This is a genomic window from Streptomyces asoensis (assembly GCF_016860545.1).
Lineage (GTDB): Bacteria > Actinomycetota > Actinomycetes > Streptomycetales > Streptomycetaceae > Streptomyces > Streptomyces asoensis.
Window position 1 is genome coordinate 1,890,755 of sequence record NZ_BNEB01000002.1, and the last position, 55,521, is coordinate 1,946,275.

Consider the following 55,521-nt stretch of genomic DNA (forward strand, 5'->3'; position numbering starts at 1 on the left):
GGCTGCGCACCGGCGACCCGATGGACGCACGCACCGACGTGGGCCCCATGATCAGCGAAGGGGCGGCGGCCGCCGCCGAGCACACGGTCGCGTCGGCGATCGAGCGGGGCGCACGGCTGCTGTGCGGGCACGAGCGGCAGGGCGGTCTGTACGCCCCCACCGTGCTGGAGGACGTGCCGGACACCTCGGACCTGTGGCGTGAGGAGGTGTTCGCGCCGGTCGTGGTGCTCCGGGCCGTGGACTCCTTCGAGGAGGCCGTGGAGCGGGCCAACGAGATCGACTTCAGCCTGCACGCGGGCGTCTTCACCGGCTCCCTGGAGAAGGCGATGGACGCGGCACGGCTGCTGGAGGCCGGCGGCGTCATGATCAACGACTCCTCCGACTACCGCTTCGACGCCATGCCCTTCGGCGGCTTCAAGTACGGCAGCATGGGCCGCGAAGGCGTGCGGTTCGCCTACGAGGAGATGACCCAGCCGAAGGTCGTCTGCCTCAACAGGGAGCCGGCGTGAGCGACTTCGAGGCCACGTCCGACGCCGGTCGTCCGGCGTCGGACGGCCCGCGGACCCGGGTGGAGTCCGACGCGCTGGGCGAGGTACGGGTGCCCGCGCAGGCGTACTGGGGCGCGCACACCGCACGCGCCCTGGACAACTTCCGCGTCAGCGGTGTCCCCGTCGGCGCCCACCCCCACCTCGTACGGGCCCTGGCCCGGGTCAAGCACGCCGCCGCCCTGGCCAACGGCGAGATCGGGGTCCTCGAACCGCACAAGGTGCGGGCGATCGCGGCGGCCTGCCGGGCCGTCGCGGAGGGCCGCCACCACGAACAGTTCTGCGTGGACGTCGTCCAGGGCGGTGCCGGCACGAGCACCAACATGAACGCCAACGAGGTGATCGCGAACCTCGCGCTGGAACATCTGGGCCACGCGCGCGGGAGCTACGAGCACCTGGATCCGCTCGACGACGTCAACCGCTGCCAGTCCACCAACGACACCTACCCCACGGCGCTGCGCATCGCCATCAGTACCGCACTGGGTGAACTGTGCGCCGAACTGACACTGCTGGCAGCCGAGTTCGCTGCCAAGGGCGCCGAATTCGCCACCGTGGTCAAGGTCGGCCGCACCCAGTTGCAGGACGCCGTGCCGATGACGCTGGGCCGCGAGTTCGGCGCGTTCGGCGTGACCCTCTCCGAGGACGTCGACAGGATCCGCGAGACGCTGCCGCTGCTGGCCGAGACCAACCTCGGCGCGACGGCCGTCGGCACCGGCATCGCCGCCGAACCGGGCTACGCCGCCGCGGCCGTACGCCACCTGCGGGCGCTGACCGCACTCGACATCACACCGGCCGCCGACCTGGTCGAGGCCACGTCGGACACCGGCGTGTTCCTCCTGGTGTCGGGGGTGCTGAAGCGGACGGCGGTCAAGCTGTCCAAGGTGTGCAGCGATCTGCGGCTGCTCGCCAGCGGGCCGAACGCGGGCCTCGCGGAGATCTCCCTGCCGGCGCGGCAGGCCGGTTCCTCGGTCATGCCGGGCAAGGTGAACCCGGTGATCCCCGAGATGGTCAACCAGATCGCGTTCGCGACCGTCGGCGCGGACGTCGCCGTCACCATGGCCGCCGACAACGGCCAGTTGCAGCTCAACGCGTTCGAACCGCTCATCGGACATCTGCTGCTCCAGCACATCGGCTGGCTGACGCACGGCTGTTCGGCACTGCGCACCCTGTGCGTGGCGGGCATCACCGCCGACCGTGGGCGACTCGCGCGCGGGGCTGCCGGCGCGGTCGGCGCGGTGACGGCGCTCGCCGCGCGCATCGGGCACGAGGCCGCGACGGAGGTCGCCCGGGACGCCTCGCGCACCGGCGCCGACGTCGTGGACGTCGTCGTACGGCGCGGGCTGCTGGACCGCGAGAGTGCGCTGCGCCTCATCGCCGCGGTCGGCTGACCACCCGGGACAGCGCCAGCGCCGTCACCGTGTCCCGTACACCGGGCATCTGGGCCATCTGCTCCCAGATGCCCTGTACGCGTTCCAGGGAGTCGGCCTCGACGCTGACCAGCAGGTCGAACTGACCGCTGAGGACGTCGCAGGAGACCACCTCGGGGATGCGCTTGAGCGCGGCCAGGACCTCGGCCCCGCGCATCCGGTCCTCCCGGTAGACCAGCACGTGCGCGGCCACCGTCTCGCGGTCCGGACCGCACGAAGGACGCACGATCGTGTAACCGCCGATGTGCCCCTGCCGCTCCAGCCGTTCGACGCGCTGGCGCACGGCGTTGCGTGACAGCCGCACGCGCTGGCCCAGTTCGGCGTGGGAGATCCTGGCGTTGCGGGTGAGTTCGGTGATGATCCGCTCGTCGATGGCGTCCATGGCCTGCGTGTCTCCTGACTGGCGAAGGCTCCGGTGGCCGGGGGGCCACCGGAGCCGCTGTGCGTTCACGACGTCGTCCGTCTCCGTGACGTCGATCGGTCGTACCGTGACGTCGTTCAGTTCTCGTGGTGCAGGGCGAAGACACGGGCGGGGAAGCCCGAACCGCCGAGCGGCTTGGCCCAGGTGGCGACGATCAGCGCTCCCGCCTCCGGTACGCGGTCGAGGTTGGCCATGAGCTCGATCTGCCAGCGGTCGCGCCGCAGGACGTAGTCCTCGAGGCCGAAGTCGCCCGCTGAGGTGGCCAGTCCGGGGTCGGTGTCGGTCTGCTCGTGCCCGATCGCCGTGACGCCCGCCTCCTCGAAGAGATGGCGCAGGACCTCCGCGGACCAGCCGGGGCAGTGGCTCACACCCGCCGCGTCCCGGTTCGCCATGGCGGCCGGGTCCGGCCAGCGCCGGCCCCAGCCGGTGCGCAGCGCGACGAACGCCCCTTCGGGGACGCGGCCGTGGCGGGACTCCCAGGCCGCGACGTCCGCCAGGGTCGGCACCGCGTCGGGGTCCGTGGCCACGCGCTCGGTGATGTCGAGGACGACGAGCGGCAGGATCATCTCGTCGACGGGTATCTCGTCCAGGGTCCGGCCGCCGGCCACGAAGTGGACCGGAGGGTCGACGTGGGTGCCCCACTGTCCGACGATCGTGTACAGGTGCACGTTGAAGCCGTCGCCGCGCGACATGTCGAACGGCATCTCGCGCTTCTCGTCGGGAAAGGCGGGGAAGTGCGGCTGACCGGGATGGAAGGCGTGCGTCAGGTCGGTGCGGACCGTCCCGGCGGTCAGTTCGCGGTGCAGGGCCCACAGCGGGGGCTCGGTGGTGGTCGCGGGTGCGGCCGTGCGGGCCGTGTCGGGTGTCATGCGTGTTCGTCCTTCATCTCGGCGCCGTTTCCGGCGTGGTCCAGCAGATCGATCCAGTCGACGAGTTCGGCGGGCCGGGCGACGGAGGCAACCGCGTGGGCCGACTCCGCGGGGCCGCCGTACCCCCACCGCACGTGGACGGCGGGGATCCCTTCGGCGGCCGCGCTCTCGACGTCGTACGCGCGGTCGCCGACCATGAGGGGCCGGCGGACGTCGGCGCCGCCCGACCGCAGACGGGCCAGGCACTCCCGGATCACCTCCCGCTTCGTCGTGCGGCCCGCCTCCTCGCGCACGCCGCACACGGTCGGCAGCCGGGAGCCGAGACCGAAGCGACGGACCATCAGCTCGGCCTGGTCCTGCACCTTCGAGGTCGCGACACCCATCGGCAGACCGCGTGCGGCCAGGGCGTCGAGCAGTTCGGGCACACCGTCGTACAGCGCGGCGGCCGTCGCGCCGTCACGGGCGTACGCGGCGCGGTAGACCGTGAGGGCGGCCCGGGCGGCGGCCTCGTCGAGTCCGGCCACGCGGCGGAAGGTGTCGTGCATCGGCGGGCCGACGAAGGAGCGCAGGGTGGCCGCGTCGGGGACCGCCGCCCCGACGGAACGCAGGGCCTCGGCGGCGCTGGCGGTCACGCCGGGAGCGGAGTCCACCAGGGTGCCGTCCAGGTCGAGCAGGACGCAGGTCGGCGCTCTCACGCGACCACCCCGGCGGTGCGGCGGCGGCCGTGCCGCAGCCAGTGGTACAGGTAGCAGCCTGCGACGAACGGGACGCCGAAGTACAGGGCCGTCGCCTGTGCCGGGTCGAGCGCGATACCGACGAGCGAGGCGAGGCACAGGACGAAGGCGAGCACTGGAACGACCGGGTACAAGGGAGTCCGGTAGGGGAGGGCGCCCGGGTCCCCGCCCGCACGGACGAAGGCCCGCCGGTGGAAGAACTGCGCGGCGGCGATGGACATCCAGACCCCGACCGCGGCGAATCCGGCGATCGACACCAGGACGAGGTAGACCGTCTCGGGCGCCGCGACGCTGCTCACCAGGGAGGCGAGTCCGCCGAGCATGCTCAGCGACAGGGCCGTCAGGGGGATGCCGCGGCGGCTGAGCCGGCGCAGCGCCTGCGGCGCCTGCTTCTCCTCGGCGAGCGAGAAGAGCATGCGGGCGCAGGAGTAGAGGCCGCTGTTGCCGGCCGACAGCAGCGCCGTGATGATCACGAAGTTCATGGCGTCGGCCGCGTAGGGGAAGCCGATGGAGGAGAAGACGGTGACGAACGGGCTCTCGTCCAGGCCCACCTGGTCGTAGGGGATGGTCGCGGCGATCACCGTGATCGCGCCGACGAAGAAGACCAGCAGGCGTACGACGGTGACGCGCAGCGCCTTGGGCACGGCCTCGGCGGGGTTCTCGGTCTCGCCCGCGGCGACGCCGATCAGCTCGGAGCCGGAGAAGGCGTAGAACGCGGCCAGCACGGTGACCAGGACGCCCGAGAAACCGTGGGGGAACAGGCCGTCGGAGGTGTGGAAGTTCTCCAGCAGCACGGGGTGGGAGCCACCCTCGGCGAGCGGGTGGAAACCGGCCAGCGCGGCGCCGCCGAACACGATGAGGGCGACCACGGCGATCACCTTGACCAGCGAGAACCAGTACTCGGTCTCACCGAACACGCGCGCCGAGAAGGCGTTCACCCCGAAGACGACGGCGGCGAAGACCACGCACCAGACCCAGACGCCGACGCCGGGGAACCAGCGCTGCATGAGCAGCCCGCACGCGGTGAACTCGGAACCGAGGGCGACGGCCCAGGTCAGCCAGTAGAGCCAGGCGGTGGCGAACCCGGTGGCCGGGCCGATGGACCGGCTCGCGTAGACGTGGAAGGCGCCCGAGACGGGATAGGCGACGGCGAGTTCACCGAGGCAGGCCATCACCAGCCAGACGACGAACGCGCCGACGACGTAGGCGAGGACGGCACCGAGCGGACCGGCCTGGGAGACCGTGAAGCCGGAACTGAGGAAGAGCCCGGAACCGATGACGCCACCCATGGCGATCATGACGAGGTGGCGGGAGCGCATGGTGCGGCGCAGGCCGTCGCCGGGCGGCCCGGGAACGGTGTCTGCGTCGGCCGGAGCGCTGTCCGGGACTGCTGAGACGGACATGGGGTCTCCTCTGCGGAGCTGAGCGGGGAGAGGGGGACGGGCGTGGGGGGTGATCGGCACGGCATGGCTGAGGGTGGGGCCACTTTCGAGGGGTGCCGGTGCGCGTCGGGGTGGTCGCGGACCGGGGGAGCGGGCGCCCGGTGCGGGCGACGGGCTCACGGGGGCGGGGCAGCGGGTCAGGCCCGGGAGACGAGGTCCAGCGGCGCGGAGAGTTCGATCACCGGGACCTCCCAGGGGTGGGCGTCGGCGAGGCGGTCGAGAAGCCGCGCGAGGGTGTCGTCGTCCGTGGCGGCGTCGACGTACGTGGTCACGGCGAGCGTGGCCGAGAGGAACCGTCCGCCGACCGAGCCGAGGGAGGGGCGGGCGCCGGGCCGGACGGAGAAACCCTCGGCGCCGAGGGAGACCTCGAAGACGTCTCCGTAGACGCCGAAGTCCCCGAGCTCGGGTGAGGTCTCCACGATGCGCAGGAGGGCGGCGAAGGACTCGTCGGCCCGCAGCGCGTCCAGGTCGCCCTTCGCGCAGGCGGTCAGGGTCGCGGTCGCGACCGGCCAGTACACCTTGATCGTCCGGACCGTGCGGCGCCGGACGGGTGCGGGGGCGCCCTCGCGGTCCTGTGCGGTCGGTTCCGGCGTGATCGTCGTCGTGGCCATGCGCGTCTCATTCCTTCGGCATCCGGCGGCGGGTGATGCAAGGATGCTAGGCGTGCATTAAATGCACGGCAAGATGCAGATGCTGCACACTTCGAGTGGCTGTCGAGGCGGCGGTACAGTTGCGCACCGGCAGTGACCAGGACGGCACCGCGGCGGACCGCGCCCCGGCACGGCGGAGGAACACGTGGACTCAAGCGTCACGAAGGGCCTCGACGCGCTGTCGGCGCTCGCTCGCGGTCCTGCCGGCGGCCGGCCGCCCGGCTCCGCCGCATCCGTCTCGGAACTGGCCCGCGGCCTGGGCCGCGACCGCAGCCAGGTCTCCCGGATGCTCACCGCCATGGCGGCGGAGGGGTTCGTCGGCCGCGACGAGGGCTCCGGCGGTTTCGCACCGCACTGGCGGCTCTACACCGCGGCCCGCGACCTCACGGCCCACCGGCTGCGCACCGACGGGCTCACCGCCCTGGAAGGCATGGCCGCCGAGACCGGCGAGAGCTGCTACCTGGGCGTCCTGGCCGGCGACGCCACGGTGACCATCGCCGAGCGGGTGCCCGCGGGCAGCCGGCAGCTCGGCTCGTGGATCGGCCGCCCCTACCCGGCGTACTGCAGCGACTGCGGCCAGGCCCTGCTGAGCGACGCCGACGACGACGAGGTGGCGGCGGTCTTCGCCCGGACGGAGTTCGTCCGCCACGGGCCCAACACCCCCACCGGCCCGGAGGACTTCCTGCGCCGCCTTGCGGGGACCCGTCGGCGCGGATACTCCATCGTCGACGAGGAGGCCGAGCCCGGCCTGTACTCCGTCGCCGTGCCGGTCCGCGACTTCACCGGCGAGGTCGTGGCCGCCGTCCAGGTCGTCGGCCCGCGACGGCGCCTGGAGCCGAGAACCCAGGAGTGCGCGGCGGCCGCCCTCCGCTGGGCCGGCCACCTGGAGACGTCCCTCCGCGGAACCACCTGACCGGCCGCACCCGGCCGTCCGGCTCGCGAGGGCGGGTCCGGATCGTCGGCCGGGCCGGTCGGTCAGGTCACGGCGGCCGAGGTCACGGCGGTGCTGCGCGCCCGCCCGGGAGGCCTTCCGGGCGCTGCACCCAGGGCGAGCGTCGAAGGCGTGGGCGGCGGCTGACGTGCCGTAGTACTCCTGGGCGGACGGGCTACACGGCCGTGCGGGCGAGCGGCGCGGAGATCGTCCATCCCTTGCAGGACGAGGAGTGGGGCGTGCGGCGGTTCTTCGTCCGCGACCCCGGCGGACGGGTCGTCAACGTGCTGGGCCACCGCTGACGGCCCTCCCGCGCCCCCGGCGACGCTGCGGCGCCCGCGTACCCGTCACGACGGCCGACCGGGAAGCAGTGCGAAAACCCCTTGCTCAATGGTCAAGAAACGTTGACCATTGCTCGCATGCCTACCGACGACCTCCCCGAGACGTTCCGCGTCACCACCGACGACCAGCTGCGCGCCGTTTCCAATCTCACGCGTCACCGGATCATGGCCGTGCTGCGCTTCGAGCCGGCGACCATCACGCAGATCGCCGAACGGGTGGGCCTCGCGAAGGGCAGTTCCAGCTACCACGTACGGCTGCTGGAGCGGGCCGGCCTGGTCAAGGTGGTGCGGACGCGGAAGGTGCGCGGTGTCACCGAGCGGTACTACGCGATGGCCGCGCGGGCGATCGAGCTCCCGGATCCGGGCGAGGGAGGGCCCGATGTGCTGATGCGGCATGCGGTGGCGGACCTGGAAGCTTCGCCGGTGGACGGCGAGCGGCACGTGAGGATGGCGCATCTGCGGCTCACCGAGGAGCAGTTCGCGCAGCTCGGGGCGCGGCTGGAGGCACTGGCGGACGAGTACCGGGAGCTGTCCGATCCGTCGCTGCCCGACGCGTCCCTCGTCTTCGCCCTGTTCCACCCGGCCCGGCGCGCACGGATCGAGGGAGACGCCAAGTGACGCAGACAGTAGGTAAGTTGCCGACCGGGTTCGGGCGCCTGTGGACCGCGCAGACGGTGTCCTCGCTCGGTGACGGGGTGTCACATGCCGCGCTGCCGCTGATCGCCTTGACCCTGACGCGGGACCCGATGGCACTCGCCGTCGTCACGGCCGCCGGGACGCTGCCGTGGCTCCTCTTCGGGGTGCTCGGCGGCGCGCTCGTGGACCGCTGGGACCGCCGGCACACGATGTGGATCGCGGACACGGCACGTGCGGTGCTGCTCGTGACACCCGCGGCGGCGGCCGCGCTCGACCTGCTGAGCATTCCACTGCTGGCGGCCGTCGCCTTCCTGCTCGGCCTCGGCGGACTCTTCTTCGACACCGCCGCCACGGCCTATCTGCCGGACCTGCTCGGCCGCGACCCCGAACTGCTGGAGCGCGCCAACTCCCGTCTGCGCGGTGCCCAGACCGCCATGTCCGGCTTCGCGGGACCGCCCGCGGGCAGTGCGCTGCTCGCGCTAGGACGGGCGGTCCCGCTGCTCACCGACGCGGTGTCGTTCCTGGTCTGCGCACTGCTCGTCCGTACGCTGCCCGCTCTGCCCAGGCCCGCGCCGAAGACCCGTGAGCCCCTGCTCCGGCAGGCGCGCGCCGGGGCCTCGTACGTCTTCCGGGACCGGGTGCTGCTCGGGCTGGCGCTCCGCCCGGCGGTGGGCAACGTCGCCTTCCTCGCCGTCGAGACGGTCCTCGCCCTCTTCGCGCACGAGCGCCTCGGCATCGACACCTACGGCTTCGGCCTGCTCCTCACGGCGGAGGCCACCGGCGGTCTGATCGGTGCGGGCATCGCCTCCTCCCTCGGCCGACGGCTCGGCACCGGCACCGCACTGACCTGCACGGCCGCCGTAGAGGGGCTTGCCGTCCTGGGCCTGGCCGCGGCCTCGAACCCGTACGTGGCGGGAGCCGCGCTCGCCGTCTGCGGAGCGGGCATGGGCGCCACCATGGTGCTCGGACCCTCGCTCCGGCAGGCGATCGTCCCGGCGCACCTCATGGGCCGGGTCGCCTCCACCTCCCGCATGCTCGCCATGTGCGCGGCCCCCGTGGGAGCCTTCCTGGGCGGCTGGCTGGCCGCTGCCCACGACATCCGCACCCCGCTCTTTGCCGCCGCGGGCCTCCTCCTGACGATGACGGCCGTCACGGCATCCATGACCGGCAACCGCAGGGTCGAGGCGGCGCTGCGAGCCGCAGCCCCGGCGGACGTCCGGGAGGCCGAGGAGAGCGCGGTCGGCGGGTCGACTCCCCTTCGGTGAAGCGCCACGGGCGCACTGTCGGTGTGCGGGGCACGGGTGTGTGCCGGGGGCCGGCCGCGTCGAGGGGACAAGCATGCCGCCGACGCCGGAACGGGGAGCATCCGCGTCGGGGCACGAGGAGGAACCCCGGCTGGACAGCCGCGAGGGCGCCGAGCCGGCGTCGGCGGTGTGCGCCTCGGTGTCCTGAGTCTTCAACGGCGCGCTGCCGTACTGCACTAGGGTGCTCGCTGCGTCGAGCCCAGGGGGAGATCATGACAACCGCAGACGACGTGCCGAAGCCGATCGGCACGCTGTTCCGGATCCCGGGATTCCGGCGGTACGTGTCGGCCGATCTGATCTCGGCGACCGGGTCCGCGATGGCCCCGCTCGCCCTGGCCTACGCCGTCATCGGGCAGGGGGGTGGCGCGGGCTCTCTCGGCGTGGTGCTGGCCACGAACACCGTGCCCACGATCGTCTTCCTGCTCGTGGGCGGCTTGTTCGCGGACCGGTTGTCCCGCAGCCGGCTCCTCTTCGTGGGCAACCTGCTGGCCGCCTGCGCCCAGGGTGCGCTGGCCGTCACCGTGGCCACCGGACATGCGACGACCGCGTCGATCGCGGCGTGCGGTTTCGTCTCGGGGACGGCGGCGTCGTTCATCGTGCCGGCCGCGCAGGGCGCCGTCGCACAGATCGTTCCCGAGGAGCACCTTCAGCAGGCCAACGCCTTGCTCAGGCTGCCGGGCAACGCGGTCAAGGTACTGGGCCCGGTGGTCGGCGGTGTCCTCGTCGCCGCGAGCGGCGCCGCCTGGGCGCTGGCCTGGGACGCCTGCACGTTCGCCGTCGCGGCCGTCCTGCTGCTCGGCCTGCGGCTGGACGCGCCACTCGTGACGAGCGAGGGCGTCCTGAGGGATCTGCGAGCGGGCTGGGCGGGCTTCTGGTCGCGTACCTGGCTGTGGACCTACACGGCAGCCGGCATGATCCTCGTCGCCGCGTGGCTCGCGGGTTTCCAGCTTCTCGGCCCGCTCGTGGCCGAGGAACAGTACGCCGGAGCCCGCGACTGGGGCCTGGTCCAGGCGGCCTTCACGGCCGGCCTGCTGGCGGGCACCGTCGTCTGTCTGCGGTGGAAGCCGTACCGGCTGCTCGCGGTCGCGGTGGTCGCGGCCGGTGCTCTCGCGCTCCCGTTGGCGGCCCTGGCCTGTGCGGTGCCGCTGGCCCTCGTCCTGGTGGCCGTCGTGCTCGCCGGGGTCGGGCTCGACATCGCGATCGTCGCCTGGACCACCGCGTTCCAGCGGCATGTGCCCCCGGCGGAACAGGGCCGCATGAGTGCCTTCAACGGCGTCGGGGAGCGCCTCGCCATCCCCGTCGGTTACCTCATCACCGCCCTCGCGGCGCACTCCTGGAGCACCCAGGCCGTGCTGCTGACCTGCGCGGGCATGATCGCCGCCGCGACGGTCCTGAACCTCTGCGTCCCGGACGTGTACCGGATCAACCGCCGGACCGACCGTCGGCCACCGGACGATCAGCCGTCGGCCGCACAGGGGCAGGGGCAAGGGCAGGGGCAGGGACGGCCAGGGCGACGGCGGGGGCGTGGCACGGTGGAGCAGACGTAGGCCCGACCGGTCACGACCCCCCCCCCATGGTGGTGCCGGACACCCCGCGCATAGGTCGCGAGGCGTAGGTCCCGGGCCTCAGGCGCGCTCGGAGCCCGCTGGCTAGGGTCGGTGTCCATGGACACCACGGGAATCGTTCGGCGCCCGACGGCGGAGCGCGTGCGCGACACCACGGAGCGGCTGGCCGCCGAGCGCGACGTGTGGGTGTCGACGGCCCACCCGGATCACGGGCCGCACCAGGTGCCGCTGTGGTTCCTGTGGGACGGCCGAGCGGTGTGGCTGTGCACCGGCGCCACCTCCGTGACCGTGCGGAACGTGCGCGCCGAGCCGCGTGTGCGCCTGGCGCTGCCGGACACCTTCGACGTGGTGCTCCTCCAGGGCGAGGCGGAATGCTCCACGGAGACGGAGGTCCCCGCACCGGCGGCGGAGGCGTTCGCCGCCAAGTTCGGTTGGGACCCGCGCGGTGAGGAGGGCTCCTTCGTGTACGTACGGGTCGTCCCCAGGACCGTGCGCGCCTGGCGCGGCGAGCCGGAGCTGCGCGGGAGGGCCGTGATGCGCGACGGCATGTGGCTGGAGCAGCCGCCCGTGCCCCGGCCCTGAACGGCCGTCATTCGACGCGGGCCCTGAACGACCGTCATTCAACCGGCGTGAGGGGACGGAGCGTCGAGGGGCCGGGTGCGCAGCACCTGGGCGAGGTGGCCGGGGCCCGACGCCGGGACGATCCGGGGCGCGGCGCGGTAGCGGAGCGTCTCGGTCTGCCAGGCGTGGTAACCGCTCATCCAGGCGGCCATGATCTCGACGTACGTGTCCACGGCGGCCCGTTCGTGCGGCCGCAGACCGAGCCGACCGCACAACGCCGTTACCCGGCCCGCCAGTTCCGCGAAGCGCCGGACGTTTCGGTTCACCCGGCGGACCGCGGCCGCGACCGCCTCGGCGCGGGTGAGGCGGCGGGTGTGTTCGAGGACGAGGACGAGGTTGTCGACGTCACCACGGGCCTCCTCCTTCTCCAGGGAGTACACGTCGTTGCACATCAGCGTGACGTCGATGGCAGTCCGCCGCATGATGCGCAGCTCGGGCGCGTGGAAGGCCGCCGCGGGGACGGTGATGCCGGCGGCCCGCTCGCCTAGGGAGAGCGGCAGGTCGGTGCCGGCGATGCTACGACGGACGAGGAGGTAGGTCTCCATGTCCGCGGGCGTGCCGCGCAGCCGGCCTATCGCTTCATGGGCGTGCGCGGCGAAGTAGTACTCCCACTCGTGCGCGGTGCGAGCCGTCCACGCCGGGTCGGCGCCCTGGATGCCACGGGCCCGGACGTCGGCGAAGGCCGCCGTGCACGCGTCTGCGTCGGCGGGCGGGGCGGCACCGTGCGCGATGTCGATCAACCGGCGACACACCTGGACGACCAGGGCGGGGTCCCTGCCGAGCGGGCCGTCGAACTGGTCGTCGAAGACGAAGAAGAAGCCCATCGCGTCCGCGCACAGGTCCAGGGCACGTCCCCGGGCGTGGGGAAAACCGAGGGCGGCCAGACGGGTCATGTCCCACGAGGCGTACCAGGCCGCGGAACGGTCGTCCGTGACCAGCCCCAGCCCGCGGACCCAGTTCAGATTGCGCCGACGGGTCTCGTCGAGCCCGGGCCCGGGCCTGGTCGCCGGGGGGAGATCGAAGTCGACGTCCTGCGGCACGAGGTCCTCCGGTCTATCCCTGTGTGTCGGGTTCTGCCCGGCCCGGGGCGGGGCTCGACAGGTCCAGCGCGAGCGGCTCCGCACCGCCCGCGCCGAGCTGTTCGAGGGAGAAGGCCATGGAAGCACTGAGGCTCGACGGAGTGCGGAACCCCTCGGTTTCGCGGACTTCGCAGAGCCGGTCCCTGATCGACTCGGGCGTGGGGTCCTCCTTCCAGAGCACTCCTTCGGTGGCGCCCAGGAAGATCCGGCCGACGCGTCGGCCGGCGGCGTGCAGCAGCTCCCCGGTGCACGGCACGGACTCATGGGCCAGCAGGGCCACCACGGACGCGACGAGCCGGGCCGGGAACAGGTCGGTGAGCAGGGCGGTCATCGGCTCGTCGTCCTGGAGCGCTTCGAGGGACATCCGGGTGGCGGCGATCGGTACGACCGCGTTGACCTTGATGCCGTGCGCGGCCCCTTCGGCGGCCAGTGACGTCGTCAGCCCCAGCACGCCTCCCTTGCCGGCGGCGTACACGCTGAGCCCGTTGTCCCCGAAGAGGGCGTCGGAGCACGTGTTGACGATCCTGCCGTAGCGGGACGCGAGCATGTGCGGCCAGACGGCCCGCGCCATGTTCAACGTCCCGCCCACATGGGTGTCGAGCACGCGCCGGCACTCGTCCTCGGAGAGCTCGGTGAGAGGGCGCAGGATCGAGATTCCGGCGTTGTTGACCAGCACGTCCAGCCGTCCCCAGCGCTCCACGGCGGCCCGCGTCAGGGCCCGGGCGCCGGGCGTGGTGGAGACGTCATGGACGTCGGCCACCGCAGTGCCGCCCAGCTGCCGGATCTCCTCGACCACCGCGTGCGCGGGCGACGGCGACTCTCCGCACCCGTCGATCCCCGTCCCCACGTCGTTGACGACCACCCGCGCGCCGCGCGCCGCGAGGAACAGGGCGTACTCCCGGCCCAGTCCACGGCCCGCGCCCGTCACCACGGCCACGCGATCCTCGAAACGCATCTCGTCCACTCCGCCACCGCCCTCCCGGAACGCCAGTGATCCCCCCACACCCTGCCCCGGCGGCGCCGCCGCGGGCAGGGAGCGCGCAAATCGCCCCGACGCATCCGCACACGCCACGAGTGCCTCCGACCGCTCCCACACGCGCCGTTGCGCCGAGCGCGTCCCGTCCGGACCGGCAGGCCCACCGGCCCGGCGCCCCCGCCCCCACCTGCGACCGGACTCCCGTCCGTCGGCACCGGGCCGTCATGAGTCGGGAGGACCGTGACATTCTGTGGTGGTGCTTCTCAGCGATCACGCGACCGGCGTCGAACTCCGCCTGGTGGGCTACCAGTTCCCGGAGACCCGGGGAGACGCGTACGACGACAACTGGCTGGTCGTCGCGGCGACGGTGACCACCCCCGAAGGCAGCTGGTCCTTCACCGATCCTTGCCTGCTGACCGACGAGGCGCGTGAGGTGTCCGTCTGGCTCCGCGCGGCGGCTTCGGGCGCGGTGGGCGTGACCGCGCCGGACCGGGACGGCCGGCTATGGCCGGACACCTGGTTCGTCGAACCGGTCCTGGGCTTCAGCCTCGCCGCACGAAGCGACGAAGCGGCGGTGATCCGCATCCACCTGTCGTCGGAGGCGATCCCGCCGTGGCGGCGCGACGACAGCGCGGACATCTACCAGTACGCCGTGGACGTCATGGTGGAGAAAGAGGCATTGCTGCACGCCGCAGACCACTGGGACCGAGCGCTGGCCTCCTTCCCGCCCCGCTGACCGAGCGACCTCCGTGCCGCCACCGGACCGACGTGCCCGGCGTGCTCGGACTCAACCCCGCCGCACCCGCGGCTGCCGGCGCTCGACGCGGTCGAGGTCGCCGGCGAGAAGGTCCTGGTGACTGATGGTGAAGTCGCCGTTGAGCAGCTTCTGTTCGTCGCCGTAGTAGTCGCCCATCACGGTGGCGGGAAGGAAGGCACGCAGGCTGTGCCGCATGGTTCCCGGGTGGTCGACGGGTTCGCCCCAGCCCTCAGGAGCCTGGTCGGTGGAGAACAGGACCCAGTGGTCCACGGACACGGCGGCGTCGAGGTCCGGAGCCGCTCCGGTGTGGCTGTCCAGAGCCGGCAGGGTCAACCGGTCCGGGTCCAGCGGCGGGTACCACAACAGCAAGGGCTTGGCGTCCTGCGCGTCGGCATTGTCGAAGCAGCACAGCGCGATGGTGTGATCGGGGAAGTGGTCGGCGTAGAAACGCAGGAGGTCCGGGTCGAGATCCGGCCGGCGATGCGGCGGTACCTGCCGCAGGGCGGCGGTGACAGCGGTGGGGTCGGCGGCGAGGAGCACCGTGTAGACGTCGTGGTCGAAGACCTGGACGCTCTGGGGTTCGGCGCTCATCCACGCGATGCCGTCGGTCGCGACGGCGACGGGTGCGACCGCATCGACCATGCGGCGCAGGACGTCGCCGGTGCGCCCCGCGGAGATGAAGTTCCCCGGGGTCAGCCGCTGCCGGGCGGGCAGGTGCAGCAGCATGGCGTTCGGTCCGTCCGCCAGATTGACGGCGGTGTTCTGATAACCGAGCACGTGGATCAGACCATGCACCGGGTGGTGCTGCCTCCCGCAGTACACGATCGTGCCGGAGAACGCGGCCTCACCCGTCGAAATGCACATGCCGGCAAGGTACCGCCCAGCCGCCCAGAGTTCCGTGCAGGTTCAGTCATCGGGGTGAGTCGTGTGGATCGTGAGTCCTGTGATGCGTCCTGACTGGATCACGGGACCGTGCTGCACTCCGCCCTCGATGCTGTTGTGCACGGTCGCGGGTTGTGCCGGCTCGTCGCGCAGGCGCTGCAACGACGTGACCAGTTCGCGCAGTTCGGCACAGGAAGCCGCGTGGACCTCCAGGAGTTGTCGGACGCGTGCTCCCCACTGCTCGACGGTGTCGTGAGCGTCGCAGGGGTGGCCGGCGGTCCGTGCGGCGAGGAGCCGGCCCCGCACGCCTTCGAGGTCGGTGATCGCTGAGGTGTCAGCGTCACCCCGTGAGAGGAACCGCCGAAGAAGCTCACGTGCGTGCGACCAGGAGTCGGTCACCAAGAGCGAGACCAGTGTGCTCGCTCCGGTCGCCGAGAGAGCGGCCAACTCGCTGTCCATGGTTCTCCTTCGGGGCAGAGCTCGGACGGAGGACGTACAACGGCGCGGGACGTACGACGAAGCGCGTCACGCCGGCTCCTCCGGTTCGTCTCGCCGGTCGTCGGCGGAGGTGGCGAAGTCCGCCGGTGGGTCGTATCGGCGCAGGAGCTCATCGGCCGTCTCGTGTTTGTCCTGCGTTCTGATGACGTCGGCGATCTGTTTGGTGAGCATCGCCCACTTGTCGTCACCGCGGGTGAGACCCATGCCGGTGAGGAACGCCTCGAAGTGGTCGGGAGCCGTCTGTTCCGGTCCGACGGGAGTGGAGGGCTCGTCGGACGCAGCGATGAGGCCGCGGAGCCGGTCGGGGATGTCCGTGTCGTTGGCCGCGGACGTGAGCTGCGCGAGGAGCCCGAGGTCGGCGACGGTCCTTTCGATGTGGTTGTCGTTCTTCGCCAGCCACCAGACCACTGCGCTGCCTGTGTCCTTGAGGACGTCGGCGCCCAGGTACTCGCGCATGCTCTGCTCGTATTTCCGCTGGTGTTCCCAGACCGCCTCGTCCTTGCGGACCTCGGCGAGCCTGTTCAGCCGCTCCTGGTCGGGCTCGTGCAGGGTGAGCGTGATGTTCTCCGCCATGACCCGGAGATGTCCGGCGCGGTCCGGGCGCATCCTGCCGAGCGCACCGCTCAACTCATGCTGCACGAAGGAAACCTGCCCGGGTTCGCGCTGTTCCGTGAGTGTGCGGGCGCGGTCCAGGATCGCTTCGACAGCGAGACCGGCCGGGTTGAGGACGGGGTCGTCTCCGTGAGTCTCCAAGGGATGCCAGCGCACGGTCGCGGAGAACAGGAATTCGTAGTCGTCCCAGTTGCTGGGCAGGGAGACCCGGCTCACTCGGTGTTCCCTGCGCTCGATCGGTGCGGCGGGGATGAAGTTCGTGAAGTCCGCGGGCAGAGCGCCGCGGCGGACTGCCGCGATCTTGAAGGCTGCGGCGGGGACACCCGCGACCGCGACAGCGAGCGCGGCCCAGGCCCACAGGGGCCACTCCTGTACGAGGCCGAGAATGGTCAGCAGCAGGGCGCACAGGACGGTCAGGAATACGGTCGTCGTCTTGCGGCCGGTCGTCATCGTGTGGTCCCCCTGGACGGTGGTGCGGCGGGCGGGTGCAGGCCCTGAGCCGTGGAGATCTTCTGGAGCAGAAGCCTGGTTGTCGCGGCACCGGAAGCCCGATCGCCGGGAGCCGCGGGCTCTACGGTTCGGGCTGCCGCGTACAGGGCCGCGAGGGTGCTGCCGTTCCGGCCGGCGGAATCGACCAGCAGGAAGAGCAGCCGGTCGCGATGGCTGTCCACGACACAGGCCGCGTGCAGCCATCGTTCGGCGTACGGTCGCCAGTGCGCCTGCGGGAGCCGGGTGAATGCTTCCGACCAGCCTGTCACCGTGCAGTCCTGGACGCCCTTCTCGTCGATGAGCGGATGCGCTGCGCCCGCCGGGTCCGTGAGCGCCATGGGGTCGCAGATCCGCAGAAAGAGGCGGGCGTCGATGGTGGGTGAGGCCGAGAGACGCGTGACGCGGTCGAGCAGGAGGCGGCGGAGCCGGGAACTGGTCGCCGAGAGGCGGCACAAGGCGTCCAGAGCGGGCGTCGCGCCGCGTTCCCGGCGTGCGAGGTGGTGCAGACGCGTCACCGCCTGGTCGGGGTGAGTCGGTGCGATCACGTCGGTGCAGGCCCGCAGAAGGACATGTGCGAGATTCCCGCTCAGTGGCTTGTCCTTGCACCAGGTGTAGACGAGCATCCGCAGACTCCGGCCATAGCGAGGGTCGCGGAGACCGCAGGCCAGTGCGTCCACCGCGGCCGCCAGTCGGACACGGCTCGCGGGTGCACTGCTCCACTTCTCCGCCAGAAGCGCCAGATCGAGTCCTCGACCGGTGCGCACGTACTGTTCGGCGAGCCGGCCGACCAGTCTCGTGCGCAGCTCCGCGCTGAGATGCGGATCGTCCAGCTCTGTGCTCTCGGCGGTCCAGATGCCGAACCGGTGCCGCAGATCGGGCATGTGGTCCCAGAAGTGGGCCCGGACCGCGACGTCATAGTCCAGTTTGCCGAAGCGCACATGGCCGTCCGGCCGGGCTGCCGCACCGATCTCCGTCAAGCGCTGGGCCAGGTCGGGGCCTTCGAGCGCAGGCATCTCGTCCTGAGGCGTGTCGTGGACGGTGAGCATGAGTGCGGCGCCCTGGTGGACGAGGTCGGCGTGCGCGCCGTGGAACATGGCGGTGGCGAACAGCAGCGCGCGCTGAGGTGCGGCGCACAGTGTGGCGACACAATCCGCGACCTCCTTGCGCCACGCGCTGTGTGCACGCGAGTTCTTGCACCAGGTGGCGAAGCCGTCTCGATCCGGAGCTGCCGCACGGGCTCGGCGGACGCGGTCGGCGAAGTGAGCGATCTCCTCCATCGGGGGCTGCTCTGCCAGGAACTCGTCCAGCGCGGGGGCGGGGAGCCGGAACTCCTCGTACGGTACGCGGTGGAGCCGTAGATGCCGCCGGAAGACTTCCATGGCAGGGGGACGGGCGATATCGGCCCGGTAGGGTTGCAGATGAGACTCCAGGCCGCCGTCGTGCGGCATGACGACCACGAGATGTGCCCCTTGTTCCAGTACGGCCTTGCGCAGTGCTGACAGGTCCCGGCGAGTCTGCGCCCATTGGGTGATGTCCGCCTCGGCAAGGTTCAGCAGCAGCCGGTCACCCGCGCCGACGAGACCGGGGCCGGTGAGGGCACCCTCCTCCTCACCGGGCAGAAGCTCGCGGAAGATACCCGCGGTTCGCTGAACCTCGTACAGCAGGACGCGCGCAGCCGCGGTCCTGCCGCTGCCCGGAGCGCCGCTCAGGATCACGGTGCTGCTGCCATGGAGTACCCGGCGTGCCGTGCTCATTCCTGTGGGGTCGACGAACTGCTGCCGCAGGAGCCGCAGCTGGTCATCGGCGATCCGGCGCGGACTTCGGGTGGTGGCCTCCTGTTCGGCAAGGCCCACATTGACGGTGTAGCTGTAGAAGTCGCCGGAACCGGAGTGGACTTGACCGCCGGGCTGCTCGATGTGCGTGGTGAAGGTCTCGCTCACCGTTCGTCGTCCCCGGAGCTGCCCGTGTCACCGAAGCGATGCCGGATGTCGCCGCGGTGATCGCCCTCGATGTTGGTCATGCCGTCGCCCGAGTAGTGCCGGCCACCGGAGACATGGTGCGAGTTCTGATAGATGTTCCCGCGGCCCGAATGAACGGGACCGGCCGACCCGTTGATCACTGTGCTGTTCAGGTCTCCGGCGAAGTCCCGGCTCTGTACGGCCGTTCCGGAGACGGTGCCGGTCGAGTTGGACACGGAACCGGGATCGGGTGGCGCTGCCTCGGCGTGCTCGAGGTCGTACAGCTCGGGGACCATCTCGGCCACCAGGTCGCCCAGGCGCTTGAGGTCGGCTTCAGCGTTCTGCGTGTCCAGCCGTACGGACTGCAGTTCGGCCAGCCTGGCCAGTTCGTCCGGCAGCCGTTCCTTGCTGAGGCGTTCCGTCCGCCTGCCGGCGAGGACGGGCACGACGGGAACCCCGCAGTCGAACGCCTCCATGATCTCCTTGCGGACCCAGTCTTCCGCATCATGCAGCCGGGACTGGAAGTTGAGCCAGTCGGGCCCGATCACCACCAGAACCAGCGCGCTACGACGCACGCCCATGAGAAGGGCGTCGGGGTATGCGGACCCCGGCGGGATCGAGTGCGAAGCGCGGAACGCCCGGTCCTTGCCGAATCGGTTGGCGAGCTCGTTGTCGATGAGGGCGGCGATGTCATTGCCGTCCCCCGTGCGGTAGTTGATGAACACGTCGGGCATGTGAGAGTCCTTTCAGGAAAAAGGAAGTCGGGACAGCACCGCCAGACGGGGCCCCAGCCGTCGCACCGCGGTGTGGGTGGAGTGGCGGGCCAGGACACGGGAGAGGCGACGCAGGTCGATCGTCACGGTGGCGGACCGTACGGCCGTGACCCCGTCGAGCAGTGGCGCCACCAGGTCGCAGGCATGGTCGATCTCGCCGTGCGACGCGTATGCCAGGGCCCGCCGTACGCCATAACGCACCTGCGTGCGTACGGCGTCAGGTGAGACCAGAGCGAGTTGCCGGTCCAGCTCTTCGGCAGCCCGGCCCGCCTCACCGAGGTCGAACAGGCACCATCCCGTGACCATGCCGACCGAATCGGGCAGGTGCATGCTGCCGATCACCGGAGTGTCATGGTCGATCTCCTGACGGGCCAGCAGGGTTCGGGCACGGTCCAGAGCACGCATGCAAGCGTCGCTGTCGCCGGCAAGAGCGTGTCCTTGTGCTTCGCGCTGCGCCGCCAGCCCGCGGATCCGCGTGGGAAGCGTGTCGCTCTGTGCCCGGCGTGCGAGCGAGACGGTCTGCTCGGCGTCGTCCTGGTAGAGCGTGACCAGGGCTCGCCGGACCAGAGCGTATCCGGCCAGTGCCCGGTCGCCGCCGGCCGCGGCCAGGTCCACCGCACGCTGCGTCCACCACAGCGCTGCCTGCTCGTTGCCCGTCTCCTGGACGAGCCAGCCCACGTACTCGGCATACCGGGAACCCAGCGCCAGCAATTCCCGTCGGGTGCGCGCATCCACGTGTGCGGACAACTCCCGCAGCGTGTGGGTCTGCGCTATCAGGCCAGGCAGCAAGATCCCGGGCTCAGCGCTCTGGCCGAGCCGCCGGTAGTGAGTGAACAGGGAACGCGACGCGTCCAGCATCCCCGCCCCCACGCCGCCGGTCGGTGACACGGGGATTTGGCCACCTGTGCGCCAGGTCATCAAGGAAGCCGCCCCGGCACCCACGACCTGCCGTCGCCCCACGGGCTGGAACCCGCCCGAGCCGTCCGGTGAAAGCTGCATCACCCACTCCTCCTCGTCGACCCCGTGCGGAGCCGGTTCCTTCGGGACGTCGCCGACGGTCAAGGCGACCAAAGAGATCAGTGCTCCGCCGGCGTGGAGGGCCGCGTCGCACAGCCGAGCCAGATCACGGCTGGGTGCTTTGATGCCTCGCTCGACCTTGCTCAGCTGCGCTTTGCTGTAGTGCACGGCGGAAGCCAATGCGGTGAGACTCAATCCGGCGTCCAGACGCCGCTTCCTCAGCTCTTCACCGAACTCGCTGGATGGCTGTGGCACGGAAACCTCCAGGACCGTCCGTCCAGGTGCAGAGGCCCGTCGCACGAAAGAGTGCGGCACCCCAGGCTGGCCGGACAAGGCGGATGGCACTGTTTCCCGTTTCCTCTCCCCTGACGGGAGGCGGTACGCACAGCGGGAGGGACCGGCCGGACCACGTCACTGTTCGGCCCCTCGAAGTCGTGTCCGACCGCGTTCCGGGCCGTTCCGGGCAGCCGTTCGCGCTACGCCCGCAAATGGCCTCGTACCCTTCGGGCAACCGGAAACCTGGAGGGCCCGACAACAAGTTGGAAAGGAGGAACCCGGGCAAGGTCTGCAAGGGCAGGCCGGACGCTGATCCTCCCCGAATCCCGAACCGTGTCCCGGTGTTCGCCGCCGTCGGTCACAGGGCGGTGGCGGCGCGGACCAGGCCTGCTACTGCCGTCGAGCGGCTGTGCGGTGGCCAGGCGATGACCGTGGTGACGTGGGCGGCGTCGAGGACCGGTACGGCGGTGAGGTCCTCGCGCAGGCCGGTGCGGCCCGACTCCGGCACGACCGCGCAGGCGCGGCCGAGGGCGATGAGCTGGGTGAGTTGCGTGTGGTCGCGCACCTGCGGTCCGGGGCCGTCCGGGAAGGTGCCGTCAGGGCCGGGCCAGCGGGGCAGGGGGAGGTCGGGAAGGCCGGTGACCTCGGCGAGCCGCACCTGGGGGCGGGCGCCGAGCGGGTGGCCCGCCGGGAGGATCACGACCTGACCCTCGGAGTGCAGTTCCTCGGTGTCGAAGCCGGCCGTGTCGTCGAACGGCCGGTGCAGCAGGGCCACGTCGGCCCGGCCGTCGTGCAGCAACCGTGTCTGCTCGCCCGGCCCGCACAGCGCCACGTCCACGGTGACGGCGCCGGGCTCGGCGGCGTAGGCGTCGAGGAGTTTCGCGAGCAGTTCGCCGGAGGCGCCCGCCTTCGCGGCCAGGACCACGGCGGGGCGGCCGGTCGCCGCGAGAGCGGCCCGTCGCGTGCGCCGTTCGGCGGCCTCCACGGCGTCCAGCGCCGCCCGGGCCTCCCGCAGCAGGACCGCCCCCGCGTCGGTCAGGCTGACACCCCTGCTGCCGCGTTCCAGCAGGAGCGTGCCCAGGCGCCGTTCGAGCCCGCCGATCGCCCGCGACAGCGGGGGCTGGGCGATCCCGAGCCGCCGCGCGGCCCGGCCGAAGTGCAACTCTTCGGCTACCGCGACGAAGTACCGCAGCTCACGTGTCTCCACCCCGCCAGCCTAACCGGGACGACCAGGAGCGATACCCGGGCGGTATCGCCGTCCACCCAGTCGGTCTTGGACGCCCTGCCCGACGGGGGAGAAGTATCGAGGTCATGAGTGAGACGAACACCGTGAACAACAAGGTCGCGCTGGTGACCGGGGCCAACAAGGGCATCGGCTACGAGATCGCCGCCGGGCTCGGCGCCCTCGGCTGGTCCGTCGGAGTCGGCGCGCGCGACGAGGAGCGGCGCGAGGCCGCCGTGGACAAGCTGCGCGCGGCCGGAGCCGACGCGTTCGGCGTGCCGCTGGACGTGACCGACGACGCCAGTGTGACAGCGGCGGCCCGGCTGCTGGAGGAGCGGGCCGGGCGGCTCGACGCGCTCGTCAACAACGCGGGGATCACCGGCGGCGGACCGCAGGAGCCCACCACGGTCGACGTGGACCGGGTACGGGCGGCGGTGGAGACCAACGTGATCGGCGTCATCCGCGTCACCAACGCCCTGCTCCCTCTGCTGCGCCGCTCGCGGTCGCCGCGGATCGTGAACGTCTCCAGCAGCGTCGGCTCCCTCACGCTCCAGACCACGCCCGGCGTCGACGTGGGCCCCATCGCCGTCGCCTACGCACCGTCGAAGACGTTCCTCAACGCCGTCACCGTGCAGTACGCCAAGGAACTGGCCGGCACCGACATCCTGATCAACGCCGTCTGCCCCGGTTATACGGCGACGGACCTCAACGGCTTCCGCGGAGTGCGCACCCCCCAACAGGGCGCGGTCGCCGCGATCCGACTGGCCACCATCGCGGACGACGGCCCGACGGGCCACTTCTTCGACGACGAGGGGGAGGTCCCCTGGTAACACCCCTCCGGCGCGCGCCGCCTCGGTGGGACGGCGTACACGCGCCTTGATGGCTGGTGGCGTGACGAGGTGCCGGGGCGGCCCTTCCACCGGCCCTCTTGCCGCCCGCCGGTCCCCCTCGGGGTCAGCTTGCTGCCTTTTTGAGGAGGGTGGTGATCTGGTCTTCGAGGGCCGGGGTCAGTTCCGTCAGGGCGTAGGCGATCGGCCACATGGTGCCGTCGTCCAGGGCGGCCTGGTCGCTGAAGCCGAGCGTGGCGTAGCGGGACTTGAACTTCTGCGCGCTCTGGAAGTGGCAGACGACCTTGCCGTCCCTGGCGTACGCGGGCATCCCGTACCAGAGCTTGGGTGCGAGGTGCGGTGCGGTCGCCTTCACGAGGGCGTGGATCCGCTCGGCGAGGACCCGGTCGGCCTCCGGCATCTCGGCGATCTTGGCCAGCACGTCCTGCTCGGCCGCGGCCTCCTTCTCCTCCCGGGACGAACCCCGTCGCGCCGCCGCCTTCCGCTGTTCCAGCGCGTGCTCCTTCATCGCCGCCCTCTCGTCGGCGCTGAACGCGGTGTTTGCGGAGTTGTCGGCGGACGACTGCGTGGACTGCATGGCAGGTTTCCTCTCGTACAGGGATACGGCTCGTACAGGGATACGGCGGGATGGCGCAGGACAGGGGTGGGGCGTGACGATGGTCGCCGGGGCGTGCCGGAGGCGCGGGCTACTCCCAGGTGAAACCGTCCGGGTCGGTGAAGGGGGCGCCGGCGCCGGCGAGGACGACGCGGTGCGAGCCGTCGCCGTCGGCGGGGACGCCGAGGTCCTTGGCGAGGCCGCTGCGCTTGTACAGGGCCAGCTTCAGGGCGCCGGACCCGTCGGAGGCGAACTCGGCGTACTTGCCGCCGAAGCTCTTGGCCACGGTGAGACCCTGGCCGACGTAGAAACGCTTGGTCGCCTTGACGTCCTCGACACCGAGCAGGAGGACCATCTCGTCGATCCGGCGGGTGGCCGGGCCGGTGTCCTTCTTGGCCGACGTCGCGATCTTCCAGATCGTCCCGTCGGGGGCCTGGACGACGCCGCCGTAGCCCCACAGCGACTTCGCCGCGGGCTTGAGCACGGTCGCGCCGGCGTCCACGGCCGCTCGGAGGAAGCCGTCGACCGTGGCGGGCCCGGACACCGTCAGCGCCAGGGTGAAGCCCCGGAAGCCGGTCGCGGTCGCCGCGGAGGCCTTCAGCCGCAGGTGGTCGGCCACCCCGAAGGCGGTGTAGAAGCGCTGGGCGGCCTCGAGGTCGGCCACTTCGAGGGTGACGGACGCGAGGAACGTGTGGGACGCGGTGGAAGCGGTGGTTGCCATGTCCTTCACGCTAGGGGGTGCCGGGTGGCCGGCGCTTCTCGAATCCTGACCGGTGTCGGGCGTTCGCCGTCCACCCCTGCCGGCCCCGGTCACAGGCCGCCCGTGTTGAGCAGCCGGTTGGGGGTGTCGGAGCGGACCCCGCGCAGGACGCCACGGGTGGCCGTGTGATCGAGCCAGACGTGGACCTCGCGGGCCGTGGCACGGGGATGGGCGGACAGGTACAGGGCGATCACGCCGGTCGCGTGAGGTGCGGCCCAGGACGTGGCGCCGCCCTCCTCGGTGACCGTGCCGCCACCGGCCAGCGCGGCGGTGACCTTCTGACCGGGGGCGTACAGGTCGACGCATCGCCCGTAGCCCGACCCGTAGGAGCCGCTGTCGCTCCACGCCCGGTCGTTCGACGTCGAGGCCGCCACCACGATCGTGCCGGGGACGCCGGCGGGGGAGTGCTTGCAGGCGTCGTCATGGAAGTTGCCGGCCGACACCACCGTCGGGATCCCGGCGGCGACCATGGCCTTCACGGCGGACTCCAGGGCCGGCGACCGGTGGTCGAGGTTGAGCGACATGTTCACCACGGCGGGCTTCTGGGCGTGCGCCGTGACCCACTTGACCGACTTCACCAGGGCCGCTTCGGCCGCCGCCGGGGACCCGCCGCCCTCGCTCTCGCACAGCACGCCCTGGACCCGCACGAGTTCCGCCTTCGGCGCCACCCCGTACTTCGCTCCGCCGATGACGCCCGCGACGAACGTGCCGTGACCGAGCCCGTCCTCGCCGAAGCAGTCGCCGGAGTCCTTCGGGCCCAGGAAGTCGGCGCCGAGCTTGGCGCGTCCGCCGAACTCCTTGTGCCCGATGTCCATCCCGGTGTCGATCACATAGACGTGGACGCCCTTGCCCGTGGCCCTGGTGGTGAGCTTCCCGTTCAGTGGCCGCGAACGCTGGTCGAGGATGTCGAGATTCCAGGGGACGTGCCGGGTGAGGGGCGGCGTCGCGTTCGCCGACAGCGCCCCCACGTCGTCGGACGACGAGCCGTGCTCGGACGACGCCCCCGACTGCCCTTCGGCCGAGCCGGTGGAACCGGTCAAGCCGGTGGTGTCGGTCGAGCTGGTCGACCCGGTCGACTTGCTCGACCCCGTTGGCGCCCCGCCGCTCTCGGACGTCGTGTCGCCCTTTCCCCCGCAGCCCGCCACCCCGAGCACCGTCGTCATGGCCACCACGATGAGACCGGCCTTCGTCATGTTCCGCGCCACCACGTCCCCCATTCCCCTGCCGCGTACACAGTCGGCGCACAAGACGGCCACGGAAGCCGAACGGTTCCCGTGGACGCCCGCGCCCGAGGGCGGGGAGTCAGACTCTCCAGGAGCGCAGGACGTCCGCGACGGCGTAGATCGTCAGCCGGCTCTCGCCGATCTTTCTGACCAGGTCCGAGAAGCCGCCGTACGGGGGATCGACGCCCTCTCCCGACTGATCCATGTACTGGCCCGCGACGAACGCGGCGAACAGGCTGTTGCGGTGCGGCAGCGGCTCGAGCCGCACGATCGTGTGCAGCAGAGCGGCCGCCCGCCACGCGACGTCGGGGTCGGACGCGGCGAGGGTCGGCATGCGGGTCCGGTGCCGTGCGACGGCCGCCACCAGCGCCGAGTAGTCGGTGACCGACACGTCGTCGCTGCCCAGGGCGGCCTCCTGGACGTCCAGGAGCCAGGGGACGTCGATGTAGAGGATCTCGCTCATCAGGCGGCCGTGGCTCCCTGCCCGCGCTGCGACGGGGGAACCTCGTCGGGGAACGCCTCGTCGAACTCGGCGCGGAGCCTCTCCGCCCAGGAGGAGGCGCCCGCGACGAACCGCTTGCGGTGCATCTCGCGGACACCGAGGTCGTGCATGTACTGCTTCAGGCTCTTTCCCTCGGCCGCGGCAGCCGTGCGCACGCCTTCCATTTCTTCTTCGGTGAAGGTCACATTCAGAGACGGCATACCATGATGGTACCGATCAGGTACCTGACGTTGCCACCCCGGTGGGCAGGCGGGCGGGCGGGCAGGTCAGGGGCCGGTCGCGTTGCCGAGGGCGCGGCGGTACGCGTGCTCGTCGTCGTCCTCGAACACGGTGAAGACGACGCGGTCGAATCGCCCGGGGTGCGCGGCGATCCACTCCGCGACGGTGTGCAGGGCCACCGGTGCGGCCTCCTCCTTGGGATAGCCGAAGACGCCGGTGCTCACGGCGCAGAAGGCGAGGGTGCGAACGGAGTCCACCTCTGCGGCCAGGTCCAGGCAGGCACGGTAGGAGGAGGCGAGCGCATGGGCGTCGTACGTCTGAGGACGGCCCTGGACGACCGGCCCGACCGTGTGCAGGACGTACCGGGCCGGCAGGTGGTAGCCGCGGGTGATCTTGGCGGTGCCGGTGGGTTCTGGTGCTCCCTGCGCCGTGACGACCGTACGGCAGTCGTCGCGCAGACGAGGTCCGGCGGCGTTGTGGAGAGCGTTGTCGATGCAGGCGTGCCGCGGGCGGAAGCAGCCGAGCAGTCGGCTGTTGGCGGCGTTGACCACGGCGTCGGCGGCCAACGTGGTGATGTCTCCCCGCCACAGGACGGTACCGGCGGCGGCGGGGAAGCCGGCTCCGGGGAACTCCTCGGCAACTGTCGGGAGTTCGAGCGCCGAGACCGCGGGTCGCAGGTGCCGCTCCGCGCCGAGGAGAGCGTCCAGCTCCTGCTCCGTGCCCTCCGGCAGCGGACCAGGGGTTCGGACGGTCAGCAGAGCGCGCAACAGCCGTCGTCGCATTGTCGCGTCCGCACCGGCGCCCGGGTCCTCGGTGTCGGCGAGGCTTCGCACCTCGTCGGCGTGCAGCCCGAGCAGGGACACGGCCGGATCGGTGCTGAGCAGACGCAAGGCCGTCCGCACGTGGGCGTCCAGCCGGGCGGGCTCGGCCGGGGGCGCGGTCGGACGGAAGGGTTCGTCCAGGGCGACGGCCGACCGGTAGGCGGCGAGCGGCAGCGCAGAGAACGGTTCCCCCGTCTCGTCGGAGGTGTTGTAGGCGTCGGAATCGGCGCGGATCGGAATCATCGGGGGCTCCGGGCTGGAAGGCGTGCGGTGAGCGCGGTGTGACGATGTCCGGCGCTCGCACGGGAGGATGTGCGGGCGCCGGACATCGGCGGTCGGGCCAGGTCCCGGGGACGCCGGTGGTGGACCGTGGCGCGGCTACCGCTGGTCAGAACAGGCCGTTGCCGTGCGGCAGTTCGGCCGGGACGGGTGCGATGACGTCCCAGTGCTCGACGATCCTGCCGTCGGCCACGCGGAACAGGTCGTAGTAGGCGACCGGCACACCGAACTCGCCCTCGGACTGCGTCAGGACGAACTCGCCCTCGGCGATGACCTGGTGGACCTTCTTGTAGACCAGGTTCCTGCCCTGCTCGGCCCACTTGGCCGCGGCCGCGCCGAAGCCGTCGAGACCGTCGGCGGCGTCGGTGTTGTGCTGATGGTAGGTCTCGGTGGAGATGTAGTCGGTGAGCACCGAGTAGTCGGCGCCGACGAGGACCTTCTCGGCGAACTCGGCCACCAGCGCACGGTTGGCGTCGGTCTTGCCGGTCTCGCTGACCGCGGCGGGGCCGTCGGTCTGGGAGCGGCCGGACACGGTGTTCTCGACCAGCGGGGTGAGGGCGTCCCAGTGCTCGGCCAGCTTGCCGTCGGCGTCGATCCGGAAGATGTCGAAACCGACCAGCGGGTCCGGGCCGAAGCCGTGGTAGATGCCGTGCAGGGCGACCAGGTCACCGTCCGCGATGACGCGGGCGCCCTCGTAGCGGAAGTCGGCACCCAGGCTCGCGACGAGCCCGCGCAGTGCCTCGGGCCCGTCGGCGGCGAGCGCACTGTGCTGGCGGTAGTTCGCGGCCACCCAGCGGTCCACCGCGGACGGGTCCTTGTCGCCGAACAGCTCGGCCGCGGCCTGGAGGACGATGTTCTTCGCGTTGCTCATGGCTCTCTTCCTTGTTCGTGGGCCCGCGCCTGATGGCGGGCGGGAGGCCGGATGGCCTTGTGTTCAAACTAGGTCGACGACTCACGGCTCACCCGTATGAACGTTGACTGATTCTGTTCAAAAAGCGACACGCCTCGATCCGGTGTCGCTGGATCGCGGGCGGAGACGCGTGCTCGGCCCCGCCCGCCGCCCGCCGGGGCAGCCCTCGTGGCGGTGACGCGGGCGGTGTGCGGTAGGGCCGCAGGGTCAGAGGCCGAGTTCGCCCAGAGCCGCCTCCGCGCCGAGCGGGACGGACAGGGCTCGTGTGCCGAGGTCCGCGGGGACGTCCGCGTGGTCGGGATTGATCCGCACCAGCCTGGCCCCGGGCGTCCGGCGGACCACGTCCTCCATGGGTCGCCGGATCACCCCGGGGGTGTTGAAACCGGCGCCGATCTCCACCACGAGCAACGAGCCGGCCGTGGACGCGTCGTCGAGCCAGTGCCGCAACCGCCGCCCCGCCGGCAGGTAGGCGTCGTCGACGAACTCCGGTCCCACCCGGATGTTGGGAAAGGCCTCGCCGCCGCAGCGAGGGCAGCGGGGCAGGGCCCGGGGATCGTTCACCCGGCCCGTGTCGCGGTCGTACGCGGCGAGGACCGTGTCGAGGAACGGTCGGCTGGACCAGGTGTCCCGTGTGCAGGGAACCGTGCACTGCAAGCGGCCGTAGTCGCCCTGCGGGGTGAAGACCCGGTCCGCCTCGAAGCCGTTGCGGGCGAACAGGGCGTCGACGTTGGACGTCATCACCTGGTGGTCACGTCCGCCGACGAGTTCCCTCAGCCTGCGGTAGAGGGGATTGGGCTCGGTGCCGTAGCGGATGTCGTCGATGTGGACGGCCCAGTAGCCCCACATCATGTCCTTCGGCAGGGGTGCGCCGAGCAGGTAGCGCGAACGCAGGCCGAGACGGTGCAGCGCGGGCAGCAGTTCCCTGAAGCGTTCGGCGTCCCCGTAGTCGTAGCCCGCGGCCGCGCTCAGGCCCGCGCCGGCGCCGATCAGTACCCGGTCCGCCCCGTCGAGCCAGGAGCGGAGGGTGTCGCGGACCGGCGCGGTCGCCATGGCCGGGACCCCGCGAGCCACCGGCGGAACCGCCGGGTTCGCCGGGCCCGGCGCAGGGCCTGCACCGGCCCCCGCAGGAGCCGGGGGCGCGGCGGAGGTATCGGTCGCGGGTGGCGGTCCGGTGGGGCGGTTCACGGTGTTCACGGCGCACGGGTCCTTTCCTGTTTCCGCCAACGGGACGTTCCGTTCTTGTGGCGGTGACGCCAACGTAGGAGCGTGGCAGCAAGAGAGCCGGATAGACTTCCGACTGATGATGGCCAAAAAGCGACATGTCTCCGCGCGCGAGATCCCGGAGGTCCCGTTCGCCGCACCGGCGGGCACACCCACCGGGGTCGAGGTCATGCCGCTGACGGAACTCCGGCGGCGCGTGCCCGAGCACATCCTCGCGCGGCCTCAGCGTCCCGACTTCCATCACCTGCTCACCCTCACCGAGGGCGACCTGCGCCATGGCGTCGACTTCGACGACTACGCCCTGCGGCCGGGCTCGTGGCTGTGGGTGCGCCCCGGGCAGGTACAGCAGTGGGGGGACGTCGCCGAAGCCGAGGGCACGCTGATCCTCTTCCGGCAGGACGCGCTGGACCCGGCCACGGCGACGGCCGCCCGTGTCGACGACCCGTATGCGCCGGTCCTCACCACGCCCGTCGCCGCCGACGCCGAGGCGGTGGCCCTGGCGGCGGAGCACCTGAGCCGAGAGTTCCAGGCGCTCGGCCACCTTCCTCTGGAGGTCCACACGGCGGCCCTGCGCCACCTCCTCGCCGTGCTCCTGCTGAGGCTGGCCCACCTCACCGTCCCGGTCGGCGGAGCCGCGGCGGAAGCGGACGAGACGTATCTGCGGCTCCGTGACGCGGTCGAACGTCACTTCACCGGCACCCGGCGGGTGGAGGACTACGCCCGCATGCTCGGCTATTCGGGCCGTACCCTCGCGCGGGCGACCCTGGCCAACGCCGGGCTCAGCGCGAAGGAGTTCATCGACCGGCGGGTCGTCCTGGAGGCGAAGCGGCTGCTGGCGCACGGCGACGAGACCGCGGCACAGATCTCGGACCACCTCGGCTTCGTCACGCCTTCCCAGTTCAGCAAGTACTTCGCCCAGCGCACGGGCCGATCGCCGATCGACTTCCGCAAGGAGACCAGGGGACGCGCGACGAGCGGCCCGCCCTCCGGCCGTCCGGGCCAAGCCCCGTTCGACGCAGCGCTGCGACGGACTGCCGAAACTAGGCGCTAATCTCTCTACTCGCCGACGGTCCCGTAGGGCGGATGCCTCGTCGCAATGAAGGAGCGAGTGGTATGGAAATCGTGTCGTCGCGAAAGATCACCACGTTCTTGATGTTCGAGGGAAACGCCGAGGACGCGATGACCTTCTACATCTCCCTCTTCGACGATGCCGAGGTCGTCGGCCTCACCCGCTACGGCGCCGACGGTCCCGGAAAGGAAGGGACTGTGCAGCACGCGACCTTTTCGCTGGCGGGTCAGGAATTCATGTGCATCGACAGCCCGGTGCAGCACGAATTCACGTTCACTCCCGCGGTCTCGCTCTTCGTGCAGTGCGAGGACGAAGCCGAACTGGACCGGCTCTACGCGGCCCTCTCCGAGCAGGGCACGACCCTCATGCCGTTGGGCGACTACGGCTTCAGCGCCAAGTTCGGCTGGGTGAACGACCGGTTCGGCGTCTCCTGGCAGCTGAACCTGCCCGCGTGAGGGCGCGTGCGAGCCCGCGGGTCGTCCCGGCCGCCGGCGTGCCGCGGTGCACGCCGGGGACCGTTCCGCGCACAGTGGACTCAGCAGTGGGTTCAACGGCCGTCGCGCAGCAGCGCGCAGACGAAGTTCTCCTCGATGACGCGCAGTCGCTCGAGACGCGCGGGATCCGTGGTCCTGTTGATCTGGCTCGTGACCGAGAAGGTCAGTGAGCGCCGCCCGTCGGGAGTGGCGGCCACCAGCTGCGTGTAGCCCGGGAAGTTGCCGGTGTGGCCCAGCACGACACCGCACCGCGTCGTATAACGGAAGATGCCCAGCCCCACGGCGTTGCGTCCCGGACCGGCGGGCTCGGACGCCCCCGCGATCCACTGGCGCTGCTCCCGCAGCAGACCCTTGTCGTAGAGCGCCCCCGAGGCGTAGCCGCGGATGAACCGGGTCATGTCGGCCGGCGTGGAGATGATGCCCCCGGAGGCCCACGCGCCGGAGGCGCTGACCAGCTCGCTGACGTCGAGCGGCGCGGCCGGGTCACTGACGTCGTACCCGTGCAGGTAGGGCTCGGGGATGCGGTAGCCCTGCGGGAGGCTGGTGTCGCGCAGCTCCAGCGGCCGGTACACCAGACGCCGCAGGAGCTGCTCGTACGGTGTGCCGGTGACCGCCTCGGCCATCAGGGCGACGGCGATGTTGTCGGAGTTGGAGTACGCGTACCGGCTGCCCGGGGGAAACAGCAGGGGTTCGTCGGCGACGTAGTCGAGCAGGCGGCGGGAGTCGAACTGGTGGCGCGGGTCGGCCGAGACCACCGCGACGAACCCGGGGGCCTGCGAGTAGTCCGGCAGTCCGCTGGTGTGGTTCAGCAGCTGCCGCAGCGTCACCTTGCCCCAGGCGGCCGGGAGTTGCGGAAGCCGCTTGCGCAGGGTGTCGTCCAGGTCCAGTGCGCCGCGGTCGACGAGGTACAGCGCCACCGCCCCGCTGAAGGCCTTGGCCGTGCTCGCGATCCGCATGTGGTCCTGCGCGCGCGGCGGGCGGCCGGTCGTCAGGTCGGCGACACCGGCCCGCAGCACCCGGGTCCGCTTGCCGTCGCGCAGCAGGGCGATGATCGCGGGCGGACCGCCCGGCTCGCTGACGAACCGGTCGATCTGGCTCTGGAGCGTACGGTCGTCCACGGGCCCGGCACCGGCACGGGCTCCGGATCCGGCTGCGGTGCCGGTGGCGGCGGGGACCAGGACCGCCACGGAGGCGGCCGCGACGACGAACACGGATCCGAGACGTCGTCGCGGAACGGCCCGGAAGGGCCGGGTGGGGCGCAGAGGCATCGAGGCTCCTCGAAGTGGGCGACGGCAGTGCGGATCAAGCCTCACCGGACCCGGGTACCGGCGCCGCATCCTGTTGCTGCAAACAGCCCAGTCGGCCGGCGACGCGTCGCTCGCCTCCGCCCCGCCGCTCACGGGTCCGGTCCCTGCACCTCACCCCGCGCCGTCCCCCGACGGCGCCCGGTGCCCGGGGCCTGCGGTGCGGTTGCTACCTCGAGCCGTCGACGAGCCCCGGCTGCGGGAGGGGGCAGGTGAGGGGAAGGACGCGTTCGGTCAGCCGGCCGGTGAGGCGGCCGTCGGTGACGGCGGGTCCCTCGACCCAGTCCGCAGCCGTCAACTGGTCCACCAGGCAACGTAGTTCGACCAGGTCGACTGCGCAGGTGACGGCGAGGCGGTCCAGGTCGATGCCGTCGCCGCCGGTTCCCAGGCGTCCGTCTGCGGTGCACCGGGTGGCCAGAGTGAGGGCGAGGAACCGCGTGCCGGGAGCGGCTCCGGCCTTGCGGAGCTTCTTGTCCGAGACGACGCGCTGTGCCCAGCCGCTGAGCTTGGGGCGCACCTTCTTCCCGAACGCGAACGGCGCGGGAGCGTCCGTGCGCGGTGTGAGGGAAGGGACCGTGAGGGAGACGGGGTTCTCGGGCCGGGAGGCGAGCAGTTCGGCGGGTGTGCCGGGGATGTGCAGCCAGCCGCAGTCGGTCAGCCGCGCGATCAGGTCCTCGGGCTCGCTCAGACCCATCCCGGTGAGATCCTGGCCGACGAGGTGACCCGTGCCGGAATGCGCGGTGCGCAGGGTCAGCATCGTCACCAGCAGCCGCACCTGAGGGCCCGGCAGCGGGGCGGTGGCGACGACGTGGGCCAGCACGGACCGCGCGTGATCCCACTGGGCGGCGCCGGTCAGCAGGCGCGCCACGGGCGGACGGTCGCCCGCCGCGGACAGTCCGGTGCGGTGCTCGTGCTGGGCGCGGGCGGCGTCGGCGGCCTGCTCGGCTCGCCGCGCGTCCAGCCTCAGCCGGCGGTCGCCGCAGGCCTCGGCCCAGGCCGCGAAGGCGTGCGCCTTGCGGGTGTGAAGGTCCGCCAGGAGCGCGAGATCGGGCTGGTCACGCCGCTGGTAGGCGCGGAAGAGGTCGCCGAGTGCGACGAGTTCGTCCCGCAGTTCGACGGGCCTCAGATCGTCCGGGACGACGCGTTGGGCGATCGTCGCCGGTCGTGGGCGATGCCGCGTGGGAGTGGGGCGCGCAGGAGGAACCTGCGCGCCGGACTGGGCCGAACGGTCGGAGAACCGCGGTGTTCCCGCGCCCGGGCCCCCGCCGGGACGGCCGTCCGCACCGGCGCCCGCGCCTGCACCCGTGGCCGCGTTCGCGGTCGTGAGCGGCGGACCGCCGGCGTCCGGCGGCCCCGATGCCGGAGCGGCGGCGGTCGTCCGCGCCCCGGGGATGGCGGCCGCGCACCGCGAGCAGCATTCGAGGGCCCGCCACCAGCGTCCGGCACGATCGGCGATCACGGTCAGGACGACCGGACCGCCGCATCGCCACGGCTCGGTACGCGCGGAGCGGTCGGTGTCGGGGACATGGGCGTGACAACCGTCCGCCCGGCACGCGCACTGTGCTGTGGGCCTGGGGGAGACCGCGGCGCGCAGGTGAGCCTTCAGGTGGGCGACGGCGGCTCGACGGCCGTCGGCCGCGGACGGCAGACGCAGGTCGGCGCACGCGGGGCGGCTGCACGACACGCGCACCTCCGCACTGCCCCGTCCCGCGGCATCCAGACGCACCGTCCACCGGCGCCCCGGCACCCGCTCGTTCAGCTCGCTGACCGACGCCTGCGTCATCGCCCTCTTCCTCCCGCGTGGTGACTTTGACGGCTGCTCCGCTGTCTAACGTCCGAACCGATGCCCGGTCGCGGGCTCCGGTCAGGGAAAACCGCGGGCGCGGGCGCCGCCCGGCAGGAGACCGAGGGGCGGGTACGTCCGACGACCGCGGGGCGGCCGACAGGCCTTCAGGTCGCCCGGACCGCGGGCGCTCGTTTCGGCACGCCGGTGTCCCGGCGGTAGTGCCTGCGATACCCGGAGTCGGGCAGCACAGGGGTTGGTGACGCACACCGTGCGGACGCGAATCTGAAGCCATGACCCGACGTACAGCAATGATCGTTCCTTCGGTCCTCCTCTCCCTCGGCGCGGTGGCGGTCGCCCCTCCGGCCGTCGGGGCCTCCGCGCACGCGTCACCCCGCGCGATGTCGCTGTCGGCGCCGATGCCGACACCGGTATTGCGGGCATCGGCTGCTTCCGGGGGGCACGTCGAAAGCGTGGTCGCCGCTGTCGAGCACAGCGCCCACCCGCTGAAGAGCACCGAGCCGCAGGGCGGTCTGAGGGACCTGGACGCCCTGGGCCGCATGGTCGCGGACGCCGACGTCGTGGGTCTGGGCGAGGCCACGCACGGGTCCCGGGACTTCTTCCGGATGAAGCACCGGGTCTTCCGCTACCTGGTCGAGAAGAAGGGCTTCCGGTCCTTCTCCCTGGAACTGCCCTGGAGCAGCGGTGTGCGGATCGACGACTACGTACTGCACGGCAAGGGAGACCTGAAGGACATCGCGCGCGAGGAGTTCCAGGGTGCCTACCGGATCTGGAACAACCAGGACTACATCGACCTGATCGAGTGGATGCGCGCCTACGACGCCCGGCACCCGCACGACCCGGTGCGGTTCCTGGGCGACGACATGGGCTACGCCGGACCGGAGCTCTACCAGCGCGTGAGCGGCTATGTGGCCGACAGCCTGCCCAGCCTGTCGGAACGTGTGGCCGAGCTCTACCGCGGCCTGCCGCCGACCACCGACGCCGGCACCTACTACACGGAGTACCTCCAGCTGCCGCTGACCGAGCGCGAGGAGAGGGCGGCACGGACGCGCGAGGTGTACGAGCTCCTGCGGAAGCAGCGCCCGCGGACCGCCGCGGACCGGCGGAAGCACCTGTGGGCGGTGCAGCACGCCAGGGCCATCCACCAGATGGCCGAGGGATTCTCCTTCGACATCACCGACGACGCCCAGGTCGCGGCGATGATGAAGTACCGGGACCGGACGATGGCCGAGAACGTGGCCTGGTGGCACCGGTACTCGGGCGACCGCATCCTGCTGTCGGCGCACAACACCCACGTGTCGTACGACTCGTTCGACGTGCGCTACCCCAAGACGCAGGGCGCCTTCCTGCGGGACACGCTCGGCAAGGACTATGTCAGCATCGGCTTCAGCTTCTACAAGGGTGCCTTCAAGGCCTTCGGGACCGACGACGACGTGATACGCACCTACCGTGTGGACGCCGCGAAGCCGGGCTCCAACGAAGAAGTCCTGGACAGGGCACGCCAGGACGACTACATCCTCGACCTGCGCACCGCCCCGGCCGCCGCGCGCACATGGCTCGCCACGTCGCGTGCCACCTGGAACATCGGCGCCGGCTGGCCCGATCCGACGGAGTACCGGACCGCCCTCGGCAAGGCGCACGACATCCTCATCCACCTGCACGACGTCGAGGCCACCACGTACCTGGGCAACTCCTGAGGCACCGACCCGACACGCCTGGAGGAACCCGGAGGAAACCTCATCCGTGGCCGGTGTCCGCGCGGAATGGAGGGTGACCATGTGTTCCGGAACGAGGAGGCCGCCGTGCCGTCACACCAGACAGCTCCCGGGGAATCCGTGTGGGACTACCCGCGTCCGCCCGCCCTGCGCCGCGACACCCGACGCGTCGTCGTCGAGTGCGGCGGCGAGATCGTCGCCGACACCACCGGCGCCCTGAAGATCCTCGAGACCAGCCACCCGCCCGTGTTCTACGTGCCACCGGCCGACGTCCGGGGAGACCTCCTGCGTCCCAGCGCGCACCACACCTGGTGCGAGTGGAAGGGGGGCGCCGACTACTGGGACGTCGTGGTGGGATCCGACGTCCGCCCCCTGGCCGCCTGGAGCTACCCCGACCCCCGGCCGCCCTACGAGGAACTGGTCGGCCACTTCGCCTTCTACGCCTCCCGGGTCGACCGCTGCGCCGTCGGCGACACCATCGTGCAGCCGCAGGAGGGCGACTTCTACGGCGGCTGGATCACTCCCGAGATCCGGGGGCCGTTCAAGGGCGGCGCGCACACCAGGGGCTGGTGAGGTCACAGCAGCGTCCGCCGGTGCGTCAGCCGCACCGGCGGACCGTCGTAGCTGTGGACCGGCGGACCGGCGGACCGGCGGACCGGGGCCGCGCCCGGGGTGGGCGCGGCCGGATCGCTGGCGGGAGGGGTGCCCTACAGGGTGACCATCCGCACCAGGAAGAACGCCGCGAAGAGCAGGCAGCCGATCGCGATGAGGGCGACCCAGATACGCGGGTGTTCCCAGATGCCGCCGTCGGGTCGTTCCTGGTGGGCTTCGGCGGTCGATCCCTCGGCGGCGGGCGTCTCGCCGGGTGGGCGCAGCGGCTCGCTCATGGTCACACCCCGTGGACGAGAGGGGCGGGGGAGTCGTCGGCGAGGGCGGCCGCGGGACGCTCGTAGTTCGCCAGGGCGAGCCCCAGGGCGAAGAAGGTGGGGGCCCATTCACCGACGAAGATGCCCCAGCGGTCGGCGCGCTCCAGGCTCTCGTTGCGGCTGGAGGCCAGCCATGAGGCGAGGGACAGGCCGATGGAGGCCGTGGCCGCCAGGTACGCGTGCTCGCTCTTGACGCCGGCCTCGTGCAGTGTCTTGACGATCATGAATGCTCCTCGGGCGGGGACACGGGTCCGCATCTCGCGACGGACGCGAAAAGCGTCATATCGGGATGCAGTGTGACAAATGGTTCCGCTCGAGGAGGGTGCTCGGATGCGTTCGGACGCCGTCGCTTGCCGTCGCTCCCCCATGTGGGCGCGCGGGGCCGGCGGGACGCGGGCCGCTGCGGTGACGTCACCGTACGGCCGATCCGGCGAATCCGGCCGCGGTGCATCCGCTCGGGGGCCGGGGTGCGAAGTGGTCATCGCAGGGGACAAGGGCTCTCGTTCCGGACCCCCGAGCCGGAACGAGAGCCTGTCCCCGCGGTGTGGCCCGCCTTCGTCAGGCGGCGGGGCTGCCCGCCGTCCACTCGCTCCACGACATGTTCCAGTCGCTGAGGCCGTTGCCCGGGGCCAGCCGGGTCTTGTCCACGGAGTTCTTGACGATCACGACGTCGCCGATCATGGAGTGATCGAAGAACCACGCGGCGGGCTGACTGCCGTCGCCGCCGTTCCTGACGTCCTTCAGGCCCACGCAGCCGTGGCTGGTGTTGACCTTGCCGAAGACCGAGTCGGCGCCCCAGTAGTTGCCGTGGATGAACGTGCCCGAGTCGGTCAGGCGCATGGCGTGCGGTACGGCCTTGATGTCGTACGAGGGCTTGCCGTCCTTCTCCGTGAGGCCGACGCTCGCGCCGTTCATGTGGACGTGCCGGAACTTCTCGGAGACCACCATCTGGCCGTTGTACGTCGGGTGCTCGTCGCTCCCCGACGAGATCGGGATGGTCCTGATCGTCCTGCCGTCCCGGGTGACGGTCATCTGCTTCGTCTTCGCGTCCACCGTGCTGATCTGGCTCCGGCCGACCGTGAACGTGACCGTCTTCTGGACGCCGTCGCGGGTGAGCGTGACGGTGACGGTGGAACCGGCCTGCCAGTAGTGCTCGGGACGGAAGTCCAGGCGGTGGTCGCCGAACCAGTGGCCCACGACCTGCTGACCGCTGCTGGAGCTGACCTGGATCTCCGACTCCACCGCGGCCTTGTCGTCGACGGCCGCGCCGAACTCGACCGACACCGGCATGCCGACGCCGACCGTCGAGCCGTTCTCGGGGGAGACGTGTCCGATGAAGTCGTTCGACGGGGACACCGTGGTGATCGTGGCGTTGCCGGTGGCGGAGCGGCCCTCGGCGTCCTGGGCCTCCGCGGTGATCTGGTACTTGGTGGCCCGCTTCAGGGTGCCGTCCGGCTTCCAGGAGGTGCCGTCCGCCGACAGGGTGCCCGGGAGCTCGGCTCCGGTCGCGACGGCGGTCATGGTCACCTTGGTGAGCTTGCCGTCGCTGACGGTCACACCCACCGGGCTGTCCACGGGTATGCCGTGGGAGCCCTGTCCCGGCGTGATCACGATGCGGGCGTCGGAGGCCTTCTGGGCGCCCGTGCCCGTGCCTGTGCTCGCGTCCGTGTTCGAGCCCGTCGCCCGCGACTGTGAGGTCGGCCTGCCGCCGCCGTCGTTGCCGCCGGTGGCGGCGGTACTCGTGCCGGCGAGGGCCGTGACCGCGAGTACGCCCCCGAGTACTCCGGCCGTGGCCACCAGCCCGGTGCGTCGTCCGTTGGGCGTGTTCAAGCTCTTCTCCCTGTACCTGGTCAGTGCATTCCTGTGCCGCTCGCGTAAGGAGCGCAACTGTCTCTAAACCCACTTATAGACACGTCTGTGACCCGAAAGGGATGTTTTGTGAGGGAAGCCACGCACGTCGGGAGGCCGCCCGGGGCCGAAACGGACGCCGGGCCCGGCCCCCGGCGGCCTCCCACGCCCGGCGTACGGTTCCCCGCAGCAAGGGCTCCGCGCAGCCCTCTCGCGCGGCCTGCGGCGTCCGTCAGCGTCTCGGACCTGCCACGGCGTAGGCCGCCGTGCCGGTGACCGCGAGGACGACGGCCGTCCACGTGCTCGCCGCCGTACCGGGCGGTGTCAGCATCCATCCGGCCACCCGCATCGGCGTACTCGCCGGGGGAGGGGCGAAGAACGCGAGCGAGAGCGAGGCGAACGGCAACGACCAGGCGTACCGGCCGCCCCAGAGCGCCGCGCCCAGAGCCGCCAGCCCCGTCAGTCCCGCGCTGTCCCGGACCACGAACGCCGTGGTGGCCAAGGGCGCGCCCATCGTCTGCACGGCCAGCATCACCGAGCCGACGACCGTCGCGCCGAGCAGCACGTGGGCCGCCCTGCGGGGCATCCAGCGGATCGCGGCCGTGCGGTCCAGCGCGAGGTCCTGCCCGCCGAGGCCGATCGAGGCAGCCATCACCCCCGTGGCGAGGACGAGCACGGGCTGCCGCGGATCACCGGACCCGGTGCCGTCGTCCCGGGCGAGCGACCACACCGCCAGGGTGCCGATCAGTACGGCGGCGAGGGACGCAGGCACCTGACGCGAGCGGGCGTACAGCGTCAGCCATCTCACCGGGCCGTACCGCCCTTCAGGGCGTCGAACGCGTCACCCTCGCAGGTCAGCGCGGCGGTACGCATCGCGTCGATCCGCTCGAGCTGTGCGGCCCGCGGGAGCGCCTCCAGTTCCCGCCACACCGGGCGGGTCGCGGCCTCGACCTCGCGGCGCAGAGTCTGCGACAGCGTGCCGGGAAGCGGCTGGAGGTCCCCGAGGACCCAGCCCACCGCGACCGTCCGGGCGTAGTCGTCGTTGCCGAAGCCGGACCAGCCGACCGGGGTGCACCCCGGCACCAAGGCCACGCCTATGAGGGCCCGGGTGAGTTCCTGGCCTCGCGCCGTGGCGACGACGTCGTCGTCGAAGTCGAACAGGACGGTCTGCCGGGACCAGCGCGGGGTGGAGCCTTCGGGCAGCACGGCGCTGTTCTCGCGGACCGACACCGGCGCCCGGCTGCCGAGGGCGGTGCGCAGCCGGCGCAGCGCCTCCTCGCCGGGACCTGCGAGGCCGGCGAGACGCCCCTGCTGCGACCTCGTCACGCACACCGGGCCGTCGCACACGGGTTCGGCGGCGGCCCGGTCCACGACGTAGATCCGGTGCGCGTCGGAGGGCAGGACCAGCAGGGCCAGCGCCGCGCCCGCCAGCGCGGGCGCCAGGGCGGCCAGCCGGGTCCGCCAGGTCGTCGCGACCAGCAGCGCGAAGCCGGTCGCGGCGAGGGCCAGCAGCCAGATCGTCTGCCCGAGGTGCACCGAGGCCGGGAGCGTGAGGAGCTGATCGCGCACCTCCTGCACCGCCGGCGACAGCAGGGAGACGTGATTCGGCTCCGTACTGGTGACACCCATCGCCGTGGTCGTCTCGTCGCGGCCCAGCGACGTCTGCATCAGGGCCGTGAACACGAAGGCGGCCATGGTCACCGCGGGCGGGGTGAGCACGGACGGCAGGGCCCTCCCGGCGCCCATGCCCAGCAGCGCCCCCACGGCGAGGGAGAACGCCCCCACCAGCGAGATCGGCAGCCAGCGCGGATGCGTGTACTCGGTGTGGGCGAGCACCTGCACCGCGCCCACGAGGACGAGGACCAGGAAGGCGGAGGCCGTGGTGACCGCGGTCGTGCCCGCCAGCGCGGCCGCCCGGTGGCGGGCAGGACGTGGCGTGCTCGTCAGCAGCTCGGGCATCTTCGAACGGTGGTCACGCAGACCCTGGAGCGCCCCGAGACCCACGACGAGCGGCCAAAGGTAGAACAGCAGGGAGCGGGTCCACAGGGCCATGGTCGTCCACTGGGCCGTCCAGGCCGTCGTGCCCGTCCCCCACGAGCCGGGGAGCAGGAACAGGAACGCCAGCGCGGTCGTGAGGACCAGTGCGCCGCTCCAGGGGGCGACGGAGCGCTTCAGCTCCGTACGCAGGATCGCGCCGTTCACCACGTTCCCCCTGCCCGGTCGGGTCCGGCCAGCAGCGCGGAGTAGCCGCGCTCCAGCGGACTGTCGCCCATGTGCTCGGGGCCGCCCATCGAGGCGAGCTCGTCCGGCGGGCCCTGGAAGACCAGGCGGCCCTCGGCGAGGACCGCCACATCGGTGCAGGCGGCGGCGACGTCCTCCACCAGATGGGTCGAGACGACCACGCAGGTGTCCGCGCCCAGCTCCTGGAGCAGCTCGCGGAAGCGCAGCCGCTGGGCCGGGTCCAGGCCCACCGTCGGCTCGTCCAGCAACAGGATCGTCGGGTCGTTGACGATCGCCTGGGCGATACCGACCCGGCGCACCATGCCACCCGACAAGGCCTTCATCTTCTCGTCGGCGCGGTCCGCGAGGCCCACCCGTTCCACGGCGCGCTGCACCGCGCCGGCGATCTCCGGCTTCGGCACCTCCTTGAGCCACGCCATGTACTCGACGAACTCGCGCACGGTGAACCGCTTGTAGTAGCCGAACTCCTGCGGCAGGTAACCGATCCGGCGGCGCGTCGCACGCTGCTCGCCCATGCCGCCCGCCTGCACGCCGAGCAGTTCGAGGGTGCCCCCGGTGGGGCGCAGCACGGTGGCGAGCGTGCGGATCAGGGTGGTCTTGCCGGCCCCGTTGGGGCCGAGCAGGCCGTGCACGCCGGTGCCCAGTGACAGGTCGAGCCCGTCGACGGCCATCCGTTTCCTGCCGACCCTCACCTTCAGTGCGCTCGCCCGGATCTCCCAGGCGTAGGCCGTGGGTGCGATCTCGGCCGCGATCGACGCGGACCTCATGCGGTGTTCCTCTCCGGTTGTCATCGATGCGCTCCCGGCGCGGAGTACGCGTCCCTGCGGGCGATCACGACCGCGACGCCGAGTGCGAGAAGCAGCGCCCACGCGGGCAGGCCGTCCGTCTCCAGGGCGGCTGCCGTGCGCCGGGCGGCCAGGGTCGGCGCCATGATCACGGCGGCCCATACGGCGGTCAGCGCCACGGCGGCCCGGGTCACCCCGACGGCGCCGCCGAGTGCCAGCGTCGCCGCGGTGAAGGCCAGGCAGGGCAGCAGCCACTGGGCCACCATCACTCCCGTCACCCACCCGGCCGCCAGCAGCGCGGGGACGACCACGGCGAGCACGGACACGGTGCGCCGCAGCACCAGGGACAGTCCGGCCCTGGGAGCCGAGGCCGTGAGCTCGTACGCGGGATCCAGACCGCGCGACCAGGAGGCCGCGACGCCGAGCACCGGCAGGACCGGCGCGCACAGCAGCACCAGCGACACCTCGCCGAAGCCGCCGCCGAACCGGTCGAACAGTAGGGCCAGCAGGCTCACGCCGACGGCCATGGCCAGCCACGGCACCATGGCCGGCGTCGCCCACCGCGACCACCGTGCCGTCCAGCGACGGCCGTGCGGCCTCGCGGTGGTGACGGTCAGGTGCGGCTCGAGACCGGACCACACGGTCTCGACCAGCGACGCCACGGCGGGCACCTCGGCCCCGACGGCGTGCGACAGCCTGTCACGGCAGGGTCGGCACCCTTCGAGATGGGCCTCCACGGCCCACACCTCGTCGGCGCTGAGCTCCGTGCCGCCGCGCGCGTACCCGTCGACGATCCGCTGCGACGCGTGTTCCACACTCATGTCAGCGCCCTCCGCATGGCGATACGGGCCCGGCGGGCACGGGTCTTGACCGTGCCCTCGGGCAGTCCGAGCAGAACCGCGGTCTCCCGGACGGACATCCCGTCCAGGACCAGCGCCTGAAGTACCTGTCTCAGCTCGGGGGCGAGACACCGCAGCGCGTCCCCGACCTCGCCGCCGACGTCCGAGGCGAGCGCCTCCTCGTCGGCGGCGGGCGCCGCGCCGGGCACGGCGGCGGCCGGCGGCGGTTGCGCGTGATGGGCCCTGCGCCGGAACGCGTCGACGAGACGGCGCGCGGCGATCGTCCACAGCCAGCCGGTGGCCGAGCCGCCGACCGCGGTCCCGGCGAAGGCGCCGGCGGCGCGCCACACCGCCAGGTACGTCTCCTGCATGACCTCGGCGACGATCTGCTCGTCCCCGCACCGGCGGCGCAGCCGCACCGCCAGCCACGGCGACGTGCGCCGGTACAGCTCCTCGAACGCGGCACGGTCGCCCCTGGCCACCATCCGGACGAGACCTTCCTCGTCCAGCTCGTGGCGTGCCTTCCTGACTGATCTCACACCGACTAGACGCCGAGACCGGCCCGCAGGTTTTCCCTGTGAAGTGATCCACGCCACACCGCGAGAGGGGTAGAAAGAGGATCAGCAGATTCCGACAGCGCCGGTGACCCCTGTCATCGGGCCGGACCACGTGGCGGACGTATGAGACAGGGAGCCATGGCGATGGCGCCCGGGCGACGTCCCGTTGACGCCGGTCGCCTACGTCGGGGGCGGGTGGTCGGCGTTTGCGTCAGTGCAGGGTCTGGGTCAGTTCGCTTCTGGTCGAGGTGTGGACGACATGGCCGTAGGCTCCGTTGACGATCGGCATGTAGGGCGGGACATGGCCGCACTCGACGTCGGCGATGATCGGCACGTCGAGACAGCCGAGGGCGTCGAGGACCGCCTCGTGCTGGCTGAGGGTGCGGTTGCCGGGTGCGTTGGTCCGGCCCACGAGGACCGCGTTCGCCCGGTCGAAGAAGCCGGCGAGCCTCATGCCGTGCAGGTTCCGGCAGATGGTGAACGCGTCGTCGCCGCTCGCCTCCACATACACGAGGAGCCCGTCGGGTGACTCGGCGCGCGCGAAGGCCGATCCGTCGAGGTAAGTCGTCCCCGCGAGATTGCACAGGGTTTCGATGCAGCCGCCGATCAGTCGCCCCTCGGCCTCCACGTCACCGCCACCGTCGAGCCTGGTCCACGTGCCCGGGGAGTCGAGCGTGTACTCGCGTATCTCGGGGTGGGCGACGAAGTCGTCGAAGCCGGTGGTCCGGTGGCGGCCGGGCGGTGTCTGGGTGAACCGGTGCCCCGGGGGTGCTGTCACGATGTCGAGCCACGATCGCAGCCCTTCGGGCACGCGGTAGGGCGTGTCCATGAGGTTGTTGCCGTGGACGGTGGCCGTGCCGGTGAGCAGGGTCAGCGGCGTGATCAGGGTCGACATGTCGGAGAAGCCGACGAGCCAGGTGGGTTCCGCGTCCCGCAGCCGATCGAAGTCGAGCAGCGGCAGCAGGTCGATCGCGGTCTCCCCGCCCCACGGTGGCACGACGGCCTTGACGGTGGGGTCGGTCAGCATCGACATCAGTTCGCCGGCGCGTTCGGTCGCCGAAGCGCTGACGTGCCCGGAGCCGTCCATGCAGCGGCCGACGACGACCTCGTACCCGCGGTCCTGAATGTCACGGACCGCCACATGGAGGCGCTCACGCATCTCCTTCGCGACCCCGCTCGACGGAGAGGTGACACCGACACGGTCGCCGGGGCGCAGGGGGGACGGGTAACGAATGGTCATGCGTCCGACTTTGACACGGCGCCGTCCCGGGAGGACACCGATTTCCCTGCCCTCCCGACGGTCCCGACGCCGGGTCACCTGGTTCCGGCAGGCACCTGGTCAGTCGCCGATGCGCAGCAGCAGTTTGCCTGTCGAAGTGCGGCTGCCCATCAGGTGGTGGGCGGCCGCGGCCTCCGTCAGGGGGAACTCCGCGGTGACCGGAAGCCGCACGGTGCCGTCGGCGACGGTGCGGAAGGAACGCTCGGCGAGCGCCCGCAGGGCCTCGGGCGCCGTCCCGGCGAGGGCCAGGACGGAGAAGCCCGCGACGGAACGGCCCTGCGGGTAGAGCTCGGGCTGCCCGACCTGCCACGGCGCCTGCCCGCTCGCGTTGCCGAAGGAGACCAGGCGGCCGAAGACGGCCAGCGTGTCGAGGCCGAGGCGGAGGGTGTCGCCGCCGACCGGGTCGAGGACCAGGTCGACGCCCCGGCCGTCGGTGGCACGGCGGACGTCCTCCGCGAAGGTGCCGGTGGTGAACACCTCGTCGTAGCCGTGCTCCAGGGCGTGGCGGGCCTTGGCCGTGGAGGAGACCACGCCGTAGACCGCGCCGGCCCCCGCCGCCCTGGCCAGCTGCCCGGCCACCGTGCCGATGCCTCCCGCGGCGCCGTGCACCAGCACGCTCTCCCCGGCGCGCAGCCTGCCCACCTCGTGCAGGAGGGCGTGCGCGGTCGGCACCACGGTGGGGAGGGTGGCCGCGGTCCGCAGGTCAAGGCCCTGGGGGAGGGGGAAGACGGTGGCGGCCTGTGCGGCGACGACCTCCGCGTAGGCGCCGCTGTCGACGAGCGCGGCGACCTCCTGCCCCGGACGCAGCCCCGTGACGCCGGGGCCGACGGCCCGGATCCGTCCGGAGACCTCGAGGCCGGGGCGGAAGGGCAGCGACTGCACGCGGTACCCCTCGGCGCGGGCCTTGAGGTCGGCGAAGTTCACGCCCGCGTACGCCGCGTCGATGGTCACCTGGCCAGGCCCCGGCTCGGGGGCGCCGGTCCGCACGACCGTCAGCACCTCGGGGGCGCCGTACTCCTGGAATTCGATTGCACGCATGACGGGAACGCACCCTTCGACGACTGCCCACAACGGTGTTCAACGAAAAGCGAACACCAGGACTGTAAGATATTCATCGAACACTCGGCAACCGGCCGGGATGCGCCGTGGCCCTGTCGCCGTGGGTGCCTCCCGGCGCCACGAAGGACGGGAGCGGGCCATGACGAACCAGACCGCGGGCGGCAGCCACCGTGCGGCGCCGGTCCACACGGACCCCGACGAGGTGTCCGTCCTGACCGCGCTCTCCGCCGTCTCCGACCCCGTCCGCATGCAGCTCATCCGTGAGCTGGCGGGTTCCCCCGACTGGACGCGCAGCTGCGGCAGTTTCGACGTGCCCGTCGGCAAGGCCGCCAAGAGCCACCACTTCTCGGTGCTGCGCGCCGCCGGTCTGCTGGAGCAGCGCGACGAGGGGCCCAAACGGGTCAACAGGCTGCGGCGCGAGGAGTTCGACGCGCGCTTCCCCGGCCTGCTGGAGCTCGTCCTCCGCGACGACGGCGACGACGCCTGACGGCAGGGCCGGGGTCCGACGCCCCCGCGCCCGCCGTATCGGACGCGTCAGGCGGACCGGCGCCGGTGGATCGGCCGGTCCGAGCCGGTCAACGGCAGGCCCGTGCCGCCCCGGCGGGCCGCGACGATCTCCGCCGTGATCGACAGCGCTGTCTCCTCCGGTGTGCGGCCCCCCAGGTCGAGGCCGATGGGCGACCTCAGCCGCGCCAGTTCGTGCTCCTCCAGGCCGACCTCGCGCAGCCGCCGGTCCCGGTCGGCGTGGGTGCGCTGCGATCCCATCGCGCCGACGAACGCCAGCGGGAGCCGCAGGGCGACCTCCAGCAGCGGGACGTCGAACTTGGCATCGTGGGTGAGCACGCAGACCACGGTGCGCGCGTCGGTCCGGGTGCCCCGCAGATACCGGTGCGGCCAGTCCACGACGACCTCGTCGGCCTCGGGGAAGCGCTCCGCGGTCGTGAAGACGGGCCGGGCGTCACAGACGGTGACGCGGTAGCCGAGGAACTTGCCGGCCCGGACCAGGGCCGCCGCGAAGTCGACGGCGCCGAAGACGATCATCCGGGGCGGCGGCACGCTCGTCTCCACGAGCAGGGTGAGGCCGCCGGGGCAGTGCGACCCGTCCGGCGACAGCTCGACCGTGCCGGTACGGCCCGTGTCGAGCGCGGCCAGGGCCTGTGCCGCGGCGGCGCCGTCCAGGTCCTCGTGCCCGCCGAGACCGCCCTCGCGGGAGCCGTCGGCGTGCACGAGGAGCGCGGCGCCGAGCAGCGCCGCGGGACCCCGGACGACCCGGACCAGGGCGACGGGTTCGTCCCGCGCCGAGGCGTCCAGGGCGTGACGCAGCAGCGCACCGGCGGAGCCGTCCGCCGTGACCGGGGTGACCATGACGTCGAGGACTCCGCCGCACGTCAGTCCCACGGCGAAGGCGTCGTCGTCGCTGTAGCCGAACCGTTCCAGCACGCTGTCGCCGGTCTCCAGCGCCCGGGCGCACAGCTCGTAGACCGACGCCTCCACACAGCCGCCGGACACCGACCCGATGACGGTGCCCTCCCCGTCGACGGCCAGCGCCGCGCCCGGACCGCGGGGCGCGCTGCCGCCGACGGACACGACGGTCGCCACGGCGGCCTCGCGGCCCTCGGCCAGCCAGGCGCACAGCTGCGGCGCGAGGTCAAGCATCGCCACCGCCCGTCAGGACGCGGTCGGGGCGGATGGGCAGGCTGCGGTGACGTACCCCGGTCGCGTGCCACACGGCGTTGGCGACGGCGGCCGCCGCGCCGACGATCCCGATCTCGCCGATGCCCTTGATGCCGACCGGGTCCTCGGGGTCCTCGTCCGCCACCCAGTGCGCCTCGACGTGCGGGACGTCGGCGTGCGTCGCCACGTGGTACCCCGCGAGGTCCGCGCCGACGGGTCCGCCCGAGACCGCGTCGCGCGCGGCCTCCTCGTGCAGGGCCATGGAGATGCCCCAGATCATGCCGCCGGTGAACTGCCCCCTCGCGGTCAGGGGGTTGACGATGCGCCCGGCCGCGAACACGCCGAGCATGCGCCGCACCCGGACCTCGCCCGTGGCCGTGTCGACGGCGACCTCGGCGAACTGCGCCCCGAAGGAGTGCCGTTCCTTCTGGGCGAGGGCCGCGATGGCCGCGGTGGTGTCGGACCGTACGGTGACGCCCCCGGCCGGGATCGCCATGCCCGGCACGAGTCGCTCGCGCAGATCGCCCGCGGCGGCCATGACGGCCCATGACCAGGACCGGGTGCCCATGGACCCGCCCGCGATCATCGCGGGCCCGAACGCGCTGTCCCCGAGCCGTACCCGCACGCGCTCCGGGGGGACCTCCAGGGCGTCCGCCGCGACCAGGGTGAGGGCGGTCCGCGCGCCGGTGCCGATGTCCGCCGCCGCGATCCGCACGGTGAAACTGCCGTCGGGCTCCGCGGTGATCGAGGCGGTGGACGGGGCGGCGCCCGCGCCGAAGGACGCCGCCGCGGTGCCGGTCCCCAGCAGCCAGCGGCCTTCGCGCCGCACCCCGGGCCGTGGATCGCGCCCGGCCCAGCCGAAGCGGCGGGCCCCTTCCTCGAAGCAGGCGCGCAGATTGCGGCCGGCGAACGGGAGGCCGGACACCGGCCCCCGGTCGGGTTCGTTGCGCATCCGCAGGTCGATCGGGTCGACGCCGCACGCGTGGGCGAGTTCGTCGAGCGCCGCCTCCAGCGCGAAAGACCCCGGCGCCTCGCCGGGAGCGCGCATCCAGGTCGGGCTCGGCACGTCGAGCGGCACGACCCGGTTCTCGGTGCGGTGCGCGTCGGCGTCGTACATCACCCGCGCCACGCCGGCGCTCGGCTCGACGAACTCGTACACGGTGGACGTGCGGCTGAGGGAGCGGTGCTCCAGTGCGCGCAGGCGTCCGTCGGCGTCCGCCCCGAGCCTGACCCGCTGGACGGTGGGACTGCGGTGGCCGGCCAGCGTGAACATCTGACGACGGGTCAGGACGACCCGGACGGGACGGCCGAGCATCCTGGACGCCATCACGGCGGCCACCTGGTGGGCGCGCACGCCCTTGCTGCCGAAGCCGCCGCCGACGTGCTCCGAACGCACGCGTACCGAGCCGGGATCGAGCGAGAACAGGTTCGCGAGTTCCCCGACGACCCAGGTGGCCCCCTGGTTGGAGTCCACCACCTCGAGCCGGTCCGACTCCCAGTGCGCGGTGGCCGCGTGGGGCTCCATGGGGTGGTGGTGCTCTTCGGGAGTGGTGTACGTGGCGTCCACGACGACGGCGGACGCGGCGAGTCCGGCCTCCAGGTCGCCCTTCTCCGTCACGGCCGGCATATGGCCGTCGACCGGGTGTGCGTCGGGCCGGTCGGCGGTGAAATCGACGTCGTGCGGGCCCTGTTCGTAGTGGACGACGAGCGCTTCGGCGGCCTCCCGGGCCTGCTCCGAGGTCTCGGCCACCACCAGCGCCACCGGCCAGCCCAGATGCGGCACATGGTCGTTCTGGAAGACCGCGCACGTCGGGTCCGGGACCGTGCCCAGCAGGCCGACGTAGTCGGTCTTCAGCGGCGGGGCGTTGCGATGGTCCAGCACGGCGAGGACCCCGGGCATGGCCAGCACCGCGGCCTCCTCCAGGTCCCGGACCCTGCCACGCGCCACGGTGGACAACACCAGCCACCCGTGGGCGAGTTGCGCGAAGGGAACCTCGCCCGCGTACCGCGCCGCACCGGTGACCTTCGCCAGTCCCTCCACGCGGACGTGACCGGTGCCCACGGCGCGTACCCGGGTGAGGCGCGCATCGGTCGTCGTCATCGCGTGGCCTCCTCGGCGAGTTCGCTGAGGACGGCCACGGTCAGGTTGCGCATCAGGGTCACCTTGAATCCGTTCTGCGACAGGGGCCGCGCGGAGGCCAGTTCGGCGTCCGCCGCGGCCGCGAACGACTCGGCGTCGGCGGGTGCCCCGGTGAGGACCCGTTCGGCGGCGCGGGCGCGCCAGGGCCGGGAGGCCACCGCGCCGTACGCCATGCGCACCTCCCGTACGACACCGTCGCGGACGTCGAGCGCGGCGGCGACCGAGCCGACGGCGAACGCGTAGGAAGCGCGTTCGCGCACCTTGCGGTAGCGGGAGCGGGCGGCGACCGCGGCCGGGGGCAGGCTGACACCGGTGATCAGCGCGCCCGGCGGCAGGGCCGTCTCGCGGTGCGGGGTGTCGCGGACCGGGAGGTAGAACCAGCCGAGGGGCATTTCACCGGGCCCCTGGGCCGTCTCGTAGTGCACCATCCCGTCCAGGGCCGCCAGCGCGACGGCCATGTCCGACGGATGTACGGCCACGCAGTGCGAGGAGGCGCCGAGGACCGCGTGGTTGCGGTTCTCGCCCCGGAGCGCCGGACAACCGCTGCCGGGGGTCCGCTTGTTGCAGGGACCGGTGGCGTCGGCGAAGTAGGCGCAGCGGGTGCGCTGGAGGAGATTGCCGCCGACGGTGGCCATGTTGCGCAGCTGGCCCGAGGCACCGGCGAGCACCGCCTGCGCCAGGGCCGGGTAGCGGGTCCGGATCAGGGGGTGGGCGGCGAGATCGCTGTTGGTGACGGTCGCGCCGATCCGCACACCGCCGCCGGGGACCTGCTCGACACGGTCCAGGGGCAGGCCGCGTATGTCGACCAGCCGCCCCGGCCGTTCGACACCGGTCTTCATCAGGTCGACCAGGTTGGTGCCGCCGGCGAGGTAGCGCGCCTGCGGATCGGAGTCGAGCAGGGCGACGGCTCCGGGTACGTCCTCGGCCCTGCGGTAGCCGAACTCCCTCATGCGGCGGGCTCCTTCGTCTGCGGTCCGGCGTCCGTACGTGCCGCAGGGGTCGATGCGGCGGCCCTGCCGACGGCCTCGACGATCGAGGTGTAGGCGGCACAGCGGCACAGGTTGCCGCTCATGCGCTCACGGATCTCCTCCGCCGTCAGTGGTGGTGGTCCGGCCGCCGGCCGTACGTCGGCCGAGACGGCGCTCGGCCAGCCGGCGGCGTGTTCCGCGAGCACACCGATCGCGGAACAGATCTGTCCCGGTGTGCAGTAGCCGCACTGGTAGCCGTCGAGTTCGAGGAAGGCCTGCTGCACGGGGTGCAGCCGCTCGCCGTCCGCCACGCCCTCGATGGTGGTGATCTCACGCCCCTCGGCGGCGACCGCGAACTGGAGGCAGGCCACGGTCCTGCGGCCGTCGACCAGGACGGTGCAGGCCCCGCACTGCCCCTGGTCGCAGCCCTTCTTGGTGCCGGTGAGATCGAGTCGCTCGCGGAGCGCGTCGAGCAGGGTGGTGCGGTGGTCGACGGGCAGCGTGTGCCGCTCCCCGTTGATGTGCAGGGTGATGACGCTGGACGTGGGTAAGGCCATGAGATCTTCTTTCGCGCTTCCGTGACCCGGGTGGGGCGGCCGCCGGGACCTGGCGACCGCCGAGGTGTGTCGTTGCTGGTGGGCGGGAGTGGCGCACGGGACGGCGCCGGCGCTGTCCGCGGACTCCCGCGCGGACCCGGCCGGAGCTATGGTGAACCCAACCGGACAATCGTCCGCTACCGGGAAACCTAACGGACAGCTGTCCGCTTAGCAAGGGTGGGGTTCGGCCACGCGCCCCCGAGGAGAGTCGAGTGCAGCACAACAAGGACGCGCCCCTGCGCTCGGACGCACAACGCAACCGTGAGCGCATCCTCGAGGTCGCCCTGACCGAGCTGACCCGGTGCCCCGATGCCCCCCTCAGCGCGATCGCCAAGAAGGCGGGTGTCGGACAGGGCACCTTCTACCGCAACTTCCCCAACCGGGAGGCCCTCGTCCTGGAGATCTACCGCCACGAGATGCGTCAGGTCGCCGACAGCGCCGTCCAGCTGCTCGACGAGCTGCCGCCGGACCTGGCCCTGCGCGCCTGGATGGACCGGTTGGCCGAATTCGCCATGACCAAGGCCGGACTCGCCGACGCGATCCGCCTCGCCACCAGCGCACCGGGCGGCCCCGCGAAGCCCGCGCACACCCCCGTCACCGACGCGGCCGACACCCTCCTGCGCGCCAACGACGCGGCGGGCACCATCCGGCCGGGCATGACCCCCGACGACCTGGTCCTCGCCATCGGCGGCCTGTGGCAGATGGCGCCCACCGACGACTGGCGCCCGCGCGCCGCCCGGCTCCTCGACCTCGTCATGGACGGACTCCGCGCCGGCGCGCCCGGACCGGCCGGCACCTGACCGCTCCGGGGCCGGGATCACGGGTCGCGCTCACCGGTCGCGTCGACCGGGAGGCAGCCGTGGCCCTCTTCGGCGGGATCCTTCCGCCGCGTCACCTGTGCCGGTGGTGAGCAGCGCGTACGTCTCGGTGAGGACGAGCAGATGCCTCGGCTGATGCCGCAGTCCGGTGACGACGAAGCGGCCGCCGGCGGTCTCAAGGCTCCGGCGCAGCCGCAGGAGGAGGTTCAGACCGCTGGAGTCCATGAACGACACCCCCGACAGATCCACCTCCAGCGCCGTGCAGTCCGGCGGGACGAGGGACGCCGCCTGCGCGAGTTCGGGGTAGGTCCGGAGGTCCATGTCACCGGCGACGGCTATCACGGTGTGGCTGGAGTACTGGTCGGTCGTCACGTCGAGGACGTTCACTGGCCACCCCTCTGACGGGGTCGAGCCCATCACGCCCTCCGTGGGGGGAGGACGCCAAGCACGCGGCGTGGGGCGCGTACGGCCGAGGAGGACGTCCGTACCGCGTCCCGGCCACGACGTGACCCACGAGGGCGGCGCGGCCCGTCCGCCGGGCCGAGCTGGTTGTCCTTGCAGCGTCGCACAGTCCGCCGCCCCGCGACAGGCCCCCTTGTCCGGCCGCCGCCGAGGACCGGCTCGGACGGTCGACCGGCGTCCACGCCCGAGGATTTCCGGCGGTCACATATATGCGCGGGACGGCCGGGTCCTCCGCCGCCGCGCGCAGCGAGCAGCGGACTGGGCGCCCTCCGTCCACGGCGGTCGCTTCCGTCGTCTGCGCAGCTCGGCCCGATCCGTTCGGCCCTCGGGGTCTTCCCTCGCAACGGCCGGGGCGCGAGGACGCGTCGGCGGCCGCCGCGGCACGGGGACGGTTCGCGGGCATCGCGGCCGCGCTTCGCGCGGTCCGCGCGGACGCACCGATCGGGTGGCGGGCGGCACGCCTGTGCGACTCCGTGGACGCACCCGTGCCGTCCGCCGCCGGGACCGCCGGCGGCCCCGGACAGCGTCAGCCGCGGCGCACGCCGACGTCACCGTTGACCGTCGTCAGGGTCATCGCCGGACCCTTGCGGGCGGAGCTGGTGGGCACGCCGACCGTGGCCCGGCCGTTGTCCGTACCTGCGGTGACCCGGTACGCGGGGGAGTCGTGCGGCACGGTGACGCCGACGGAGCCGTTGGTGGTGGCCGCGGTCACGTCGGAGGGCGCGGTCGCGCATGCCAGGGACACGTCGCCGTTGGTGGTCGTCGCGTCCACCCGGCCGGCGTCGAGCGCCGTCGCACGGACCGAGCCGTTGCGGGTGGCGAGCCGGACCGGCGCGTCGTCCCGGCCCGCACGGGTTGCCGTCACGTCGCCGTTGACGGTCGTGACGTCCAGCGCCGCGGCGACCCCCGCCACGTCGACGCCCGCGTTGCGCGCATGGACCGTGACGCTCACACCGTCCGGGATCCTCACGACGGGCATCCGCGGGCACTCCTGCGCGTCGGGCTCCCGCCCGGGGTCTGCGCAGGACAGGTCGAGGGTCCAGGTGTCGTCGTCGTGCGACCAGTCGACGCGCGCCCGCTCGTCCACGGTGACACGGCGGCCGTCGGCGGGGCGCAGGACCAGCCCGTTCCCGGTGGTGACGACGAGGTGGTTGCCGGATCGCAGGAGGGCGGGCGAACCGGCGGCAAGGGCCGAACCGTCGGCTCCTCGGTGGTCCTGGCCGTCGCAGGACACGGCGAAGGGGAGGACCACCAGCACAACGGCCGCGGGCAGCACACGACTTGCCGACTTCGTCTTCATGACCGTGCGGGTGCCCCGAGCCCGCGCACTCATGACGACGGCCCGCCCCGCCCCCGCGACCGGGGACGGAGCGGGCCGCACGGGAGGGGCGGGCCTGCCGCAGGGGTCAGCGCAGTCCGGCGAAGAGGTCGGTCTCGGGTACCGGGGCGCCGGTGGTGTCCCGGACCCGTACGAAGGTCTCCATGCCCATCAGCTCGCCGAACTTCTCCTTGCCCATCTTGAGGAAGAAGATGTTCTCGCCCTGGCTGGCGTGCGCGGCCAGCGCGTCGAACTTCTGCCCGCTGAACGCGGTGGTGTCCACCCACGTCGTGATCTCGTCGTCCGGCAGGCCGATCTCGGCCATCGCGGCGGCCTCGGCGGGATCCGGCTCCGGCATGTCCCCGCCGAACTCGCGCATGATCTCGCCGAACCGCGCCATCATCGAGCGCGGCATGGTGGTCCAGTACACCTTGGGTGCCAGATCGGTCATGTCGAGCGCCGCCATCGTGATGCGGTGGGCCTGGATGTGGTCGGGGTGGCCGTAGAAGCCGTTCTCGTCATAGGTGACGACCACGTCGGGCCGGTAGTGCCGCATGAGGTCCGCGAGCCGGGCCGCGCCCTCCTGCACCGGGGTCCGCCAGAACGACCCAGGGGTGTCGTTGCTCGGCCAGCCCATCATCCCGGAGTCCGCGTAGTCCAGTGTCTCCAGATCGCTGATCTTCAGCACCTCGCGGCTCGCCTCGAGTTCCTGACGGCGCATCAGGGCGACCGCGGCCGGATCGTGGCCGGGATCGCCCGGCTTGACACCTCCCGGTCCGTCACCGCAAGCGCCGTCGGTACAGGTCACGAGCACCGTGCGGATGCCTTCCGCCGCGTACCGGGCGAGGACCCCTCCCGTTCCGGTGGCCTCGTCGTCGGGGTGGGCGTGTACAGCCATGAGCGTCAAAGGGCGGCCAGTCATGGAAAGGTCCTCCAGCGGAGAAGAGATACGTCGTGATCGAGTGCGCGGCGAGCGTACCCACCGCGCTCCCGGGAGCCGGATCCGGTTCCGGGCGGACGACCCACCGGTCGCCCTGTCCTTTCGTATGGCTCGGCTCCCTCGGTCGGTGCAACAGCGTCGACCGGACCTGCTGTTCCCGGCGCTGCCGGTACCGTTCGGCGCACCGGCGTCCGCACGACGACGGCGGCCGACGCCGTCCGGATCCGCCCGGGTGCGCGAAGGGGCCCCTCCTGGCAGGAGGAGCCCCTTCGAAGACGCGGGCGCCGCTATTCCGTGCGCAGCCCTTCCGGACGCATCAGCCGCAGCAGTGGCGGCAGACTGAGCAGCGTGACCACCCCGACCACGGCCGCGCCCACGCCGGTCATGGTCAGCACGCTCGCCCAGTCCATGGTCACCGGTGTGCGGGTCATCTTCAGCAGCACCGAGCCCAGGGTGACGCCCACGGTCATGGCCAGGACGAGGCCGAGTCCGACCGGGAGGGCCGTCTGCCACAGCACCGACAGGCTCAGCGTGCGGCGCCGGGTGCCGAAGGCGACGAGCGCCGAGAGCAGTTTCCTGCGCTCGCGCAGCTGCTCCAGCTGGGAGACCAGCAGACTCGCGCCGATGAGTGCCAGCACGAAGGCGGCGCCGACGAACAGGCCGGTGCGGATGGAGGCGTACTTGGTGTCCTCCAGGGTCGCCGTCCAGCCGTAGGTGTGCGCCAGGGGGTCGACGCGGGCGGCGACATTGCGTACGTACTCGCGTGAGTCCGGCACCGACGGGTCCAGGCGCAGGTAGACCCCGTCCGAGAACAGCGCCGGCACGGCCTCGGCCGGCAGGGCGCCGGAGGTGACCAGCAGACTGTTGGAGTCCATCAGCGAGTCCTTGCGCGCTTCCACCACCCGGATGCCGGCCGGGACGGTCCACGGCACCTCGATGCCGCGCTCGGAGACGTCGTCGTACGACGGGTCGACGTAGAGCCGTCGACCGGGCTTCACCACGGAGATCTCTTCGGCGTTGTCGGGGTCGTCGTAGCAGCACCGCGTGCGCGTGACGAACACGTCGCCGTCCTTGCAGGAGGGCAGCGCGGCCAGTTCGCGCAGGGCGGCGCAGTCGCCCACCGTCATGCCGTTGCCGTGGTCCGGGTCGCGACGCGCGTCCCCGTACTGCGAGAGGGCGAGGGCCACCGCGGAGCGCACGCCCTTGGCCCCGGCGAACTCCCGCTCCACACCGGACAGCGGCTTGCGGTCGCTGAAGTCGACCTGCATCTGGACCCGGCCGG

General features: G+C 72.1%; 57 protein-coding genes and 1 pseudogene (2 of these 58 only partly in view). 16 read left to right on the forward strand and 42 right to left on the reverse strand.

Features of this window, described 5'->3' with window-relative positions:
- Both Saso_RS11290 and Saso_RS11295 read left to right on the forward strand, forming a co-directional pair.
- Nucleotides 1–509, forward strand: the 3' end of a protein-coding gene (locus tag Saso_RS11290) for an aldehyde dehydrogenase family protein (RefSeq protein WP_229901123.1). It extends 976 nt beyond the left edge of the window; only the last 509 of its 1,485 coding nucleotides appear in the window; the start codon falls outside the window, past its left edge; it ends in the stop codon at nt 507–509.
- On the forward strand, nt 506–1,933 hold the full coding sequence (locus Saso_RS11295) for an aspartate ammonia-lyase (RefSeq protein ID WP_189919078.1): 1,428 nt from the start codon (nt 506–508) through the stop codon (nt 1,931–1,933). The genes Saso_RS11290 and Saso_RS11295 overlap by 4 nt, the downstream gene beginning before the upstream one ends.
- Here Saso_RS11295 and Saso_RS11300 read toward each other — a convergent pair.
- From Saso_RS11300 to Saso_RS11320, 5 genes are all read right to left on the reverse strand, one after another.
- A complete protein-coding gene (locus tag Saso_RS11300; RefSeq protein WP_189919079.1) occupies nt 1,914–2,354 on the reverse strand; it encodes an Lrp/AsnC family transcriptional regulator in 441 nt (146 codons plus the stop codon). The genes Saso_RS11295 and Saso_RS11300 overlap by 20 nt on opposite strands.
- Before the next feature lie 116 nt (nt 2,355–2,470).
- Complete coding sequence (locus Saso_RS11305; protein WP_189919080.1) at nt 2,471–3,262, reverse strand: cyclase family protein; 792 nt, start codon at nt 3,260–3,262, stop codon at nt 2,471–2,473.
- Nucleotides 3,259–3,957, reverse strand: a complete 699-nt coding sequence (locus Saso_RS11310; RefSeq protein WP_189919081.1) for an HAD hydrolase-like protein — start codon at nt 3,955–3,957, stop codon at nt 3,259–3,261. The genes Saso_RS11305 and Saso_RS11310 overlap by 4 nt, the downstream gene beginning before the upstream one ends.
- Nucleotides 3,954–5,399 carry an amino acid permease gene (locus Saso_RS11315; protein ID WP_189919082.1) on the reverse strand — a complete coding sequence of 482 codons (1,446 nt, stop codon included), beginning with the start codon at nt 5,397–5,399 and terminating at the stop codon, nt 3,954–3,956. Before Saso_RS11315 ends, Saso_RS11310 begins: the two co-directional genes overlap by 4 nt.
- Nucleotides 5,400–5,575: 176 nt before the next feature.
- Nucleotides 5,576–6,049, reverse strand: a complete 474-nt coding sequence (locus Saso_RS11320) for a hypothetical protein (protein WP_229901124.1) — start codon at nt 6,047–6,049, stop codon at nt 5,576–5,578.
- Between the two features lie 184 nt (nt 6,050–6,233).
- Here Saso_RS11320 and Saso_RS11325 point away from each other — a divergent pair, with 184 nt between their 5' ends.
- The 6 genes and pseudogenes from Saso_RS11325 (at nt 6,234) to Saso_RS11350 (ending at nt 11,447) form a co-directional block, all read left to right on the forward strand.
- Entirely contained in the window at nt 6,234–7,001 is a 768-nt protein-coding gene (locus Saso_RS11325; RefSeq protein ID WP_189919083.1) for an IclR family transcriptional regulator, read from the forward strand.
- Nucleotides 7,002–7,195: 194 nt separating this feature from the next.
- Nucleotides 7,196–7,321 (forward strand): annotated as a pseudogene (locus tag Saso_RS11330) (VOC family protein); the annotation flags it as partial.
- Between the two features lie 117 nt (nt 7,322–7,438).
- Entirely contained in the window at nt 7,439–7,978 is a 540-nt protein-coding gene (locus tag Saso_RS11335; protein WP_189919084.1) for an ArsR/SmtB family transcription factor, read from the forward strand.
- Nucleotides 7,975–9,261, forward strand: coding sequence for an MFS transporter (locus Saso_RS11340; protein ID WP_189919085.1), 1,287 nt, complete (start codon nt 7,975–7,977; stop codon nt 9,259–9,261). Before Saso_RS11335 ends, Saso_RS11340 begins: the two co-directional genes overlap by 4 nt.
- Before the next feature lie 251 nt (nt 9,262–9,512).
- Nucleotides 9,513–10,847, forward strand: a complete 1,335-nt coding sequence (locus tag Saso_RS11345; protein WP_189919086.1) for an MFS transporter — start codon at nt 9,513–9,515, stop codon at nt 10,845–10,847.
- 117 nt (nt 10,848–10,964) lie between these two features.
- The gene (locus Saso_RS11350) at nt 10,965–11,447 is read left to right on the forward strand and encodes a pyridoxamine 5'-phosphate oxidase family protein (protein ID WP_189919087.1); all 483 of its coding nucleotides are present in this window, start codon (nt 10,965–10,967) and stop codon (nt 11,445–11,447) included.
- Between the two features lie 38 nt (nt 11,448–11,485).
- On the opposite strand, the gene Saso_RS11355 is transcribed toward Saso_RS11350, so the two are convergent.
- Together Saso_RS11355 and Saso_RS11360 are read right to left on the reverse strand one after the other, a co-directional pair.
- Nucleotides 11,486–12,526 (reverse strand): terpene synthase family protein, encoded by a 1,041-nt coding sequence (locus tag Saso_RS11355; RefSeq protein WP_189919088.1) that lies wholly within the window; start codon nt 12,524–12,526, stop codon nt 11,486–11,488.
- Between the two features lie 13 nt (nt 12,527–12,539).
- Nucleotides 12,540–13,520 carry an SDR family NAD(P)-dependent oxidoreductase gene (locus Saso_RS11360; RefSeq protein WP_189919089.1) on the reverse strand — a complete coding sequence of 327 codons (981 nt, stop codon included), beginning with the start codon at nt 13,518–13,520 and terminating at the stop codon, nt 12,540–12,542.
- Between the two features lie 277 nt (nt 13,521–13,797).
- Between Saso_RS11360 and Saso_RS11365 the strand changes: the two genes are divergently transcribed.
- Nucleotides 13,798–14,277, forward strand: a complete 480-nt coding sequence (locus tag Saso_RS11365) for a WapI family immunity protein (RefSeq protein WP_189919091.1) — start codon at nt 13,798–13,800, stop codon at nt 14,275–14,277.
- 51 nt (nt 14,278–14,328) lie between these two features.
- Here Saso_RS11365 and Saso_RS11370 read toward each other — a convergent pair whose 3' ends face one another.
- The 7 genes from Saso_RS11370 to Saso_RS11405 form a co-directional block, all read right to left on the reverse strand.
- On the reverse strand, nt 14,329–15,162 hold the full coding sequence (locus Saso_RS11370) for a hypothetical protein (protein WP_189919093.1): 834 nt from the start codon (nt 15,160–15,162) through the stop codon (nt 14,329–14,331).
- A gap of 42 nt (nt 15,163–15,204) precedes the next feature.
- Nucleotides 15,205–15,639, reverse strand: coding sequence for a hypothetical protein (locus tag Saso_RS11375; RefSeq protein WP_189919094.1), 435 nt, complete (start codon nt 15,637–15,639; stop codon nt 15,205–15,207).
- Nucleotides 15,640–15,705: 66 nt separating this feature from the next.
- Nucleotides 15,706–16,740 carry a hypothetical protein gene (locus Saso_RS38210; protein ID WP_229901125.1) on the reverse strand — a complete coding sequence of 345 codons (1,035 nt, stop codon included), beginning with the start codon at nt 16,738–16,740 and terminating at the stop codon, nt 15,706–15,708.
- Nucleotides 16,737–18,719: a hypothetical protein gene (locus tag Saso_RS11390; protein ID WP_189919096.1), complete on the reverse strand. Its 1,983-nt coding sequence runs from the start codon at nt 18,717–18,719 to the stop codon at nt 16,737–16,739. Before Saso_RS11390 ends, Saso_RS38210 begins: the two co-directional genes overlap by 4 nt.
- Nucleotides 18,716–19,471: a toll/interleukin-1 receptor domain-containing protein gene (locus tag Saso_RS11395; RefSeq protein ID WP_189919098.1), complete on the reverse strand. Its 756-nt coding sequence runs from the start codon at nt 19,469–19,471 to the stop codon at nt 18,716–18,718. Before Saso_RS11395 ends, Saso_RS11390 begins: the two co-directional genes overlap by 4 nt.
- 12 nt (nt 19,472–19,483) lie before the next feature.
- Complete coding sequence (locus Saso_RS11400; protein ID WP_189919099.1) at nt 19,484–20,782, reverse strand: helix-turn-helix domain-containing protein; 1,299 nt, start codon at nt 20,780–20,782, stop codon at nt 19,484–19,486.
- 379 nt (nt 20,783–21,161) lie between these two features.
- Nucleotides 21,162–22,010 (reverse strand): LysR family transcriptional regulator, encoded by an 849-nt coding sequence (locus tag Saso_RS11405; RefSeq protein ID WP_189919100.1) that lies wholly within the window; start codon nt 22,008–22,010, stop codon nt 21,162–21,164.
- Between the two features lie 104 nt (nt 22,011–22,114).
- Between Saso_RS11405 and Saso_RS11410 the strand changes: the two genes are divergently transcribed.
- Nucleotides 22,115–22,855 (forward strand): SDR family oxidoreductase, encoded by a 741-nt coding sequence (locus tag Saso_RS11410; RefSeq protein ID WP_189919101.1) that lies wholly within the window; start codon nt 22,115–22,117, stop codon nt 22,853–22,855.
- Between the two features lie 124 nt (nt 22,856–22,979).
- Here the strand turns inward: Saso_RS11410 and Saso_RS11415 are convergent, their stop codons facing one another.
- From Saso_RS11415 to Saso_RS11450, 8 genes are all read right to left on the reverse strand, one after another.
- Entirely contained in the window at nt 22,980–23,450 is a 471-nt protein-coding gene (locus tag Saso_RS11415) for an iron chaperone (protein ID WP_189919102.1), read from the reverse strand.
- Between the two features lie 109 nt (nt 23,451–23,559).
- Nucleotides 23,560–24,189: a VOC family protein gene (locus Saso_RS11420; protein WP_189919103.1), complete on the reverse strand. Its 630-nt coding sequence runs from the start codon at nt 24,187–24,189 to the stop codon at nt 23,560–23,562.
- 89 nt (nt 24,190–24,278) lie between these two features.
- Nucleotides 24,279–25,421: a S8 family peptidase gene (locus Saso_RS11425; protein WP_229901126.1), complete on the reverse strand. Its 1,143-nt coding sequence runs from the start codon at nt 25,419–25,421 to the stop codon at nt 24,279–24,281.
- A 109-nt stretch (nt 25,422–25,530) separates the two neighbouring features.
- Nucleotides 25,531–25,914 carry a toxin Doc gene (locus Saso_RS11430; protein ID WP_189919105.1) on the reverse strand — a complete coding sequence of 128 codons (384 nt, stop codon included), beginning with the start codon at nt 25,912–25,914 and terminating at the stop codon, nt 25,531–25,533.
- Entirely contained in the window at nt 25,914–26,153 is a 240-nt protein-coding gene (locus tag Saso_RS11435) for a hypothetical protein (protein ID WP_189919107.1), read from the reverse strand. Before Saso_RS11435 ends, Saso_RS11430 begins: the two co-directional genes overlap by 1 nt.
- 66 nt (nt 26,154–26,219) lie before the next feature.
- A complete protein-coding gene (locus Saso_RS11440) occupies nt 26,220–27,236 on the reverse strand; it encodes a protein-ADP-ribose hydrolase (RefSeq protein ID WP_189919109.1) in 1,017 nt (338 codons plus the stop codon).
- Nucleotides 27,237–27,381: 145 nt separating this feature from the next.
- Nucleotides 27,382–28,143, reverse strand: coding sequence for a nuclear transport factor 2 family protein (locus tag Saso_RS11445; protein WP_189919110.1), 762 nt, complete (start codon nt 28,141–28,143; stop codon nt 27,382–27,384).
- 246 nt (nt 28,144–28,389) lie between these two features.
- Nucleotides 28,390–29,232, reverse strand: coding sequence for an SIR2 family NAD-dependent protein deacylase (locus Saso_RS11450; RefSeq protein WP_189919112.1), 843 nt, complete (start codon nt 29,230–29,232; stop codon nt 28,390–28,392).
- Nucleotides 29,233–29,482: 250 nt separating this feature from the next.
- Between Saso_RS11450 and Saso_RS11455 the strand changes: the two genes are divergently transcribed.
- Both Saso_RS11455 and Saso_RS11460 read left to right on the forward strand, forming a co-directional pair.
- Nucleotides 29,483–30,454 carry a helix-turn-helix domain-containing protein gene (locus tag Saso_RS11455; protein WP_189919113.1) on the forward strand — a complete coding sequence of 324 codons (972 nt, stop codon included), beginning with the start codon at nt 29,483–29,485 and terminating at the stop codon, nt 30,452–30,454.
- Nucleotides 30,455–30,516: 62 nt separating this feature from the next.
- A complete protein-coding gene (locus Saso_RS11460; protein WP_189919114.1) occupies nt 30,517–30,927 on the forward strand; it encodes a VOC family protein in 411 nt (136 codons plus the stop codon).
- A gap of 92 nt (nt 30,928–31,019) precedes the next feature.
- On the opposite strand, the gene Saso_RS11465 is transcribed toward Saso_RS11460, so the two are convergent.
- Entirely contained in the window at nt 31,020–32,234 is a 1,215-nt protein-coding gene (locus Saso_RS11465; protein WP_189919115.1) for a serine hydrolase domain-containing protein, read from the reverse strand.
- A 205-nt stretch (nt 32,235–32,439) separates the two neighbouring features.
- Nucleotides 32,440–34,053 carry a hypothetical protein gene (locus tag Saso_RS11470; protein ID WP_189919116.1) on the reverse strand — a complete coding sequence of 538 codons (1,614 nt, stop codon included), beginning with the start codon at nt 34,051–34,053 and terminating at the stop codon, nt 32,440–32,442.
- Nucleotides 34,054–34,346: 293 nt separating this feature from the next.
- On the opposite strand from Saso_RS11470, the gene Saso_RS11475 reads away from it, so the two are divergent.
- Together Saso_RS11475 and Saso_RS11480 are read left to right on the forward strand one after the other, a co-directional pair.
- Nucleotides 34,347–35,771 (forward strand): erythromycin esterase family protein, encoded by a 1,425-nt coding sequence (locus Saso_RS11475; protein ID WP_189919117.1) that lies wholly within the window; start codon nt 34,347–34,349, stop codon nt 35,769–35,771.
- Between the two features lie 105 nt (nt 35,772–35,876).
- Nucleotides 35,877–36,362, forward strand: a complete 486-nt coding sequence (locus Saso_RS11480) for a DUF427 domain-containing protein (RefSeq protein ID WP_229901127.1) — start codon at nt 35,877–35,879, stop codon at nt 36,360–36,362.
- 134 nt (nt 36,363–36,496) lie between these two features.
- On the opposite strand, the gene Saso_RS11485 is transcribed toward Saso_RS11480, so the two are convergent.
- From Saso_RS11485 to Saso_RS11530, 10 genes are all read right to left on the reverse strand, one after another.
- Entirely contained in the window at nt 36,497–36,676 is a 180-nt protein-coding gene (locus Saso_RS11485) for a DUF6480 family protein (RefSeq protein ID WP_189919120.1), read from the reverse strand.
- 2 nt (nt 36,677–36,678) lie between these two features.
- A complete protein-coding gene (locus Saso_RS11490) occupies nt 36,679–36,939 on the reverse strand; it encodes a hypothetical protein (protein WP_189919121.1) in 261 nt (86 codons plus the stop codon).
- A gap of 334 nt (nt 36,940–37,273) precedes the next feature.
- A complete protein-coding gene (locus tag Saso_RS11495; protein ID WP_229901128.1) occupies nt 37,274–38,545 on the reverse strand; it encodes a L,D-transpeptidase in 1,272 nt (423 codons plus the stop codon).
- A gap of 250 nt (nt 38,546–38,795) precedes the next feature.
- Nucleotides 38,796–39,371 (reverse strand): hypothetical protein, encoded by a 576-nt coding sequence (locus Saso_RS11500; RefSeq protein ID WP_189919122.1) that lies wholly within the window; start codon nt 39,369–39,371, stop codon nt 38,796–38,798.
- Nucleotides 39,368–40,765 carry a hypothetical protein gene (locus tag Saso_RS11505; RefSeq protein ID WP_189919123.1) on the reverse strand — a complete coding sequence of 466 codons (1,398 nt, stop codon included), beginning with the start codon at nt 40,763–40,765 and terminating at the stop codon, nt 39,368–39,370. The genes Saso_RS11500 and Saso_RS11505 overlap by 4 nt, the downstream gene beginning before the upstream one ends.
- Entirely contained in the window at nt 40,762–41,595 is an 834-nt protein-coding gene (locus Saso_RS11510) for an ABC transporter ATP-binding protein (RefSeq protein WP_189919124.1), read from the reverse strand. Before Saso_RS11510 ends, Saso_RS11505 begins: the two co-directional genes overlap by 4 nt.
- A complete protein-coding gene (locus tag Saso_RS11515; RefSeq protein ID WP_189919125.1) occupies nt 41,592–42,410 on the reverse strand; it encodes a zf-HC2 domain-containing protein in 819 nt (272 codons plus the stop codon). Before Saso_RS11515 ends, Saso_RS11510 begins: the two co-directional genes overlap by 4 nt.
- Nucleotides 42,407–42,913 carry an RNA polymerase sigma factor gene (locus Saso_RS11520; protein WP_203833525.1) on the reverse strand — a complete coding sequence of 169 codons (507 nt, stop codon included), beginning with the start codon at nt 42,911–42,913 and terminating at the stop codon, nt 42,407–42,409. The genes Saso_RS11515 and Saso_RS11520 overlap by 4 nt, the downstream gene beginning before the upstream one ends.
- Nucleotides 42,914–43,196: 283 nt before the next feature.
- Nucleotides 43,197–44,225 (reverse strand): S66 family peptidase, encoded by a 1,029-nt coding sequence (locus Saso_RS11525; protein ID WP_189919127.1) that lies wholly within the window; start codon nt 44,223–44,225, stop codon nt 43,197–43,199.
- A gap of 99 nt (nt 44,226–44,324) precedes the next feature.
- The gene (locus Saso_RS11530) at nt 44,325–45,302 is read right to left on the reverse strand and encodes a quinone oxidoreductase family protein (RefSeq protein ID WP_189919129.1); all 978 of its coding nucleotides are present in this window, start codon (nt 45,300–45,302) and stop codon (nt 44,325–44,327) included.
- A 160-nt stretch (nt 45,303–45,462) separates the two neighbouring features.
- On the opposite strand from Saso_RS11530, the gene Saso_RS11535 reads away from it, so the two are divergent.
- Complete coding sequence (locus Saso_RS11535) at nt 45,463–45,810, forward strand: ArsR/SmtB family transcription factor (RefSeq protein ID WP_189919131.1); 348 nt, start codon at nt 45,463–45,465, stop codon at nt 45,808–45,810.
- 47 nt (nt 45,811–45,857) lie between these two features.
- Here Saso_RS11535 and Saso_RS11540 read toward each other — a convergent pair whose 3' ends face one another.
- Genes Saso_RS11540 through Saso_RS11555 form a run of 4 tightly spaced genes read right to left on the reverse strand, consistent with a single transcriptional unit; the run spans nt 45,858 to nt 50,662 of the window.
- Nucleotides 45,858–46,979 carry an XdhC family protein gene (locus Saso_RS11540; RefSeq protein ID WP_189919544.1) on the reverse strand — a complete coding sequence of 374 codons (1,122 nt, stop codon included), beginning with the start codon at nt 46,977–46,979 and terminating at the stop codon, nt 45,858–45,860.
- Nucleotides 46,972–49,098: a xanthine dehydrogenase family protein molybdopterin-binding subunit gene (locus tag Saso_RS11545; protein WP_189919133.1), complete on the reverse strand. Its 2,127-nt coding sequence runs from the start codon at nt 49,096–49,098 to the stop codon at nt 46,972–46,974. Before Saso_RS11545 ends, Saso_RS11540 begins: the two co-directional genes overlap by 8 nt.
- Nucleotides 49,095–50,087: an FAD binding domain-containing protein gene (locus tag Saso_RS11550; RefSeq protein ID WP_189919135.1), complete on the reverse strand. Its 993-nt coding sequence runs from the start codon at nt 50,085–50,087 to the stop codon at nt 49,095–49,097. Before Saso_RS11550 ends, Saso_RS11545 begins: the two co-directional genes overlap by 4 nt.
- Entirely contained in the window at nt 50,084–50,662 is a 579-nt protein-coding gene (locus tag Saso_RS11555) for a (2Fe-2S)-binding protein (protein WP_189919137.1), read from the reverse strand. The genes Saso_RS11550 and Saso_RS11555 overlap by 4 nt, the downstream gene beginning before the upstream one ends.
- A 251-nt stretch (nt 50,663–50,913) precedes the next feature.
- Here Saso_RS11555 and Saso_RS11560 point away from each other — a divergent pair, with 251 nt between their 5' ends.
- A complete protein-coding gene (locus Saso_RS11560) occupies nt 50,914–51,501 on the forward strand; it encodes a TetR/AcrR family transcriptional regulator (RefSeq protein WP_189919138.1) in 588 nt (195 codons plus the stop codon).
- A gap of 30 nt (nt 51,502–51,531) precedes the next feature.
- On the opposite strand, the gene Saso_RS11565 is transcribed toward Saso_RS11560, so the two are convergent.
- The 4 genes from Saso_RS11565 to Saso_RS11580 form a co-directional block, all read right to left on the reverse strand.
- Nucleotides 51,532–51,906, reverse strand: coding sequence for an STAS domain-containing protein (locus Saso_RS11565; protein WP_229901129.1), 375 nt, complete (start codon nt 51,904–51,906; stop codon nt 51,532–51,534).
- A gap of 601 nt (nt 51,907–52,507) precedes the next feature.
- A complete protein-coding gene (locus Saso_RS11570) occupies nt 52,508–53,281 on the reverse strand; it encodes a DUF4097 family beta strand repeat-containing protein (RefSeq protein ID WP_189919142.1) in 774 nt (257 codons plus the stop codon).
- Between the two features lie 106 nt (nt 53,282–53,387).
- Complete coding sequence (locus tag Saso_RS11575; protein ID WP_189919144.1) at nt 53,388–54,221, reverse strand: PIG-L family deacetylase; 834 nt, start codon at nt 54,219–54,221, stop codon at nt 53,388–53,390.
- A gap of 305 nt (nt 54,222–54,526) precedes the next feature.
- Nucleotides 54,527–55,521, reverse strand: the 3' end of a protein-coding gene (locus Saso_RS11580; RefSeq protein WP_189919146.1) for an ABC transporter permease. It continues 1,354 nt past the right edge of the window; 995 of the gene's 2,349 nt are visible here — the last part of the coding sequence; its start codon lies off the right edge, out of view; its stop codon occupies nt 54,527–54,529.

Excerpts from the sequence above, each read along its gene's own strand:
- Saso_RS11300 (WP_189919079.1), bottom strand. The coding sequence starts at position 2,354 with ATGGACGCCATCGACGAGCGGATCATCACCGAACTCACCCGCAACGCC.
- Saso_RS11305 (WP_189919080.1), bottom strand. The coding sequence starts at position 3,262 with ATGACACCCGACACGGCCCGCACGGCCGCACCCGCGACCACCACCGAG.
- Saso_RS11315 (WP_189919082.1), bottom strand. The coding sequence starts at position 5,399 with ATGTCCGTCTCAGCAGTCCCGGACAGCGCTCCGGCCGACGCAGACACC.
- Saso_RS11320 (WP_229901124.1), bottom strand. The coding sequence starts at position 6,049 with ATGGCCACGACGACGATCACGCCGGAACCGACCGCACAGGACCGCGAG.
- Saso_RS11335 (WP_189919084.1), top strand. The coding sequence starts at position 7,439 with ATGCCTACCGACGACCTCCCCGAGACGTTCCGCGTCACCACCGACGAC.
- Saso_RS11345 (WP_189919086.1), top strand. The coding sequence starts at position 9,513 with ATGACAACCGCAGACGACGTGCCGAAGCCGATCGGCACGCTGTTCCGG.
- Saso_RS11350 (WP_189919087.1), top strand. The coding sequence starts at position 10,965 with ATGGACACCACGGGAATCGTTCGGCGCCCGACGGCGGAGCGCGTGCGC.
- Saso_RS11360 (WP_189919089.1), bottom strand. The coding sequence starts at position 13,520 with ATGCGTTTCGAGGATCGCGTGGCCGTGGTGACGGGCGCGGGCCGTGGA.
- Saso_RS11370 (WP_189919093.1), bottom strand. The coding sequence starts at position 15,162 with ATGTGCATTTCGACGGGTGAGGCCGCGTTCTCCGGCACGATCGTGTAC.
- Saso_RS11375 (WP_189919094.1), bottom strand. The coding sequence starts at position 15,639 with ATGGACAGCGAGTTGGCCGCTCTCTCGGCGACCGGAGCGAGCACACTG.
- Saso_RS38210 (WP_229901125.1), bottom strand. The coding sequence starts at position 16,740 with ATGACGACCGGCCGCAAGACGACGACCGTATTCCTGACCGTCCTGTGC.
- Saso_RS11395 (WP_189919098.1), bottom strand. The coding sequence starts at position 19,471 with ATGCCCGACGTGTTCATCAACTACCGCACGGGGGACGGCAATGACATC.
- Saso_RS11410 (WP_189919101.1), top strand. The coding sequence starts at position 22,115 with ATGAGTGAGACGAACACCGTGAACAACAAGGTCGCGCTGGTGACCGGG.
- Saso_RS11415 (WP_189919102.1), bottom strand. The coding sequence starts at position 23,450 with ATGCAGTCCACGCAGTCGTCCGCCGACAACTCCGCAAACACCGCGTTC.
- Saso_RS11420 (WP_189919103.1), bottom strand. The coding sequence starts at position 24,189 with ATGGCAACCACCGCTTCCACCGCGTCCCACACGTTCCTCGCGTCCGTC.
- Saso_RS11425 (WP_229901126.1), bottom strand. The coding sequence starts at position 25,421 with ATGACGAAGGCCGGTCTCATCGTGGTGGCCATGACGACGGTGCTCGGG.
- Saso_RS11430 (WP_189919105.1), bottom strand. The coding sequence starts at position 25,914 with ATGAGCGAGATCCTCTACATCGACGTCCCCTGGCTCCTGGACGTCCAG.
- Saso_RS11435 (WP_189919107.1), bottom strand. The coding sequence starts at position 26,153 with ATGCCGTCTCTGAATGTGACCTTCACCGAAGAAGAAATGGAAGGCGTG.
- Saso_RS11440 (WP_189919109.1), bottom strand. The coding sequence starts at position 27,236 with ATGATTCCGATCCGCGCCGATTCCGACGCCTACAACACCTCCGACGAG.
- Saso_RS11445 (WP_189919110.1), bottom strand. The coding sequence starts at position 28,143 with ATGAGCAACGCGAAGAACATCGTCCTCCAGGCCGCGGCCGAGCTGTTC.
- Saso_RS11450 (WP_189919112.1), bottom strand. The coding sequence starts at position 29,232 with ATGGCGACCGCGCCGGTCCGCGACACCCTCCGCTCCTGGCTCGACGGG.
- Saso_RS11455 (WP_189919113.1), top strand. The coding sequence starts at position 29,483 with ATGATGGCCAAAAAGCGACATGTCTCCGCGCGCGAGATCCCGGAGGTC.
- Saso_RS11460 (WP_189919114.1), top strand. The coding sequence starts at position 30,517 with ATGGAAATCGTGTCGTCGCGAAAGATCACCACGTTCTTGATGTTCGAG.
- Saso_RS11465 (WP_189919115.1), bottom strand. The coding sequence starts at position 32,234 with ATGCCTCTGCGCCCCACCCGGCCCTTCCGGGCCGTTCCGCGACGACGT.
- Saso_RS11470 (WP_189919116.1), bottom strand. The coding sequence starts at position 34,053 with ATGACGCAGGCGTCGGTCAGCGAGCTGAACGAGCGGGTGCCGGGGCGC.
- Saso_RS11475 (WP_189919117.1), top strand. The coding sequence starts at position 34,347 with ATGACCCGACGTACAGCAATGATCGTTCCTTCGGTCCTCCTCTCCCTC.
- Saso_RS11485 (WP_189919120.1), bottom strand. The coding sequence starts at position 36,676 with ATGAGCGAGCCGCTGCGCCCACCCGGCGAGACGCCCGCCGCCGAGGGA.
- Saso_RS11490 (WP_189919121.1), bottom strand. The coding sequence starts at position 36,939 with ATGATCGTCAAGACACTGCACGAGGCCGGCGTCAAGAGCGAGCACGCG.
- Saso_RS11510 (WP_189919124.1), bottom strand. The coding sequence starts at position 41,595 with ATGACAACCGGAGAGGAACACCGCATGAGGTCCGCGTCGATCGCGGCC.
- Saso_RS11515 (WP_189919125.1), bottom strand. The coding sequence starts at position 42,410 with ATGAGTGTGGAACACGCGTCGCAGCGGATCGTCGACGGGTACGCGCGC.
- Saso_RS11520 (WP_203833525.1), bottom strand. The coding sequence starts at position 42,913 with ATGGTGGCCAGGGGCGACCGTGCCGCGTTCGAGGAGCTGTACCGGCGC.
- Saso_RS11525 (WP_189919127.1), bottom strand. The coding sequence starts at position 44,225 with ATGACCATTCGTTACCCGTCCCCCCTGCGCCCCGGCGACCGTGTCGGT.
- Saso_RS11530 (WP_189919129.1), bottom strand. The coding sequence starts at position 45,302 with ATGCGTGCAATCGAATTCCAGGAGTACGGCGCCCCCGAGGTGCTGACG.
- Saso_RS11535 (WP_189919131.1), top strand. The coding sequence starts at position 45,463 with ATGACGAACCAGACCGCGGGCGGCAGCCACCGTGCGGCGCCGGTCCAC.
- Saso_RS11540 (WP_189919544.1), bottom strand. The coding sequence starts at position 46,979 with ATGCTTGACCTCGCGCCGCAGCTGTGCGCCTGGCTGGCCGAGGGCCGC.
- Saso_RS11545 (WP_189919133.1), bottom strand. The coding sequence starts at position 49,098 with ATGACGACGACCGATGCGCGCCTCACCCGGGTACGCGCCGTGGGCACC.
- Saso_RS11550 (WP_189919135.1), bottom strand. The coding sequence starts at position 50,087 with ATGAGGGAGTTCGGCTACCGCAGGGCCGAGGACGTACCCGGAGCCGTC.
- Saso_RS11555 (WP_189919137.1), bottom strand. The coding sequence starts at position 50,662 with ATGGCCTTACCCACGTCCAGCGTCATCACCCTGCACATCAACGGGGAG.
- Saso_RS11570 (WP_189919142.1), bottom strand. The coding sequence starts at position 53,281 with ATGAAGACGAAGTCGGCAAGTCGTGTGCTGCCCGCGGCCGTTGTGCTG.
- Saso_RS11575 (WP_189919144.1), bottom strand. The coding sequence starts at position 54,221 with ATGACTGGCCGCCCTTTGACGCTCATGGCTGTACACGCCCACCCCGAC.